Annotated in this window: 56 protein-coding genes, 1 other RNA gene and 1 riboswitch (1 of these 58 cut by a window edge); of the genes, 30 read left to right on the forward strand and 27 right to left on the reverse strand. The window is 68.0% G+C overall.

Annotation, left to right across the window (positions count from 1 at the left end):
• From ACUSIJ_RS25840 to recR, 7 genes are all read left to right on the forward strand, one after another.
• Positions 1–1,347 (forward strand): methyltransferase domain-containing protein (locus ACUSIJ_RS25840; RefSeq protein WP_449311295.1); only part of this gene is annotated, 1,347 nt, incomplete at its 5' end.
• Positions 1,344–2,366, forward strand: coding sequence for a glycosyltransferase family 4 protein (locus ACUSIJ_RS25845; protein ID WP_449311296.1), 1,023 nt, complete (start codon positions 1,344–1,346; stop codon positions 2,364–2,366). The genes ACUSIJ_RS25840 and ACUSIJ_RS25845, both read left to right, overlap by 4 nt.
• A 16-nt stretch (positions 2,367–2,382) precedes the next feature.
• Positions 2,383–4,863: a glycosyltransferase family 4 protein gene (locus ACUSIJ_RS25850; RefSeq protein WP_449311297.1), complete on the forward strand. Its 2,481-nt coding sequence runs from the start codon at positions 2,383–2,385 to the stop codon at positions 4,861–4,863.
• A gap of 46 nt (positions 4,864–4,909) precedes the next feature.
• Positions 4,910–5,006: signal recognition particle sRNA small type (ffs, locus tag ACUSIJ_RS25855), an RNA gene on the forward strand.
• 105 nt (positions 5,007–5,111) lie between these two features.
• Positions 5,112–6,893 carry a DNA polymerase III subunit gamma/tau gene (locus ACUSIJ_RS25860; protein WP_449311298.1) on the forward strand — a complete coding sequence of 594 codons (1,782 nt, stop codon included), beginning with the start codon at positions 5,112–5,114 and terminating at the stop codon, positions 6,891–6,893.
• 91 nt (positions 6,894–6,984) lie between these two features.
• Positions 6,985–7,305, forward strand: coding sequence for a YbaB/EbfC family nucleoid-associated protein (locus ACUSIJ_RS25865; protein WP_449311299.1), 321 nt, complete (start codon positions 6,985–6,987; stop codon positions 7,303–7,305).
• 8 nt (positions 7,306–7,313) lie between these two features.
• A complete protein-coding gene (gene recR / locus ACUSIJ_RS25870) occupies positions 7,314–7,916 on the forward strand; it encodes a recombination mediator RecR (RefSeq protein ID WP_449311300.1) in 603 nt (200 codons plus the stop codon).
• 7 nt (positions 7,917–7,923) lie between these two features.
• On the opposite strand, the gene ACUSIJ_RS25875 is transcribed toward recR, so the two are convergent.
• Entirely contained in the window at positions 7,924–9,456 is a 1,533-nt protein-coding gene (locus tag ACUSIJ_RS25875; RefSeq protein ID WP_449311301.1) for a CYTH and CHAD domain-containing protein, read from the reverse strand.
• 482 nt (positions 9,457–9,938) lie between these two features.
• Here ACUSIJ_RS25875 and ACUSIJ_RS25880 point away from each other — a divergent pair, with 482 nt between their 5' ends.
• Positions 9,939–10,118, forward strand: a complete 180-nt coding sequence (locus tag ACUSIJ_RS25880) for a hypothetical protein (protein WP_449311302.1) — start codon at positions 9,939–9,941, stop codon at positions 10,116–10,118.
• Positions 10,119–10,556: 438 nt separating this feature from the next.
• Positions 10,557–10,958: a MucR family transcriptional regulator gene (locus tag ACUSIJ_RS25885; protein WP_449311349.1), complete on the forward strand. Its 402-nt coding sequence runs from the start codon at positions 10,557–10,559 to the stop codon at positions 10,956–10,958.
• 244 nt (positions 10,959–11,202) lie between these two features.
• Here ACUSIJ_RS25885 and ACUSIJ_RS25890 read toward each other — a convergent pair whose 3' ends face one another.
• Entirely contained in the window at positions 11,203–11,994 is a 792-nt protein-coding gene (locus tag ACUSIJ_RS25890; RefSeq protein WP_449311303.1) for a creatininase family protein, read from the reverse strand.
• Between the two features lie 409 nt (positions 11,995–12,403).
• Here ACUSIJ_RS25890 and ACUSIJ_RS25895 point away from each other — a divergent pair, with 409 nt between their 5' ends.
• Both ACUSIJ_RS25895 and ACUSIJ_RS25900 read left to right on the forward strand, forming a co-directional pair.
• Positions 12,404–12,901 carry a MarR family winged helix-turn-helix transcriptional regulator gene (locus tag ACUSIJ_RS25895; protein WP_449311304.1) on the forward strand — a complete coding sequence of 166 codons (498 nt, stop codon included), beginning with the start codon at positions 12,404–12,406 and terminating at the stop codon, positions 12,899–12,901.
• A gap of 3 nt (positions 12,902–12,904) precedes the next feature.
• Positions 12,905–13,873, forward strand: coding sequence for a 2-hydroxyacid dehydrogenase (locus ACUSIJ_RS25900; protein ID WP_449311305.1), 969 nt, complete (start codon positions 12,905–12,907; stop codon positions 13,871–13,873).
• 6 nt (positions 13,874–13,879) lie between these two features.
• On the opposite strand, the gene ACUSIJ_RS25905 is transcribed toward ACUSIJ_RS25900, so the two are convergent.
• The 3 genes from ACUSIJ_RS25905 to ACUSIJ_RS25915 form a co-directional block, all read right to left on the reverse strand.
• On the reverse strand, positions 13,880–14,896 hold the full coding sequence (locus ACUSIJ_RS25905; RefSeq protein WP_449311306.1) for a WD40 repeat domain-containing protein: 1,017 nt from the start codon (positions 14,894–14,896) through the stop codon (positions 13,880–13,882).
• A 4-nt stretch (positions 14,897–14,900) separates the two neighbouring features.
• Positions 14,901–15,980 (reverse strand): CobW family GTP-binding protein, encoded by a 1,080-nt coding sequence (locus tag ACUSIJ_RS25910; RefSeq protein WP_449311307.1) that lies wholly within the window; start codon positions 15,978–15,980, stop codon positions 14,901–14,903.
• A 98-nt stretch (positions 15,981–16,078) separates the two neighbouring features.
• A complete protein-coding gene (locus tag ACUSIJ_RS25915; RefSeq protein WP_449311308.1) occupies positions 16,079–16,339 on the reverse strand; it encodes a hypothetical protein in 261 nt (86 codons plus the stop codon).
• A gap of 132 nt (positions 16,340–16,471) precedes the next feature.
• Here ACUSIJ_RS25915 and ACUSIJ_RS25920 point away from each other — a divergent pair, with 132 nt between their 5' ends.
• Positions 16,472–17,194 carry a DUF1045 domain-containing protein gene (locus ACUSIJ_RS25920; protein WP_449311309.1) on the forward strand — a complete coding sequence of 241 codons (723 nt, stop codon included), beginning with the start codon at positions 16,472–16,474 and terminating at the stop codon, positions 17,192–17,194.
• An 87-nt stretch (positions 17,195–17,281) separates the two neighbouring features.
• On the opposite strand, the gene hslU is transcribed toward ACUSIJ_RS25920, so the two are convergent.
• From hslU to hslV, 3 genes are read right to left on the reverse strand one after another with little or no spacing between them, the layout of a single operon-like run.
• Entirely contained in the window at positions 17,282–18,589 is a 1,308-nt protein-coding gene (gene hslU / locus ACUSIJ_RS25925) for an ATP-dependent protease ATPase subunit HslU (RefSeq protein WP_449311310.1), read from the reverse strand.
• The gene (locus ACUSIJ_RS25930) at positions 18,586–19,704 is read right to left on the reverse strand and encodes a hypothetical protein (protein ID WP_449311311.1); all 1,119 of its coding nucleotides are present in this window, start codon (positions 19,702–19,704) and stop codon (positions 18,586–18,588) included. Before ACUSIJ_RS25930 ends, hslU begins: the two co-directional genes overlap by 4 nt.
• Complete coding sequence (gene hslV / locus ACUSIJ_RS25935) at positions 19,701–20,276, reverse strand: ATP-dependent protease subunit HslV (RefSeq protein WP_449311312.1); 576 nt, start codon at positions 20,274–20,276, stop codon at positions 19,701–19,703. Before hslV ends, ACUSIJ_RS25930 begins: the two co-directional genes overlap by 4 nt.
• A 189-nt stretch (positions 20,277–20,465) precedes the next feature.
• Here hslV and hisB point away from each other — a divergent pair, with 189 nt between their 5' ends.
• From hisB to coaA, 7 genes are all read left to right on the forward strand, one after another.
• Entirely contained in the window at positions 20,466–21,053 is a 588-nt protein-coding gene (gene hisB / locus ACUSIJ_RS25940) for an imidazoleglycerol-phosphate dehydratase HisB (protein WP_449311313.1), read from the forward strand.
• 118 nt (positions 21,054–21,171) lie between these two features.
• The gene (locus ACUSIJ_RS25945; protein WP_449311314.1) at positions 21,172–21,702 is read left to right on the forward strand and encodes a DUF2628 domain-containing protein; all 531 of its coding nucleotides are present in this window, start codon (positions 21,172–21,174) and stop codon (positions 21,700–21,702) included.
• Positions 21,699–22,349 (forward strand): imidazole glycerol phosphate synthase subunit HisH, encoded by a 651-nt coding sequence (gene hisH / locus ACUSIJ_RS25950; protein WP_449311315.1) that lies wholly within the window; start codon positions 21,699–21,701, stop codon positions 22,347–22,349. Before ACUSIJ_RS25945 ends, hisH begins: the two co-directional genes overlap by 4 nt.
• Positions 22,337–23,101 (forward strand): 1-(5-phosphoribosyl)-5-[(5-phosphoribosylamino)methylideneamino]imidazole-4-carboxamide isomerase, encoded by a 765-nt coding sequence (hisA, locus tag ACUSIJ_RS25955; protein ID WP_449311316.1) that lies wholly within the window; start codon positions 22,337–22,339, stop codon positions 23,099–23,101. The genes hisH and hisA overlap by 13 nt, the downstream gene beginning before the upstream one ends.
• On the forward strand, positions 23,101–23,922 hold the full coding sequence (hisF, locus tag ACUSIJ_RS25960) for an imidazole glycerol phosphate synthase subunit HisF (RefSeq protein WP_449311317.1): 822 nt from the start codon (positions 23,101–23,103) through the stop codon (positions 23,920–23,922). Before hisA ends, hisF begins: the two co-directional genes overlap by 1 nt.
• Positions 23,919–24,251 carry a phosphoribosyl-ATP diphosphatase gene (locus ACUSIJ_RS25965; RefSeq protein WP_449311318.1) on the forward strand — a complete coding sequence of 111 codons (333 nt, stop codon included), beginning with the start codon at positions 23,919–23,921 and terminating at the stop codon, positions 24,249–24,251. Before hisF ends, ACUSIJ_RS25965 begins: the two co-directional genes overlap by 4 nt.
• 77 nt (positions 24,252–24,328) lie before the next feature.
• Entirely contained in the window at positions 24,329–25,279 is a 951-nt protein-coding gene (gene coaA, locus ACUSIJ_RS25970) for a type I pantothenate kinase (protein ID WP_449311319.1), read from the forward strand.
• Between the two features lie 57 nt (positions 25,280–25,336).
• Here coaA and ACUSIJ_RS25975 read toward each other — a convergent pair whose 3' ends face one another.
• The 5 genes from ACUSIJ_RS25975 to ACUSIJ_RS25995 form a co-directional block, all read right to left on the reverse strand.
• Positions 25,337–25,786: an RrF2 family transcriptional regulator gene (locus tag ACUSIJ_RS25975; RefSeq protein WP_449311320.1), complete on the reverse strand. Its 450-nt coding sequence runs from the start codon at positions 25,784–25,786 to the stop codon at positions 25,337–25,339.
• A gap of 279 nt (positions 25,787–26,065) precedes the next feature.
• Positions 26,066–26,869 carry a dihydropteroate synthase gene (gene folP, locus ACUSIJ_RS25980; protein WP_449311350.1) on the reverse strand — a complete coding sequence of 268 codons (804 nt, stop codon included), beginning with the start codon at positions 26,867–26,869 and terminating at the stop codon, positions 26,066–26,068.
• A 50-nt stretch (positions 26,870–26,919) separates the two neighbouring features.
• A complete protein-coding gene (nagA, locus tag ACUSIJ_RS25985) occupies positions 26,920–28,134 on the reverse strand; it encodes an N-acetylglucosamine-6-phosphate deacetylase (protein ID WP_449311321.1) in 1,215 nt (404 codons plus the stop codon).
• Entirely contained in the window at positions 28,131–29,027 is an 897-nt protein-coding gene (locus ACUSIJ_RS25990) for a BadF/BadG/BcrA/BcrD ATPase family protein (protein ID WP_449311322.1), read from the reverse strand. Before ACUSIJ_RS25990 ends, nagA begins: the two co-directional genes overlap by 4 nt.
• A gap of 133 nt (positions 29,028–29,160) precedes the next feature.
• Positions 29,161–30,216: a cysteine synthase A gene (locus tag ACUSIJ_RS25995; protein WP_449311323.1), complete on the reverse strand. Its 1,056-nt coding sequence runs from the start codon at positions 30,214–30,216 to the stop codon at positions 29,161–29,163.
• 164 nt (positions 30,217–30,380) lie between these two features.
• On the opposite strand from ACUSIJ_RS25995, the gene ACUSIJ_RS26000 reads away from it, so the two are divergent.
• From ACUSIJ_RS26000 to ACUSIJ_RS26010, 3 genes are all read left to right on the forward strand, one after another.
• Positions 30,381–30,725 carry a rhodanese-like domain-containing protein gene (locus tag ACUSIJ_RS26000; RefSeq protein ID WP_449311324.1) on the forward strand — a complete coding sequence of 115 codons (345 nt, stop codon included), beginning with the start codon at positions 30,381–30,383 and terminating at the stop codon, positions 30,723–30,725.
• A gap of 198 nt (positions 30,726–30,923) precedes the next feature.
• Positions 30,924–31,355: a c-type cytochrome gene (locus tag ACUSIJ_RS26005; protein WP_449311325.1), complete on the forward strand. Its 432-nt coding sequence runs from the start codon at positions 30,924–30,926 to the stop codon at positions 31,353–31,355.
• A gap of 6 nt (positions 31,356–31,361) precedes the next feature.
• Complete coding sequence (locus ACUSIJ_RS26010) at positions 31,362–32,273, forward strand: c-type cytochrome (protein WP_449311326.1); 912 nt, start codon at positions 31,362–31,364, stop codon at positions 32,271–32,273.
• A gap of 18 nt (positions 32,274–32,291) precedes the next feature.
• Here the strand turns inward: ACUSIJ_RS26010 and ACUSIJ_RS26015 are convergent, their stop codons facing one another.
• The 3 genes from ACUSIJ_RS26015 to ACUSIJ_RS26025 all read right to left on the reverse strand — a co-directional run bounded on the left by ACUSIJ_RS26015 (position 32,292) and on the right by ACUSIJ_RS26025 (position 36,142).
• A complete protein-coding gene (locus ACUSIJ_RS26015) occupies positions 32,292–32,918 on the reverse strand; it encodes a helix-turn-helix domain-containing protein (protein WP_449311327.1) in 627 nt (208 codons plus the stop codon).
• A 163-nt stretch (positions 32,919–33,081) separates the two neighbouring features.
• Positions 33,082–34,446, reverse strand: coding sequence for a glutamate--tRNA ligase (gene gltX / locus ACUSIJ_RS26020; RefSeq protein WP_449311328.1), 1,365 nt, complete (start codon positions 34,444–34,446; stop codon positions 33,082–33,084).
• A gap of 22 nt (positions 34,447–34,468) precedes the next feature.
• Positions 34,469–36,142, reverse strand: coding sequence for an NAD+ synthase (locus ACUSIJ_RS26025; protein WP_449311329.1), 1,674 nt, complete (start codon positions 36,140–36,142; stop codon positions 34,469–34,471).
• Positions 36,143–36,408: 266 nt separating this feature from the next.
• Here ACUSIJ_RS26025 and dps point away from each other — a divergent pair, with 266 nt between their 5' ends.
• A complete protein-coding gene (gene dps / locus ACUSIJ_RS26030; RefSeq protein WP_449311330.1) occupies positions 36,409–36,897 on the forward strand; it encodes a DNA starvation/stationary phase protection protein Dps in 489 nt (162 codons plus the stop codon).
• 129 nt (positions 36,898–37,026) lie between these two features.
• On the opposite strand, the gene thiD is transcribed toward dps, so the two are convergent.
• From thiD to fabI, 8 genes are all read right to left on the reverse strand, one after another.
• On the reverse strand, positions 37,027–37,836 hold the full coding sequence (thiD, locus tag ACUSIJ_RS26035) for a bifunctional hydroxymethylpyrimidine kinase/phosphomethylpyrimidine kinase (protein ID WP_449311331.1): 810 nt from the start codon (positions 37,834–37,836) through the stop codon (positions 37,027–37,029).
• Between the two features lie 3 nt (positions 37,837–37,839).
• Positions 37,840–38,547, reverse strand: a complete 708-nt coding sequence (gene thiE / locus ACUSIJ_RS26040; RefSeq protein WP_449311332.1) for a thiamine phosphate synthase — start codon at positions 38,545–38,547, stop codon at positions 37,840–37,842.
• Between the two features lie 83 nt (positions 38,548–38,630).
• Positions 38,631–38,783: riboswitch (TPP riboswitch) on the reverse strand.
• Positions 38,784–38,832: 49 nt separating this feature from the next.
• Entirely contained in the window at positions 38,833–40,206 is a 1,374-nt protein-coding gene (accC, locus tag ACUSIJ_RS26045) for an acetyl-CoA carboxylase biotin carboxylase subunit (RefSeq protein ID WP_449311333.1), read from the reverse strand.
• A gap of 3 nt (positions 40,207–40,209) precedes the next feature.
• Positions 40,210–40,680, reverse strand: coding sequence for an acetyl-CoA carboxylase biotin carboxyl carrier protein (gene accB, locus ACUSIJ_RS26050; protein WP_449311334.1), 471 nt, complete (start codon positions 40,678–40,680; stop codon positions 40,210–40,212).
• A 42-nt stretch (positions 40,681–40,722) separates the two neighbouring features.
• Positions 40,723–41,211 (reverse strand): type II 3-dehydroquinate dehydratase, encoded by a 489-nt coding sequence (gene aroQ / locus ACUSIJ_RS26055; RefSeq protein WP_449311335.1) that lies wholly within the window; start codon positions 41,209–41,211, stop codon positions 40,723–40,725.
• Between the two features lie 262 nt (positions 41,212–41,473).
• Positions 41,474–42,235, reverse strand: a complete 762-nt coding sequence (locus tag ACUSIJ_RS26060) for a DsbA family protein (RefSeq protein WP_449311336.1) — start codon at positions 42,233–42,235, stop codon at positions 41,474–41,476.
• Positions 42,236–42,375: 140 nt separating this feature from the next.
• Positions 42,376–43,383, reverse strand: coding sequence for an adenosine kinase (locus ACUSIJ_RS26065; RefSeq protein WP_449311337.1), 1,008 nt, complete (start codon positions 43,381–43,383; stop codon positions 42,376–42,378).
• A gap of 119 nt (positions 43,384–43,502) precedes the next feature.
• Entirely contained in the window at positions 43,503–44,267 is a 765-nt protein-coding gene (gene fabI / locus ACUSIJ_RS26070; protein ID WP_449311338.1) for an enoyl-ACP reductase FabI, read from the reverse strand.
• Between the two features lie 195 nt (positions 44,268–44,462).
• Here fabI and uvrB point away from each other — a divergent pair, with 195 nt between their 5' ends.
• Positions 44,463–47,255, forward strand: a complete 2,793-nt coding sequence (gene uvrB / locus ACUSIJ_RS26075) for an excinuclease ABC subunit UvrB (protein WP_449311339.1) — start codon at positions 44,463–44,465, stop codon at positions 47,253–47,255.
• A 183-nt stretch (positions 47,256–47,438) separates the two neighbouring features.
• Here uvrB and ACUSIJ_RS26080 read toward each other — a convergent pair whose 3' ends face one another.
• Complete coding sequence (locus ACUSIJ_RS26080; protein WP_449311351.1) at positions 47,439–48,434, reverse strand: Tim44 domain-containing protein; 996 nt, start codon at positions 48,432–48,434, stop codon at positions 47,439–47,441.
• A 195-nt stretch (positions 48,435–48,629) separates the two neighbouring features.
• Here ACUSIJ_RS26080 and ACUSIJ_RS26085 point away from each other — a divergent pair, with 195 nt between their 5' ends.
• From ACUSIJ_RS26085 to ACUSIJ_RS26100, 4 genes are all read left to right on the forward strand, one after another.
• Positions 48,630–49,352, forward strand: coding sequence for an aldolase/citrate lyase family protein (locus ACUSIJ_RS26085; RefSeq protein WP_449311340.1), 723 nt, complete (start codon positions 48,630–48,632; stop codon positions 49,350–49,352).
• Positions 49,353–49,581: 229 nt separating this feature from the next.
• Complete coding sequence (locus tag ACUSIJ_RS26090; protein WP_449311341.1) at positions 49,582–50,085, forward strand: hypothetical protein; 504 nt, start codon at positions 49,582–49,584, stop codon at positions 50,083–50,085.
• A 32-nt stretch (positions 50,086–50,117) separates the two neighbouring features.
• Positions 50,118–50,795 (forward strand): ribonuclease T2 family protein, encoded by a 678-nt coding sequence (locus ACUSIJ_RS26095; protein ID WP_449311342.1) that lies wholly within the window; start codon positions 50,118–50,120, stop codon positions 50,793–50,795.
• 52 nt (positions 50,796–50,847) lie between these two features.
• Entirely contained in the window at positions 50,848–51,699 is an 852-nt protein-coding gene (locus tag ACUSIJ_RS26100) for a 23S rRNA (adenine(2030)-N(6))-methyltransferase RlmJ (protein ID WP_449311343.1), read from the forward strand.
• 104 nt (positions 51,700–51,803) lie between these two features.
• Here the strand turns inward: ACUSIJ_RS26100 and ACUSIJ_RS26105 are convergent, their stop codons facing one another.
• Positions 51,804–52,538, reverse strand: a complete 735-nt coding sequence (locus tag ACUSIJ_RS26105) for an outer membrane protein (RefSeq protein WP_449311344.1) — start codon at positions 52,536–52,538, stop codon at positions 51,804–51,806.
• Positions 52,539–53,203: 665 nt separating this feature from the next.
• Here ACUSIJ_RS26105 and ACUSIJ_RS26110 point away from each other — a divergent pair.
• Entirely contained in the window at positions 53,204–54,085 is an 882-nt protein-coding gene (locus tag ACUSIJ_RS26110) for a glycosyltransferase family 2 protein (RefSeq protein ID WP_449311345.1), read from the forward strand.
• A complete protein-coding gene (locus ACUSIJ_RS26115) occupies positions 54,082–54,840 on the forward strand; it encodes an SDR family oxidoreductase (protein WP_449311346.1) in 759 nt (252 codons plus the stop codon). The genes ACUSIJ_RS26110 and ACUSIJ_RS26115 overlap by 4 nt, the downstream gene beginning before the upstream one ends.
• Positions 54,841–54,858: 18 nt before the next feature.
• Here the strand turns inward: ACUSIJ_RS26115 and ACUSIJ_RS26120 are convergent, their stop codons facing one another.
• A protein-coding gene (locus ACUSIJ_RS26120) for a protoglobin domain-containing protein (protein WP_449311347.1) crosses the window boundary here: on the reverse strand, positions 54,859–55,078 show its end. It continues 1,127 nt past the right edge of the window; 220 of the gene's 1,347 nt are visible here — the last part of the coding sequence; its start codon lies beyond the right edge, outside the window; the stop codon is at positions 54,859–54,861.

Consider the following 55,078-nt stretch of genomic DNA (forward strand, 5'->3'; position numbering starts at 1 on the left):
CCCCCCCCCCCCCCCGCGATCGCGCTGCAGCAGGGCCGCGTGGCGACCGTCGACAAGGCCGAGGGCGACATCCGCATTCTCAAGGAGCGGCTGCGGGTGCTCGGTGTGGCGCTGGCGACCTCGCCGCTGCGTGTCAGGAACGAGGACGCGGCCTATCAGGGCGCCGCGCCCGCGCCGCTCGGCGAATTCGGCTACTGGCCGCGGCTGCTGCTGGAGCGCGGCGACAGCTTCCTCAGCGCCGCCTACCGCGTGCTGCTCGACCGTAACATCGATCCCGCGGGGCTGGAGAGCTACCGCTCCCAGCTCAATGCGGGCCGCGGGCGGCTGGAGATCCTGTGCGACATCACGCTGTCGCCCGAGTTCCGCAGGCGCGGGGTCGACGACGGCGACCTGCGCCGATACCGGAAGGTTTACCAGGCGGCGCACCGGATCGAGCGCACGCCGCTGCGGTTCCTCGCGCGGGCGCTGCGCGGCTGGCTGCGGCGGGCGGAGAACGGGATCCGGGCTTCGCTCGCGGCGGACATCGCCATGGAGGCGCGCGATCACGTGAGCGCCTTCTACGACAGTCTCGGCATCCGGACCCGGTTCGACAGCGGCGCCGCCGTGCTGGCGGACGATGCCCGCCTCGACGCCTTCTATCTGGCGTTCGAGGACGCCATGCGCGGCCCCGAGGACGAGATCAAGGCCGGCCTCGCCTATTATCTCGAGACGATCGCGGCCGTGACCTCGGTCGCCGACGGCCCGATTCTCGATCTGGGCTGCGGGCGCGGCGAGTGGCTGTCGCTGCTTGGCGAGAACGGCTATACTGCGCGCGGCATCGATCTGAGCCCCACCATGGTCGGGATTTGCCGGGCCAAGGGCCTCGACGCCACCGTCATCGACGCGCTCTCGGCGCTGCGGGCGCTGCCGGACAACAGCCTGTCGGTGGTCAGCGGCTTCCATATCATCGAGCACCTGCCGTTCCCGATCCTGTTCTCGGTGTTCGAGGAGACATACCGGGCGCTGCAGCCGGGGGGGCTCATGCTGTTCGAGACGCCCAATCCCGAAAATCTTCTGGTGGGGGCGCACACCTTCTATCACGATCCGACCCATCGCCATCCGCTGACGCCCTCCAGCATGGCGTTCCTGGCGCGCTTCCACGGCTTCGAGACGATCGACTTCGCCCGCCTGCGCCCCTATCCGCCCGAGGCGCTGGTCACGGTCGACAGCCAAGCGGCCGATCGCCTCAACGGCCACCTCTACGGCCCGCAGGACTACGCCATCCTCGCCCGCAAGGGGCGTGCTGACGAAAGCGGGCAGGGCGCGCAGAAGGAGAACGGCGTCGCGGCCGGGGCGGTCTCCGGATGAGACTGATCGTCACAGCCAACGCCACACCGTTTCTGACCGGCGGCGCCACCTATCATTTCGACGGGCTGGTCGCCGCGTTGCGGGAGCGGGGGCACGAGGTCGAGACGCTGCGCTTTCCCTTCACCTTTCATCCCGAAGTCTCCATCGAGCGCCTCATGGACTGGTGCGAGACGCTCGACCTCTCCGCCCCCAACGGACAGCGCGTCGACAAGGTCATCAGCCTGCAGTTTCCCGGCTACGGCGTGCATCATCCGCACCATGTCGTGTGGATCATGCACCAGCACCGCATCGTGTACGATCTCTATCCCGACGATCCGAGCGACGCGGTGAAGCGGCTGCACGAGCTGATCCCGGCCTACGACAGCCGCGTGCTGGCGCGGGCCGAGCGTCTTTTCGCCAATTCGCGCAACGTCAGCGCCCGCCTGTCGCGCTTCAACGGCCTCGCAGCCGAGCCGCTGTATCATCCGCCGCCGCTGGCGGAACATTTCCGCCAGGGCGAGGCCTACAACTACGTGTTCCTGCCGAGCCGCATGGAAGCGTTGAAGCGCCAGGGGCTGGTGCTGGAGGCGGCGAGGCTGTGGCGCGCGCCGGTCATCTGCGTGCTGGCGGGGCGGGGCGGCCTGCTCGACGCCAACAAGCGCTTCGTGGCCGAGCACAATCTCGCCGGGCGGGTCGCCATCCTGGAGGATTGCTCCGATTCCGAGAAGCTCGCCCACTACGCCAATTGCCTCGGGGTGATCTATCCGCCGTGCGACGAGGACTACGGCTACGTCACGCTCGAGGCGCAGCTTGCGGCCAAGCCCGTGATCACCTGCACGGATTCGGGCGGGCCGCTCGAATTCGTCGAGGACGAGGCGACCGGCTTCGTCGTTCCGCCGACGCCGCAGGCCATCGCCGATGCGGTGGACCGGCTCTGGGACGACCGCGAGCGGGCGCGCGACATGGGCCGGCTCGGCCTCGCCCGCTATCTGGAAAGCGGCATTTCCTGGGATTCCGTCGTCGAACGTCTGACCGAGTGAGAGTGGGCGCCCGAAGATGAAGATTGCCGTGATTGCCCCGAGCCCGGTGCCGTTCGCCTTCGGTGGCGCGGAGCGCCTGTGGCTCGGCCTGACGCATTACTTCGCCAACGACACCCGCCACGTCTGCGAGCTGATCAAGCTGCCGTCGCCGGAGCGCGATTTTTGCGAGATCGTCGATTCGTACCGCCGGTTCGCGTCTCTCGACCTGTCGCACTTCGACATGGTGATCTCGGGCAAGTATCCGGCCTGGATGGCCGCGCACCCCAACCACGTGGTATACATGGTGCATCGGCTGCGGGGCCTTTACGACACGTGGCCGAAGGACATGTCGGCGGCACTGCCGGACGATGCGCTGCTCGCGCCGCTGAGGCGCCTGCTCGAACACCCCTCGACCGATCGCGGATTGCTGCCGGATCTCTTCGGCGAGATCGTCAACCTCGCCGCCGCCAGCCCGCCCCGGGAATGGCTGGCGCTGCCCGCGCCGCTGATCCGCGCCGTGGTGCACAAGTTCGATTCCATCGGTCTCGCACCGGAGCGGATCAGCAAGTACGTCGCGATCTCGCACAACGTGCGCAACCGCGCCGATTATTTTCCCGCCGGCGCCGAGGTGGAGGTCGCGCACGTGCCCTCCGATCTCGCGCTTGCCATCCTGCGCGAGACGCCGAGGAGCGAGGGGCATGGGAGCGAGGGGCATGAGAGCGAAGGACACGGTAACGAAGGAGAGGCGAGCGAGGCCGCGGACGCTGCCGCGATCGGCGGGCTCGACGGCATCGCGCCGACCTTCTTCACCGTGAGCCGCCTCGATCACGCCAAGCGGATCGCGCTCGTCATCGACGCTTTCCGGCGGGTGAGGGGCGACGCGCGCCTCGTCATCGCCGGCGACGGGCCGCAGCGCCGCGAGCTCGACCTGATGGCGAGGGGCGACAACCGCATCTCCTTCGTCGGCCGCGTGAGCGAGGAGGAGCTGGCGCGCCACTACCGCACGGCGTTCGCGGTGGCCTTCGTGCCCTATGATGAGGACTACGGCCTCGTCACCCTCGAGGCCTTGGCGGCCGGGCGGCCGGTGGTGACGGTGAAGGACGCCGGCGGCGTGCTGGAGTTCGTGGAGGACGGCGTCACCGGCCTCGTCGCGGAACCCGACGCGGGGGCGCTGGCGGGCGCCTTCGAGGCACTGCTCGCCGACCCCGCGCGGGCGCTCGCCATGGGTGCGGCGGGACGCGAGCGCGTGCGCCGGGTCTCGTGGAGCCGCCTCGGCACGGCGCTGGTGCTGCCCCCGGCCGTTGCCGTTCCGCGCCCGCGCGTCGTCATGGCCAACACCTATCCGCTGTGGCCCGTCGACACCGGCGGCAAGCGGCGGCTGTGGGCGCTGGCGCGGGAACTGGCCGCCCGCGCCGACGTCACCATGGTGTCGCTCCTGCGCCACGACGAGCCTGCGGAGGAGATTGCGTTCGGGCCCTGTCTGCGTGAGGTTCGGATCCCCATATCCCGGAAGCATATCGAGGCCGAGTGGGCGTTGACGAAGCTGCTCGACGAGACGTCGGTGTCGGATATTTCGGCAACCCTCTACGGCCACCTGACGCCGGCGCTGGCCCATGAGCTGCGCCTCCGGCTTCAGGGGGCCTCGCTGGCGATCGCGAGCCATCCCTATCTCTACCGCTTCCTGCGCGCGGCGTGGGAGGGGCCGATCTGGTATGACGCGCACAATGTCGAGACCCTGCTCAAGGACAGGATCCTGCCCCCGACGCCCGCCGGGCGCGCGGTGCTGGCGCAGGTCGCGGCGCTGGAGCGGGAATGCGTGTGGGGGGCCGAGCGTGTGCTGACCGTCAGCGACGCCGAGCGGGCGGTCTTCCGCGACATGTTCGGCAAGGCCGAGGAACGGATCGTGGTGGCGCCCAACGGCGCGGACCTGCCCGAGGACCCGCATCTGGAGCGCGAGCGGCGCGAGGCCCTGAAACAGCGGCTCGGCGTCGCGGGGCCGCTGGCGCTTTTCGTCGGCAGCTGGCACGCGCCCAATGTCGAGGGCGCGCTGGCGCTCATCGACATCGCCCGCGACTGCCCGCAATGGACGTTCTGGCTCGTGGGCAAGATGAGCGCGGCGGCCGAGCTTCAGGCGGCGTCGCCGCCCGACAACGTGCGCATCCTCGGCCCCGTGGACGAGGGCGAGATGCAGGCGATCTTCGCCGCCGCCGACGTCGGCATCAATCCGGTGGCGCAGGGGGCGGGCACCAACCTCAAGGTGATCGACTACGCCGCCCACGGCGCGCTGGTGCTCACCACGCCCGTCGGCCTTGCGGGGCTCGGCGGCGAGGAGGTGCCGGGCGGCGGCCTCATGGACGGCGTGCATGTCATCGTCGCCGAGCGCGAGCGCATGGCGGAGGCGCTCAACCGCATCGCGGACGAGGGCGTCGGCGCCTATGACGGCATCGTCGCCAACGCCTTCGCCCATGTCCGCGACCACCTGACATGGCGGGCGATCGTGGAACGGATCGCTTTCTGAGGCCGGCGGCCTTGCGTCGGGCGTTGTTTTCTCCGATATAGGACGCGGGAGGTTGGCGTTGGACGTTCCACTCGCCAACCGGGTCAGGTCCGGAAGGAAGCAGCCCTAACGAGACCGGGCGGGTCTTCGTCCAGCCTCCCACCTTGCGCGGGGCCCGACCGGGGCTGCTGGCCCGACTGTTTGTTCATGCATCGGATTTTTCTCGAAAGCGCATGCTTTCGGCATGATGCTTCCGCCCGGATGGTGCCGTGACCGATTCGCCCAACGCCGCCCCCTATCGTGTCCTCGCCCGCAAGTACCGCCCCCGCAGCTTCGATGATCTGATCGGGCAGGAAGCCATGGTCAGAACCCTGTCGAACGCCTTCGAGGCCGGGCGGATTCCCCAGGCATGGATGCTGACCGGCGTGCGCGGCGTCGGCAAGACGACGACCGCCCGCATCCTCGCCCGCGCCCTCAACTATGCCTTGGCCGACGGGTCGGGCGGACCCACCGTCAGGCTCGGCGAGCCGGGCCTGCACTGCGACGCGATCATGGAATCGCGCCATGTCGACGTGATGGAGATGGACGCGGCCTCCCACACCGGCATCGACGACGTGCGCCAGATCATCGACGGCATCCGCTACGCGCCGGTGAGCGCGCGCTACAAGGTGTACATCATCGACGAGGTGCACATGCTGTCGGAGAAGGCGTTCAACGCCTTCCTGAAGACGCTGGAGGAGCCGCCCCCGCACGCCAAGTTCGTGTTCGCGACGACGGAAATCCGCAAGGTGCCGGTGACGATCCTCTCCCGTTGCCAGCGATTCGACCTGCGCCGCATCGACGCGGCGACGCTGAGGCGGCATCTGGCGGCGATCTGCGCCGCCGAGAGCGTCGCCTTCGACGACGAGGCGCTGGCGCTGATCGCACGCGCGGCCGAGGGCTCGGTGCGTGATTCGCTGTCGCTGCTCGACCAGGCCATCGCCCACGGCGCGGGCCGGGTCGGCGTCGAGGAGGTGAAGGCCATGCTCGGCCTCGCCGACCGGGGCCGGGTGATCGACCTGTTCGAGGCGCTGATGCGCGGCGACATCGCCGCGGCGCTCGCCGAACTCTCCTCCCAGTACGAGGCCGGGGCGGATCCTGCGGTGGTGCTCGCCGATCTCGCCGCCTTCACCCATCTCGTCACCCGTCTCAAGCTGGTGCCCGAGGCGGCGAACGACGCCGCGCTGACCGACGTGGAGCGCACGCGCGGCGCCGAACTCGCCGCGGGGCTCTCCGTGCGCGTGCTGTCGCGGGCGTGGCAGATCCTGGTGCGCGGCCTGCCGGAAGTGCAGGCGGCGGCGCAGGCGCTCGCGGCGGCCGAGATGGTGCTGGTACGTCTCGCCTATGCCGCCGACCTGCCGTCGCCCGAGGAGGCGCTGCGCCTGCTGCGCGACGGCGGCCTGTCCGCCTCGCCCGGTGCGCCCGCCGGTGGCGGCGGCGCAGGAGGAGGTGGTGCCGGTGGCGCGCGTCTCGCGCTGGCCGCCTCCCGGCCGCAGCCGCAGCCGGTGATGGAGCGGGCCACGCCCGCGCCGCGCGAGGAAGTTCGGCTGGCGCGCTTCGAGGACGTGGTGGCACTCGCCGGCGAGCATCGCGACATCGTCCTGAAGGGGGCGCTGGAGCGCGACGTGCGGCTCGTCCGTTACGAACAGGGCCTGATCGAGTTCGCGCTGGTGCCCGGCGCGAGCCCCGCCATCGCCAACGACCTCGGCCGGCGCCTGCACGAATGGACGGGCCGGCGCTGGGTGGTGGCGGTCTCGTCCAGCGAGGCGGCGCAGAGCGTGCCGACGCTCGCCGAGGTGGCCCAGGCGCGGGCCGCCGAGCGGCGCGAGGACGCGCGCGCGCATCCGCTGGTGCAGGCGGTGCTGTCGCGGTTTCCGGGCGCGATCATCACGCGCGTGCAGGATATTGCGGTGGAAACGCCCGAAGGCGGCCAGGATGCGGGCGCGGAGGGCGAGGCGCGCGACGAATTCGGCCTCGCTTCGGACGACGCCACCCCCTATATCGACGACTGACCGCGGAAGCATTGCCGGGCGAGGGAATTGCCGGCGAGTGCCGGCCGGTCGAATGGTTCAGTTCGACGGACGGGCCGACAGGAGAGACGACATGCGCGATATCATGGGACTGATGAAGCAGGCCCAGAGCCTGCAGCAGAAGATGGCCGACGTGCAGGCCGAGTTCGATTCGATCGAGGTCGAGGGCACGGCCGGCGGCGGCACGGTCAAGGTCACCGCCACCGCCAAGGGGCAGGTGAAGGCGGTCCAGATCGACCCCTCCATCCTCACCCCCGAGGACAAGGAGATCGTCGAGGACCTCGTGGTCGCGGCGCTCAACGACGCCCGCGCCAAGGGCGAACGGGTGATGCAGGACCGCATCGCGGATCTGACCAAGGGTCTGCCGATTCCGCCCGGCCTGAAGCTGTTCTGAGGCGGCCGATGGCGTCGCCCGCCGGTCCCGAGATCGAGCGTCTGATCCAGTTGCTGGCCCGCCTGCCGGGGCTCGGGCCGCGTTCGGCGCGGCGCGCGGCGCTGATGCTGGTGAAGCGGCGCGAAGCGCTGCTCGCCCCGCTCGCCGAGGCCATGGTGCAGGTGAGCGAGCGCGTGAAGGTGTGCGCCACCTGCGGCAACGTCGACACGTCCGACCCCTGCGCCATCTGCACCGATGCGACGCGTGACGCGTCGATCCTCGTGGTCGTCGCCGATGTCTCGGACCTGTGGGCGCTGGAGCGCTCGGGGGCGGTGCGTGCGCGCTATCACGTCCTCGGCGGCGTGATTTCGGCGCTGGACGGCGTGCGGCCCGAGGACCTGAACCTCGCCGGGCTGCACGAGCGGGTCGCCGGCGGCGGCGTGGGCGAGGTGATCCTGGCGCTCAACGCCACCGTGGACGGGCAGACGACGGCGCACTACATCACCTCGATCCTGTCGGACCTGCCGGTGCGCGTCACGCGCCTGGCCCACGGCGTGCCGGTGGGGGGCGAACTCGACTACCTCGACGACGGGACCCTGGCCGCCGCCATCAGGCGGCGGGGGGCGGTCTGAGAGCGCGTCAGGCGTCGTCGCCGGCGTTCCAGAACGGCTCGCTCTCCCTGAACGTGGCGAAGACGCGCTCGACTTTCGCCAGCAGCTCCTGCTCGTGCGCCGCGTGTTCGTCGCGCAGCGTCTGTTCCGCTTCCGACACGGCCTCGCGCTCGCGCGCCACCGCGATGTCGTTGAGCTCGCCGAGCAGATCCTGGAGTTTCGACATGGCCGACACCTCCGCCTTGAGCAGCTTGCGCGCCTCGCCGTCGTGGAACAGGCCGGCGAAGAACTCGGCCGAATAGCGCAGCTTCTTCAATTCGATGCGCACCTCGTGGCGATCCTCGGGCGGGAGCGAGGCAATGTCCTCGGCGGATTTGAGGATCTTGTCGCGCCGGCGCGAGAGCTGCTTGGCGGCGAATTTCTCGATCGGCCGTTCGCGCCGCTTGACGGCTTTCTTGGCCGTGGTCCGGGTCCACGCTCCCGCTTCGATCCAGGCGAGCGTGGCGATGATGGCCCGGGCCAGCCGGCGCGAGGAGAGCGTGCGCCGCGCCGTGTCGTAGGCGCGTTCGCGCCTGGCGTCGTAGGTGGTGACGAGATCCGTGAACGCCGGGTCGCCGGCGTGTTCCGCCTGCGCCGGCACGAGCACGTTCTCGATGTAGACGTCGATGTCGCGCGCGTCGCCGAGGCGGCCCGCCATCCAGCGCAGCTCGCCGCTGATGAAGGTGCGCTCCCTGTCGTCGACGACGGTTCTGAAAACCGAAATGGCGGCCCGGAGGCGGCGCAGCGCGACGCGCGCCTGGTGCACGGCGCCCGGCGCCCGCTCGCGCAGCAGGACCGCCTCGTTGGCGAGATATTGCTTCAGGCAGGAACGGGCGATGATGCGGAACGCCTCGCCGGCGGGCGTGCCCGGTTCGATCGGCACCGGCCGGGACTTGGTGACCTCGGGCTGGCGGCCGTCGATGAGGTTGTAGCCGCGGTCGGGCTTGGTGAGGCTGCTCGGGCGCACGGTGACGATCGCCGCGATGGCGCGCGCCAGCGCGAAGAGATCGGCCGGATTGCCGGACTTGAGCTCGAGCTCCACCTCGGCGAAACGGCGGACCCTGCGCGCCGCCCTCACCCTGCCGTCATCGAGGGCGGCCTCTATCGTGGAGCCGTTGTAGCCGATCGTCACCGTCTCGCGGTCCACCTCGACCGTGAACAGGGGCTTGAGGGCCGCGCGCTGGCCGGCGTCGGCGACGAACGGCGCCAGCGCCGTCTTTTCGGCGTGGGAGAAATCGAGCTTGAGCCCGCTGACCGGATGCTCCCATTCGTCGCGCTCCGTCAAAAGCCCCTCGGGCGCGCGCGCCGCCTTGATGGTCTGGATCGCCTGTTCGCCGTCGCGCCGGATGCGGGCCGATATGCCCGCGTTGCGCAACGCGCGATCGGGCGTGTCGAAATAGACGGAGCGCAGCCGGCTCGCCGTCCGGCGCAGGATGGGGAGACGCTGAAAGACCGGGTGCGCGGACAGCCGTTGCAGCGAGGCCGGGGCCAGCGTCAGCTTCAGCTCTATCTCTTCGGCCATTTCTCCGTACCCCTTTCCTTGCCGCTCGCGGACGATCCTGCACGAACCGCCAACGAATACAACGGTTCGAATGTTCTGCCCGGGTTCATTGTGAGCAAATACCACGACACTTTGTTGGTTGCACAGATGTTAAGCGTTGTGGCGAAAATGACGCTTGACAAACGTCATAACTGTCGCAAATAGTGCAATCATGTCAGGCGTTTCATGTGTGACGATATTGTGACGAAGTATCCAGTCATGAAGAGTTACCTCCGTGTCCGGCGCAAAACGATACTTGTGCGAGTGCCGGCAGGGCATGGCGCGTGCATACCTGGCCATTGCTGGGGAACAGATGGCACCAACACAGTGAAAATATCATCAGGATGAAAAAAATATCATCGGGAGGCGAGTTCAGGGACTACTGATGCACAGTTAAAGTGGGGTGTGCTGTGAACGCAATTTACGACGTTGTGTCTGTCACTGGTGTCGCGGATGGAGAGGGATTGTATCCCGGGATATCCGTGGAGGCGCGGCGGCTGATCGCCGAGGCGGCTATCGACATTGCCGATGGCCGTGGCACGAGCCGTTCCACCATCGGATGGAACAAGCAGAGGGCATTGGCGGAAAGGGTGTTGTCCCAGGTCTATGTTGCGGGCTGGAACGACGCGTCGCGCTCTTCCTGACAGTCCGGCGTTGCGGCGCGCTTCTCCAGGTCATCGGCTCTTCCAGGTCATCGACAGGGTCACCAGATGTTTTTGTCGACAATGCACTGTTCCACAGGAACTGTTTCTTCCGAAGAACAGATGTCGGCGCACAACATTTGGCGCAAGGAAAGGTGGGTGGCTCACCGGCTTTGGCGCCACGTGAGTATGCTGTATTGCCGGTTCTCCCCCCCAAATTTGGTGTTCTGTACGGTCTTTTGGGCGCTCCGTTCTTTGTATTCCGGTAGTGAATACGGGTACGGGGGGCCGCGAATTGAATTGTATGTCTTATTCCATTGCCGAAAGCCGTTTTCTGAGCGTGGAACAGCGGTGGCGGCAACAATGTCAACCCAATCGCTGTCGATTCCGGCGCAATTGCCGACGGGGCGACATGAAATTGATCCAGTGGAGTGTTTAATTATGGCAACGGCCGAACGTGAAGGTCTTACCACGGCGGAAATTACCCGCTCTGTCGTCAAATCCTATGTATCTTTCAATAAACTGTCCGCGGACGGACTGATCTCCATCGTGCAGGCCGTGCACACCACACTCGACCGTCTCAGCCAGGGCGCGCCCGAGCCGGAACCGAAGCCCGAACCGGCGGTGCCGATCGAGGCCTCCGTCACCGACGAATACATCATCTGCCTCGAGGACGGTAAGAAGTACAAGTCGCTCAAGCGCCACCTCGCCGCGCATTACAAGATGACGCCGCAGCAATACCGCGACAAATGGGGCCTGCCGCCCAATTATCCGATGGTGGCACCGAACTACTCTGCCACCCGCGCCATGCTGGCGCGCCGCGCCGCCGGCATCGCCGACTAGAGCGCGTTCCGACCGGATAAGAATTCGCCCGACATCAAAGAGTGAGAGCGTGTCAGCGTTTCCGTGAAATGATGACACGCTCTACAGCATTGACCGATCCGGCCGGATCGGCAAATGCCGCGCCGGAGCGGGGCGGCGGCTATCCGACCGGATATTCTTGTGCGATTGCGCATGATCCCCGAACGAGGAGCGTTCAGGGATCATGCCGTAACGACGCGCGATTCGCGCTCCGGGCGCACCCGGTTCAGGGAGCGGGGCGCAGCTCGAAATCGCGCAGTTCCTCCAGCAGTCTGACGAAGGCCCGGGCGCCGTAGGCGGCCGCGGCCTCGCCTTTCTCACGCGAGGCGGCGGAGGCGTTACCGATGGCGCCCGCCGGATTGAGGTCCTGACTCATCCAGCCGAGACCCGCCGGCCGGCCGGCGCTGAGGTAGCGGTATTGCTGCGCCAGCTCCGCGCCGCGGGAGGCGAAATCACGTGATTCGCCGCCGCGCACCAGATCCGGCCGGAAGGCGAGCATCAGCGACGTCTCGATGTCGCCGCCGTGGATGCCGTGCCGGATTTCCGCGCTGTCGAAGAGGTTCTCCGGATAGCCGAATCGCTGCCAGGAGACGGCGGCTGTCGTCATGCCGAGCCGCACCCTGAGGTCGCGCGCGACGATGTCGATGACCGGCGAGTTGCCGCCGTGCGAACTGACGAAGAGCAGCTTCCCGCAGCCGGCCCGATGCAGGCTCTCGCCGATATCGGTCCAGGCCCGGATCGCGGTTTCCGGCCGCAGGCTGAGCGTGCCGGGAAAGGCGAGGTGCTCGTTCGACAGCCCGACGGACTGGATCGGCAGGATCAGCACCGGCAGGCTGTCGTCGAGCAGGGCGTGGACGCGCTCCAGATAGCCTTCCATGATCATGAGGTCGGTGCCCAGCGGCAGATGCGGGCCGTGCTGCTCGACGGCCGCCACGGGAAGCACCGCGATGGCGTTGCACAGCTTTCCGGCCTCGAAATCCGTCGTTGCCAGATCCGCCCAGCGATGTGAGGAGGGCATGGCGAAATGTCCTGTCGTCGGCCGGCGGTTCCGATCGTCCGTTGCCGATGAAACTTGAGTCGGAACAACCGGTTAACCATGCAACGTGTTGACAGGTCTGTGCAAGCCTCATCGACGTTGCGGCGATCGTCATTTCCGCGTCATGAGATAGACTGCATTGTTTCGACGGCAACCTATCAGCTTCGCATGACGATATCGCTCGTCCGGTGGCAGTTCCGGCCGCTGGCATGGCGAGGGCCGGTAGTCTGCCGCCGCGATCGCCCGGTTTCCGGTGCGAAGAGATGCTTGCGTCGGGAAAGTATCTGGTTCAATCCTGACGTCGGCCCGTTCCGGCACCTGGTCGCGGACGACGCAGCCCGGGCCGGCCGGTGGGCGCATGCCCGAGCTCTGCCTTCAACGGGAGGGGACGATGAAGCACCCTGTTGCGAAGACCGTCGGTTGGGCACTTGTCCACGCCGCGCGCCTGCATCGCACGCGTATCGGAGAACGCCTGACGGCGCTGGGGCTGTTCCCCGGCCAGGAACAGGTCCTGCATGCGCTGTCCACCGTCGACGCCATGACGATGGGCGAACTCGCCTATATCCTGCGCGTCAAGCCGCCCACCGCCTCGAAGACGGTGGCGCGCCTCGCTGCCCAGGGACTGGTGGAGCGGATCGCCGAGCCGGGTGACGCGCGCATCGTCATCGTCCGGCTCACGCCGGAGGGCGCGGCCCGCGCCGTCGCCATCGACAAGCTGTGGGTCGAGGTCGAGAACGAACTGCTCGAGGACTTCGACAACAAGGAGCGCAAGCGCCTGCGCAAGCTGTTGCGCCGGGCCGCGCGCAACCTCGCCGGCGCCCAGGCGCTCGACCACGGCGACGAGGACGGCGATGATGACGGCGACGATGCCAGCGACGTGATAGAGTAGGGCATGACGACCATCGACATACTATTGACCGGCACCATCGTGCCGTCCGCCCAGAAGGCGCTCGCCGACGGATTCACGGTCCACGGGCTGACGGAAATCGTCGATCGGACGGCATGGCTGGCGCGCGACGGCGCCCGCATCCGGGCCATCGCCGCGACGAACGGCTTGCCGGTACCCGCGGACCTGATCGATGCCCTGCCGGCGCTGGAGATCATTGCCGGTTTCGGTGTCGGCTATGACAACATCGACGTTGCGGCCGCGGCCCAGCGCGGCATCGTCGTGACCAACACACCGGACGTGCTGACGGACGAGGTGGCGGATCTCACCGTGGGCCTGCTGCTCGCCACCATCCGGCAGATCCCGCAGGCGGATCGCTACCTGCGCGCCGGAAAATGGCTGGAGAGGCCGTTTCCGTTCACCGCCACCCTGCGCGAGCGCACCATCGGCATATTCGGCCTCGGCCGCATCGGGCTCGCCATCGCGCACCGGCTCGCCGCCTTCGGCGTGACGATCGTCTACCACAACCGCAACCCGCGCGATGACGTGCCCTTCCGCTACATCGGCACGCTGGAGGAGCTCGCGGCGGCGGCGGACGTGCTCGTCGTCGCCACGCCGGGGGGCGACAGCACGCACCATGCGGTGAACGCGCAGGTGCTGACGGCGCTCGGCCCGGAGGGCATCCTGATCAATATCGGCCGCGGCAGCACCGTGGACGAGGCGGCGCTGATCGGCGCGCTGGAGCGGGGCGAGATCCTGTCCGCCGGCCTCGACGTGTTCGAGGACGAGCCGCACGTGCCCGAGGCGCTCAAGGCCATCGAGCAGGCGGTGCTGCTGCCGCACGTCGGCTCGGCGTCGGTGCATACGCGTGATGCCATGGGCCGGGTGATGGTGGACAACCTGCGTTCGTGGTTTGCCGGCAAGGGGCCGCTGACGCCCGTGTCCGAAACGCCATGGCCGACGGCTGTTAAATGAGGCCGATCAGGGCAGTGTGAGGATGCCCGCGCCGCCGCCTTCCGTGCCGAAGGCAAGCCGCGCGCCCTTCGCATCCCAGGCGAGCGCGGTCACGGGCGAACCGTCGGGCGCGCGCGCCATGAGTTCGGCGGCGTCGGTCAGCCGGATCATCAGCACCGCGCCGTCGGCATAGCCGGCCGCCAGCACCAGGGCCGCCGGATGGAAGGCGACACGGGTGACGATCTCCTGGCGCACGCCGCATTCGCGCGGGGCCTTGCCCATCGGCCCGCCCTTGGCGAAGGGCCAGACGATGGCCGCTTCCGCCCCCGACGTCGCCAGCCAGTCGCCGTCGTGCGACCAGCTGAAGGAACGCGTCTTGGCCGGGTAGCCGGCCATGCGCATGTCCTTGCCGTCCTTCAGCCGCCAGCCGTGCAGGGTGTTCTCCTGCATCGAGGTGACGACGTATTGCCCGTCGGGCGAGAAGGTGACGTCGAGGTGCGATCCCTTCCACGTCAGCGTCTCGACGCCGTTCTCCACTGCCGGATACCACAGCGTCGCGCCGTTGTAGTGGGATATGGCGAGGCGATAGCCCTTGCCCGCGAAGTCGAGGCCCTGGGCGGTGGTGGCGACGGTGATCGCGGTTTCGCACCCCCAAGCCCCGCGGCCCCAAGCCCCGCGCCCCTTGGCGTCGCGGGCCTTCACCTCCCTGCCCGTACTCCACGCCAGCGCCCCGTCCGGGCGGGCGGCCAGCGCCGTGATCCAGCGGCCCTTCTCGTCGACCAACGTCTCGATGATGCCGTCGGCGCCGGTCGCGGCGATGCGTCCGTCGTCGCCGCCGGTGATCAGGCGCCCGCCGCCGGTGGCGGCGACGAGCGCGCCCGCATCCGGGTGCGCCTCCACCCGCCGGCGCTCACCCGCCGCATCGAGCCACACGCCGCCGTCGCCGAGCGCGAAGGCCGCCACACCGCCGAGCCAGCCGAGGCCCGTGACGTGGGCGCCCGCGTCGAAGGCCGCGACGCGGTCGAGGAGGGAAACCGCCGACATCGCGTTACGCCGCGCAGGCGAGGAAGCCCTCGCGGATGGCCTGCTCGTCGAGGTCGCGGCCGATGAACACGATCCGCGATTCGCGCTTCTCGCCCGGCTTCCATTCGCGCTGCAGGTCGCCTTCCAGAATCATGTGCACGCCCTGGAACACGAAGCGGCGCGGTTCGTCGCGGAAGGCGAGGATGCCCTTGGAGCGCAGGATGCTCGGCCCCTCGCGCTGCACGAGATCGTTGATCCACGGCAGGAACTTTTCCGGGATCACGTCGCCCGCAACGGTCAGCGCCACCGACTGCATGTCCTCGTCGTGATAGTGCTTGAGGCCGCCGTGATGGCCGTGGCCGTGGTCGTGGTGATCATGATGGTCGTGGTCGTGATGATGGTCGCAGCCGCAATCGGGGCCGTGCTCGTGATCATGATCGTGGTGATGCTCGTGCGCCTCCTCCTCGAGGAAGGCGGGCTCCAGCGTCAGGATGCGGTCGAGGTCGAAGGCGTTGCGCTCCAGCACCTCGGCGAGCGGCACGGCGGCGCGCTCAGTCTTGTGCAGCTTCGCATAGGGATTGATGGCGCGGATGCGGCCGACCACGTCCTGAAGCTCCTCCTGCGTGACGAGGTCGGTCTTGTTGAGCACGATGACATCGGCGAAGGCGATCTGATTCTTGGCCTCGGGCGCGTCCTTGAGGCGGTCACTGAGCCATCTGGCGTCCGCCACCGTCACCACGGCGTCGAGCCGTGTGCGCTCGGACACATCCTTGTCGACGAAGAAGGTCTGCGCCACGGGGGCGGGATCGGCAAGGCCGGTGGTCTCGACGATGATGGCGTCGAACTTGCCGCGCCGCTTGACGAGGCCCTCGATGATGCGGATCAGGTCGCCGCGCACGGTGCAGCAGATGCAGCCGTTGTTCATCTCGAACACTTCCTCGTCCGCGCCGACGATGAGGTCGTTGTCGATGCCGATCTCGCCGAATTCGTTGACGATCACGGCATAGCGGCGGCCGTGCTCCTCGCTGAGGATGCGGTTCAGCAGCGTGGTCTTGCCCGCGCCGAGATAGCCGGTGAGAACCGTGACGGGAATCTTGTCGCTCATGAAATGCTCCGCAGGCGCGTGACGATCCTTCGTTATCGATGTTATATCGTTCGCGCCGGCAAAAAGGGAAGGGCGGTCATGATGCGGCCGCTGTGCCGTCAGGAATGGCGGTGCTCGCCCTCGAGGCGCCAGGCGCTGCGGGCGAAGCGAAACGTCGCCCAGGCGGCGAGCACGCTGAAGGCGGCCATGAAGACGTATTCGAAAATCTCGCCCAGCTCGAGCAGGCCCGCAATCGCCCACCCGGCCGCGAGCGCAAGGGCGAAAAACTCCGCCGCCACAAGGACGATGGTGCTCACGACCGTGATCAGGCTCTTGACGCCCAGGGGCGCGGCGGAATCAGCCAGCGGTTTTTCGGCCAAGGGGGTTTCTCTCCGGTACAGACTATTCGACGATCAGTTAGCCCGGATCACCGCATTGACGCAAGACGGCATTACGGTGTTTGCTGCGCCCGTCGCCGGATGAATGAGGACAAACCGCGAGGATAAGATGTCATGAGTTCCCAGGCAGACCGCTATGCGATTTATTACGCCCCGCCTCCGGAAAGCGCGCTCTGGCGCTTCGGATCCGCCGTACTGGGCTATGACGGCGCAACCGGGGAGGAGGTTCCCCAGATCGTGCCGGCGGGGTTCGACAAGCCCACCTGGCGGCTGCTGACCGCCGATCCGCGCGTCTACGCCTTTCACGCCACGATCAAGGCCCCGTTCCGGCTGGCGGAGGGGCAGACGGAAGAAGCGCTCATCGAGGCGCTCGGCCGGTTCGCGGCGGAACGGCCCGCTTTCGAGCTGGCAAGGCTCGATGTCGCCGCCGTCGATGCGCGGGCGGGGGAGGGGGCGTTCGTCGCGCTCGTCGAATCGCGGCCGACGCCCGCCCTGGTGGAGCTGGAGCCCGCGGTCGTGGAGGCGTTCGAGCCCTTCCGCGCGCCGCTGACCGACAAGGAATTCGCCCGCCGTCTGCCGGAAACGCTGACGTCGCGCCAGCGCGAATGCCTCAATCGCTACGGCTATCCCTTCGTGCTGGAGAATTTCCGCTTCCACCTGACCCTGACCGGCCGCGTGCCCGAGGACCAGGTGGAGACGGCGCGCGCCGGGCTTGCGGCGCTCCATGCGCAACATGTCGGCGGCGAGCCGGCGCGCTTCGACGCGCTGGCGCTCTACCGGCAGGCGGCGGGGGCGGCCCGCTTCAAGGTGCTCGCCCGCGCCCCGCTTGGCGGATAGAGCAAAATCGCAATTCTGCTCTATCCATTTGTTAACGCATCAGATTTTTCCAAAAAGTGCGCACACTTTCTGGTTTGATGCGTAACGTCAGAGAATGAACCGGCTGAGGTCGGCGTTCTTCGCCAGATCGCCGACGCCGCCGCGCACGAAATCGCCGTCGATGGTCACCGTCTCGCCGGAGCGGTCGGGGGCGGTGAAGGAGATGTCGTCGAGCACCCGCTCGATCACCGTCTGAAGGCGGCGCGCGCCGATGTTCTCGATCGAGGCGTTCACCTCCACCGCGACGCGCGCGATGGCGTTGATGGCGTCGTCCGTGAAGACGAGCGTCACGCCCTCGGTGGCGAGCAGCGCCACCGACTGCTTGATGAGGCTCGCCTCGGTCTCGGTGAGGATGCGGCGGAAGTCCTCCTCGTCGAGCGGCGACAGCTCCACCCGGATCGGCAGGCGACCCTGCAGCTCCGGCAGCAGGTCGGACGGCTTCGCCACATGGAACGCGCCCGAGGCGATGAACAGGATGTGGTCCGTCTTCACCGTGCCGTGCTTGGTCGAGACGGTGGTGCCCTCGATCAGCGGCAGCAGGTCGCGCTGCACGCCCTCGCGCGACACGTCCGCGCCCGAGCGGCCCTCGCGGGCGCAGATCTTGTCGATCTCGTCGAGGAAGACGATGCCGTTCTCCTCGGTCTCGCGAATCGCCTGCTGGACGATGCTGTCCTGGTCGAGCAGCTTGTCGCTTTCCTCGGTGATCAGCGGCTCGTAGGCGTCGCGCACGTTGAGGCGGCGCGTGCGCGCCCGTCCGCCGCCGAGCTTGCCGAAAATGTCACCGAGCGAAATCGCCCCCACGGACGCGCCCGGCATGCCGGGCAGGTCGAACATGGGCAGGCCGGCGGCTTGCGCCTGCACCTCGATCTCGATTTCCTTGTCGTCGAGCTCGCCCGCCCGGAGCTTGCGGCGGAAGGCGTCGCGGGTGGTCTGGCTCGCGGTGGCGCCGACCAGCGCGTCGAGCACGCGCTCCTCCGCCGCCATCTGCGCCTTGGCCTTGACGTCCTTGCGCTTCGTCTCGCGCACCAGGCCGATGGCGACCTCCACGAGGTCGCGCACGATCTGTTCCACGTCGCGGCCGACATAGCCCACCTCGGTGAACTTGGTGGCCTCGACCTTCAGGAACGGCGCGCCGGCGAGCCTGGCGAGGCGGCGCGAGATCTCCGTCTTGCCGCAGCCGGTGGGGCCGATCATGAGGATGTTCTTCGGCAGCACCTCCTCGCGCAGCGGGCCGGTGAGCTGCTGGCGGCGCCAGCGGTTGCGCAGCGCGATCGCCACCGCGCGCTTGGCATCGCGCTGGCCGACGATGTGGCGGTCGAGTTCGGAAACGATCTCGCGGGGGGAAAAATTGGTCATCGGGCCACTGTGCTCTGGAAGGAATCGGCTCTGGAAAGAACCGGTCGGGGAAGCCTGTGCACGACGCTGTCGGGCAGCAGTCGCAGCAGGCCGTTGCGAAGGGGCCGCCACAGGGCGCTGATCGCCAGCACGTAGGCGCCGAGCGCGAGCACGGCGAGGCCAAAGGTGCTGGACGAAAAGTCGGCGTTCTCGATCAGCGCGTAGAAGGCGAAGCCGGCGTAGATCAGCCCCGCGCTCAGGATCGCGCGCCGGTCGATGGCGAGCGCGACGAGGCTCAGCACTGCGAGCGTGGCGAGAATCATCAGCGCCGCCTCGCGGTCGAGGCGGTCGAGGCTGATGTCGCCGACGACGACGGTGACGATCGGGTGGATGATCATCGAGGCGGCGAGCAGATGCAGCCAGAACGCGATGTCCGTGCGCCGCGAGGTGCGCGTGAGGTCCCCGAGGTCGAAATGCGCGGCGAGGGCGAACACCATCAGCCCGCCGGCGAGCAGCAGGCCGGTCAGATGCGCGAAGCCCCATTCGGGGGCGACCAGCAGCACCGCGGCGATGCCCGCGAGCGCGAGCGTGCCCGCGCCGGCGGCGATGGTGATCGGCACGCGGAAACGCCAGTAGTGCAGCGCCACCGCAGCGAAGGTCAGCAGCGCCGCGGCGACCACGACGGCAGGCGTCTCCTCGACGAAGGGATCAAGCGAGAGGACGCCCGCTCGCGCCGCATCGCCAATGAGCGGCGACAGCCACCAGATGAGGCCGAGCAGCACCGATCCCGCGAAGGCGGCGAGCAGCAGGATGCTCGGCAGGGCCATGCGCCGGCGGCGGCTGAACAGTTCCGCCAGCGCCCACGACGAGGTGGCGACGGCGGCGCAGGCGGCGATGTCGCCGACGTTCTCGCCGAAGAGCAGGATCACCGCGCCGAGGAACAGGCCAATGCCGATGCTGACGAAAATATCGTTGAAGCCGCTGATGAAGCGCAGTTTCTCGTCGTCCGGGACGGGTTCGGCGGCGGTCCTTTCGCCAGCGGCGAGTTCCGCCGCCAGCTCGGTCAGCGCCGTCGCCTGTTCGGGGCGCAGGATGCCCCGCTCCACGGCGGCCGAGAGGACTTGGGGGGCGATCATGTGGGCTCCGCCGCCTCCAGCGCCTCGATGACGAGGCTCGTGTTGGTGTAGACGCAGATCTCGGCGGCGATGGCCATGGAACGGCGCACGATCTCCTCGGCGTCGTGGGGCGAATCGGCCAGGGCGCGTGCGGCGGCGAGCGCGTAATTGCCGCCCGAGCCGATGGCCATGATTGCCGCGCCGTGGTGCAGCTCCGGCTCCAGCACGTCGCCGGTGCCGGAAATGAGCAGCCCGACCTCGCGGTCGGCGACGAGCATCATGGCCTCGAGCCGCCGCAGGAAGCGGTCGGTGCGCCAGTCCTTGGCGAGCTCGACGCAGGCGCGCGTCAGCTGGCCGGGATATTGCTCGAGCTTGGCCTCGAGGCGTTCGAACAGGGTGAAGGCGTCGGCCGTCGCGCCGGCAAAACCGCATACGACGCTGCCCTTGGCGAGCCGGCGCACCTTGCGCGCGTTGCCCTTGACGACGGTCTGCCCGAGGCTGACCTGCCCGTCGCCGCCCATGACGACGCGCCCGCCCTTGCGGACCATGAGAATTGTTGTGGCGTGGAACTGACCGTCACGATTGTCTTGCATGCACGCTGTGCCTTATGGACCCTGTTGCCTCGATGCGAGGCCCAACATGTAAGCGCCTTTTCGGGCAATGCAAACCACACAATGCAACTGCCCTTGCGAACCGGAATCGGAAAAGGTGCAGGTGAGCCGCTCTGGCGCGGGGCGCGAACTCTTGCTACAAGCGGCCAAACGACTGGAGTATTGCTTACCATGCGCAGCGCCACGGTGGAACGACGCACCAAGGAAACCGATGTGGCCGTCAGCCTCGATCTCGACGGCACGGGCCAGGCCGAGATCACGACGGGCGTGGGCTTCTTCGACCACATGCTCGATCTCTTCGCCCGCCATGCGCTGTTCGATCTCAAGGTGAAGGTGACGGGCGACCTGCACATCGACCAGCACCACACGGTGGAGGATACCGGCATCGCGCTCGGCGAGGCGTTCCGCAAGGCGCTCGGCGACAAGCGCGGCATCACCCGCTACGCCGACGTGCATCTGCCCATGGACGAGACGCTGACGCGCGTCGCCGTCGATATCTCCGGTCGGCCGTTCCTGGTGTTCCGGACGGAATTCGCGCGCGAGAAGATCGGCGCTTTCGATACCGAGCTGGTGCGCGAGTGGTTCCAGGCGTTCACCATCAACGCCGGGCTGACGCTGCACGTCGAAACGCTCTATGGCGAGAACGCGCACCATATCGCCGAGAGCAGCTTCAAGGGGCTGGCGCGGGCGCTGCGCAAGGCGGTGAGCCGCGATCCGCGCGAGGGCGAGCGCGTTCCCTCGACCAAGGGTTCGCTCTAGACGATGTCATCATTTCATGGAAAACGATAACGTCGTCTAACTTTTTGATTTTGAGCGAATTCTTATCGACCAGACGATTCCGTCTGATCGGAACGCGCTCTGGAGCGGGGAGGCTGACATGGCTGTCTACACGTTTCACGTGCCCGGCAATGCCGCTCGCGGCGATGCGAAGGCGCTGGAGCAGGCGGTGCTGGTGCGCGACGGCTTCTCGTGGAGCGCGCTGATCTTTCAGGTGCTGTGGTGCCTGTGGAACGGGCTCTGGCTCGTCGCCCTCGCTTTCCTGCTGGTGAGCGTCGCGCTGTCGTTCGGGCTGGAATGGGCCGGCGTGCCGGATGCGGCGATCGGCCTCGCCGGCCTGCTGCTCGCGATCCTGTTCGCGCTCGAGGCCAACAACCTGCGCCGGCTGTCGCTGGAGCGGCGCGGTCTCGCGCTGCGCGGCGTCGTCGTCGCGCCCGATCTCCACGAGGCCGAGCGGCGCGCCTTTTCCGTCTGGCTGGAGGGCGACGGGCAGGGACAAGGACAACGGCAGGGACAAGGAACAGCGCCGGCCGGCCCTCTCCAGCATGCGCCGGCCAGGGCGAAGCCCGCCTATGCGGCGCGCGATCCCGAGGTGATCGGCCTGTTTCCCGCAGCGGAGGAACCGCGTTGAGTACCGTCATCGTCGACTACGGATCGGGCAATCTGCATTCGGTGCACAAGGCTTTCGAGCGCGCGGCGCGCGAGGCCGGCGTCAATGAGGTGGCGCACGTCAGCGCCGATCCCGAGCGGGTGCGCGCCGCCTCACGCGTCGTGCTGCCCGGCGTCGGCGCCTTCGCCGACTGCCGCAGGGGGCTCGACGCGGTGGAGGGCATGGGCGAGGCGCTGGAGGAGGCCGTGCGCCGGCGCGGCGTGCCATTCCTGGGCATCTGCGTCGGCATGCAGCTTCTCGCCACGCGCGGCCTCGAATACGAGATCACGCCGGGCCTCGGCTGGATCGCCGGCGACGTGTCGCTGATCGAACCGGCCGATCCGTCGCTGAAGATCCCGCACATGGGCTGGAACACGCTCGACGTGGTCAACGGCCACGCGCTGCTTGCCGGCATCCCGACCGGACCCGACGGCCTGCACGCCTATTTCGTCCATTCCTACGCGCTGCACCCGGAAAACCCGGCCGACCTCGTGGCGACGACCGACTACGCCGGCGCGCTCACCGCCGTCGTGGCGCGCGACAACGTCGTCGGCGTGCAGTTCCATCCCGAGAAGAGCCAGGCGCTCGGCCTCGCGCTCATCGCCAATTTCCTGAGGTGGCGCCCGTGATCCTGTTTCCCGCCATCGACCTGAAGGACGGCCGCTGCGTGCGTCTCATTCAGGGCGACATGAACCGCGCCACCGTGTTCAACGACGACCCGGCCGAACAGGCCGAGACCTTCGCCGAACAGGGCTTCTCGTGGCTGCACGTGGTCGATCTCGACGGCGCCTTCGCCGGCAAGCCGGTCAACCAGGCCGCGGTGGACGATATCCTGTCGCGCGTGCGCATTCCGGTGCAGCTCGGCGGCGGCATCCGCAATCTGGCGACCGTCGAGGGCTGGTTGGCCAAGGGCATCGCCCGCGTCATCATCGGCACGGCGGCGGTGCGCGATCCCGATTTCGTGCGCGAGGCCGCGAAACGGTTCCCCGGCAAGGTCGCCGTCGGCATCGACGCGTGGGACGGCAAGGTCGCCGTCGAGGGCTGGGCCGAAACCTCCGAGCTGACGGCGGTCGAACTCGGCAAGCGCTTCGAGGACGCGGGCGTTGCGGCCATCATCTACACCGACATCGCCCGCGACGGGCTGGTGCAGGGCCTCAACATCGACAGCACGCTGGCGCTGGCGCGGGCCGTGAGCATCCCGGTCATCGCCTCGGGCGGGCTTGCCTCCATCAAGGACGTCGAGCGGCTCATCGCACCCGACTGCGCCATCCTGGAGGGCGCGATCACGGGGCGCGCGCTCTACGACGGGCGGCTCGATCCGCGCGAGGCCATCGCGCTTATCGCAAGGACCTCCCCGGCCTCTTCGGAAGGAGCGCGCTGATGCTGAAGAACCGCATCATCCCCTGCCTCGACGTGAAGGACGGGCGCGTGGTCAAGGGCGTGCAATTCGTGGGCCTGCGCGACGCGGGCGATCCGGTGGAGGCAGCCCGCGCTTACGACGCCGCCGGCGCGGACGAGCTGTGCTTCCTCGATATCACCGCAAGCCACGAGGATCGCGGCATCCTGCTTGACGTGGTGCGGCGCACCGCCGAGGCCTGCTTCATCCCGCTGACCGTGGGCGGGGGCGTGCGCAAGGTCGACGACATCCGCGCGCTGCTGCTCGCCGGCGCGGACAAGGTGTCGATCAACACGGCCGCGGTCAACGACCGGCGTTTCGTGCGCCAGGCGGCGGAGAAGTTCGGCAGCCAGTGCATCGTCGTCGCCATCGACGCCAAGCGCGTGTCCGGCCCCGGTGAGGACCCGGCGAATGAAACACCGTCCTGGGAAATCTTCACCCACGGCGGCCGCAAGGCGACCGGCATCGACGCCGTCGCCTTCGCCGAGGAGGTGGTGGAGCTGGGCGCGGGCGAACTGCTCGTCACTTCCATGGACCGCGACGGCACCAAGGCCGGCTACGACATCGCCCTCACCCGCGCCATCGCCGATGCGGTGCCGGTGCCGGTGATCGCCTCGGGCGGCGTCGGCACGCTGGAGCATCTGGTCGCGGGCATCCGCGACGGCCACGCCACGGCGGTGCTGGCGGCGTCCATCTTTCATTTCGGCGCCTTCACGGTAGCTGAAGCCAAGGACGCCCTGGCGGCGGCGGGGCTTCCCGTGCGTCGCGACCACCGGGTGGGCAGGACAGGAGGCGGGGCGGCATGAGCGACAGCGAAAAGTCCTTCACCCTCGAGGATCTGGAAGCCATCGTCGCGCGGCGCGGGGCCGAGAGCCCGGACGTGTCCTACACCGCACGCCTCCTTGCCGGCGGCGTCGGTCGTTCAGCCAAGAAACTCGGCGAGGAGGCGGTCGAGGCAGTGATCGCGGCCGTCGAGGGCGACCGCGACGGGCTCGTGGCCGAGAGCGCGGACGTGCTCTACCACCTTCTCGTCGTGCTGCAAGCGCGAAATATTGCATTGCACGATGTGCTGAACGAGCTTAAACGGCGGACAGCCCAATCTGGTCTTGAGGAAAAGGCGGCCAGAAAACCCTGATCAGGTCGTTTCTTGAAGATCATGCTGAATCGACGGCGCCGGCGGGCAGCGGCGCGGGTCGCAGTGTGGAGGCTGGCATGACACCGCTGAACGGAGAATTGTCGCCCTACCGGGTTTTCACCCGCGAGGAATGGGCGAGCCTGCGCGCCGATACACCCATGACGCTCACCGTCGACGAGCTGGTGCGCCTGCAGTCGCTCAACGACCGGTTGTCGCTGTCGGAGGTCGCGGAGATCTATCTGCCGCTGTCGCGCCTGCTGTCGCTCTATGTCGCGGCGATGCAGGGGCTGTTCCGCGCAACCGAGCGGTTTCTGGCGGTCGAGGACGGCAAGGTGCCCTACATCATCGGCATCGCCGGATCGGTGGCGGCGGGCAAGTCCACCACCGCCCGCGTGCTGGAGGCGCTGCTGGCGCGCTGGCCCAATACGCCGAAGGTGCAGCTTCTCACCACCGACGGCTTCCTGTTTCCGAATGCGGAGCTCCAGCGGCTCGGCATCATGAGGCGCAAGGGCTTCCCCGAAAGCTACGACACGCCGGCGCTGCTGCGCTTCCTCACGGCGATCAAGGCGGGGGCGCGCAACGTGCGCGCGCCGGTCTACTCGCACCTCACCTACGACGTGGTTCCCGGCGAGGAGGAGATCGTCGACCGGCCGGACATCCTCATCGTCGAGGGGTTGAACGTGCTCCAGCCCGCGCGCCTGCCCAAGGATGGCCGGGCAATACCGTTCGTGTCCGACTTCTTCGATTTCTCGATCTACGTGGACGCCGACGAGGACAGGCTGCACGAATGGTACGTCAGCCGGTTCATGCGGTTGCGCGAGACGGCGTTCCGCAATCCGCAATCCTACTTCCGCCGCTATGCCGAGGTGCCGGAGGACGAGGCGCGGCAGACGGCGGAAGAGCTGTGGACCGGGACCAACCTCATCAACCTGCGCGACAACATCCTGCCCACCCGCCAGCGCGCCAGCCTCATCCTGCGCAAGGGCGACAGCCACCGCATCGAGGAAGTGGCGCTGCGGCGGCTGTGAGGCGTCAGCGCGGCCTCGGTCTACGGCGTTTTCGAGCGAAGTCCGGGAGCGTCGGCGTCAGATATGGTAGACGAAGGAATCCATCTCGTCCTTCGGCAGATCCCGCATTTCGGCGAGGTTGCGCCTGTCGAGCACGCGGGCGATCGCTTCGCGCACTTCCAGCATCATCAGCCGCACGGCGCAGGCGTCTTCGTTGGGGCAGTCCTCGCAGGGGCGGTAGGCGGTCTTGCTGGCGCAGGGCAGGGGCGCCAGCGGGCCGTCGAGCACGCGCACCACATCGCCGACGATGATGGTCTCCGGCGGACGCGCGAGCATGTAGCCGCCGCCCTTGCCCTTCTTGCTGTGCAGGAAGCCTGCGTTGCGCAACTCGCCCAGGATGGCGTCGAGGAATTTCTTCGGGATGTTGTTGCTCTCCGCGATGTCGGCCACCAGTGCCGATGTGCCGGGAGGCAGGCGCGCGAGATGGACGGCGGCCTTGAGACCGTATTTCCCCTTCTTCGTTAACATATTGATTTGTCTCTTTTCGTGAAATCAGCAGTACGGGGTTCCGGCTCGTCGCGGAGGCCTGTCGCGGTGGCATCACCGGCAGGGCGCCATGATTCACGCGCATCGCCCGCCGTCGAATCAGCGCCTGGATGAAGCTCTTGGTATCGCATCGTTTCTCCGCCCGTCGCGCAAAACTGGAATGGCTTTAAAATATGTATACTTTTACCAAATCGCTATACTTTACAAAATATATCGCGTTGTTTTTTCTGTGCAAGATTGCACCCGGCGGAGAGAGTGCGGTCATTTGCCGGAGGCGGCGGAAGGCTCCCGGCCGTCGGCGGCGCTGAGCGCGCGCCAGACGCGAAGCGCCTCGACATGCGCGCGCACGTCATGCACACGCAGAATGGCAGCGCCCTGCGCCAGGGCGAACAGATGCGCCGCCAGCGTGCCGTTGAGGCGTTCCGGCGCGGGGCGGCCGATCAGCGCGCCGATGAAGGATTTTCGCGAGGCCCCCGCCAGCACCGGGTAGCCCATCCGCCGGATTTGCGCAAGCGCATGAAGGGCCTGCATGCTTTGCTCCGCCGTCTTGCCGAAGCCGATGCCGGGATCGAGGACGATGTCGGCGTCCCTGATGCCCGCCCGCCGGGCGATGGCGAGGGAGCGCTCGAAGAAACGGCGCATGTCGTCGACGATATCGATTGCGGGATCGGCCGCCTCGCGGTTGTGCATGACGATCACCGGCGCGCCGAACGCCGCCGCGACGTCGGCGATTGCCGGATCGCGCTGCAAGCCCCAGACATCGTTGACGATTTCGGCCCCGGCTTCGAGCGCGGCGCGGGCGGTCGAGGCCTTGTAGGTGTCGATCGATACGGGAACGGCGCGGGCGCGCGCGATCGGCACGACCGCCTCCAGAACCGGCAGCACACGCGCCTGTTCCGCCTCGGCGGAGACGGGGGCGTGGCCGGGGCGCGTCGATTCGCCGCCGATGTCGATGATGTCCGCTTCCTCGTCCAGCATCCTCCGCGCCTGCGCGAGCGCCGCCGCGGGGGCGTCGAACAGCCCGCCGTCGGAGAACGAATCCGGGGTGACGTTGAGGACGCCCATGATCAGCGGCGGGTCTTGGGCGAGCCGCTCACTGAAGGTCGTTGGGATGGTCACGATGCTTCTCCTTCCACGCCGTCTATCCAGGTGGCGGTGACGGCGAGGGTGTCGTCGAGCAGGGCGAGGCTCGCGCGCTGGCCCGGCCTGATGGCGCCGAATGCGTGATCGAGGCCCAGAAACGCCGCCGGATAGGCCGAGGCCATGCGCAGCGCCTGCGCGAGCGGCACGTCGAGGTGCGCCACGGCATTGCGCACGGCGGACGCCATGTCGAGGTCGGAGCCGGCGAGCGTGCCGTCCTCGGCCGTGAGGCGGCCGCCGAGGGGCGTGTGCTCGCGGGTGATCGTGCGGCCGAGCAGGGAGAACGTGTCGTCGGCGGCGCCGACGGAGGGCATGGCGTCCGTGACCAGCATGACGCGCGCCGGCCCGTGGGCGCGGATCGCCGCCTTCAGCGACACGGGCGAGACGTGATGCCCGTCGGCGATGATGCCGATATAGGCCTGCGCGTCGGTGATGGCCGCGCCCACCGGGCCGGGGTCGCGTCCGGCCATCGGCGGCATGGCGTTGAAGAGATGGGTGAAGCCAGTGACGCCGAGCGCGCGCGCCTGCGCGATCTCATCGGCGCTCGCGGCGGTATGTCCGGCCGAGAGCACCACGCCCGCCTCCGCCAGCCGGGCGAGGGCGCCAGCGGGAACGCGCTCCGGCGCGAGCGTCACGAGCACCCTGAAGTCCGGCGCGAGATCGCGGGCGAGGGCGGCGATCCGCCGCACGTCGTCGTCGGCGATCGGGCGAATCAGCGACGCGTCGTGCACGCCCTTGCGCGCCGGGTTGAGGAACGGTCCTTCCAGGTGAATGCCGAGAAAGCCCGGCACGCCGGCTCTCGCCGCCGCCCGCGCCGCGTCGATGGCGCGCTGCATCCGCTCGGGCGTATCGGTGATGAAGGTGGGCAGGAACCCCGTGGTGCCATGGTGCCGGTGCGCGGCGCCGATGGCGGCGATGCCCGCGACATCGGCCGAATCGTTGAACAGCACCCCGCCGCCGCCGTTGACCTGCACGTCGATGAAGCCGGGCACGAGCCGCCCGGCGATACGCCGGCGCGCGATGGCGGGGTCGAGCGCCGCCTCCGGCAGGACGGCGGCGATGCGGCCGTCGGCGATCACCAGTGCATGGCCGGCAAGCCACGGGTCGTCATGGTCCGCGCCGTCGCCGAGGATGCGCGCGCCGACGAGGGCATGCAGCGCATCCGCGCGGCTCGATACGGGTCGGATCATGGCGCGTCTTTTCCGGCGCGGAAGGCGCGGGCCATGATGATGGCCCCGTCGAGCGCATCGGCGCGCGGGGGCGCCAGGGCCTTCTGCGCCGCGGCCGAGAGCCACGGCCGCACCGTGTCGGCGAGGCCGCCGATGAGGTGGACGCGCGGCGCGCCGAGCGCCAGCAGGCGCAGCGCCAGCTCGTCGACGAAGCCGGCGGCCTCCGCGGCGATGCGGCGGGCGAGGGCGTCGCCCTGCGCCGCATGGGCGTAGACGAGCGGCGCGAAACGGGCATAGTCGGCGGGCGTCGCCCCGTCGGACCAGTCCACCACCTGCTCCGGCGTGGGGCCGATGTCGGCCAGGACGGCGGCGGCCAGCGAGCTCGCCGGCAGCAGCCCGTCGTAGACCTTGAGCGCGTAGCGCACGGCCTCGCGGCCGGTGACCGCGCCGCTGCCGTCATCGGACACGGGAAAGCCCCAGCCGCCGATGTTGATGCGCGCGCCGCCCCGCTCCATGAACCCGCAGACGCCGGTGCCGACGATGAGGATGGCGCCGCGGTCGTCCGGTGCGTCGCCCTCGGTCGCGCCGAGCCAGGCCGTATAGGCGTCCGTGTCCAGCGCGATGCCGGCAAAGGGAAACGGCTGCGCCAGCAGGCGCTGGCAGGCGCTGGCCTGCCCGGCTCCGGCGAGGCCGAGTCCGGCGATGGTGTCGCGCCAGATCGCGGCATCGAGGCCGGCTGCCCGGCGCGCGGCCTCGGCGGAATCGAGGATGGATTGCCGCACGCGTGCGACATCGAGGCGTACATTGGCCGAGCCGTTCTTGCCTTCGCCCAGAAGGCGGCCCGCCGCGTCGCGCAGCCGCGCCCGGCAGCCGGTGCCGCCGCCGTCTATGCCGAGGTAATACAGGCCCGCCATCTCCCGTCCGTATGAAATGCCGTCGATCGTGTCGTTTCACCGATAGCGCCGAAGCATCGAGCAGGAAAGTGTAAACCGCTTTTCGGATCAATTCGATGGGTTTTCGCGTGACTTGCGGGGGTGCCGGCGCGCGTCACACCAGATTGGGCTCCACCCTCGGCGCGCGTTCGAGCCACTCCGGCACGGGCAGCTCCTTCGAGCGCAGGAACTCGGGGTTGAACAGCTTCGACTGGTAGCGGTTGCCGTAGTCGGCCAGAATGGTGACGATGGTCTTGCCGGGACCGAGCTCCTGCGCCAGCTTGATCGCGCCGGCGATGTTGATGGCCGAGGAGCCGCCCAGAATCAGTCCCTCGTCCAGCACCAGATCGAAGATATAGGGCAGCGCCTCCGCGTCCGGGATCTGGTAGGCGATGTCGATGGGCGCGCCCTCGAGGTTCTTCGTGATGCGGCCCTGGCCGATGCCCTCGGTGATCGAGGTGCCCGTCGCCTTGAGCTCGCCCGTGGTGTAGTAGCTGTAGAGCGCAGCCCCCAGCGGATCGGCGAGGGCGATCTTCACGTCCTTGTTGCGTTCCTTCAGCGCGATGCCGACGCCGGCGAGCGTGCCGCCGGTGCCGACCGCGGACACGAAACCGTCGACTTTGCCGCCGAGCTGGTCCCAGATCTCCGGGCCGGTGCCCTCGACATGCGCCTGGCGGTTGGCGACGTTGTCGAACTGGTTGGCCCAGATCGCGCCGTTGGGGTCGGCGGCGGCGAGCGCCTCGGCGGTGCGGCCCGATACCTTCACGTAGTTGTTGGGGTTGGCGTAGGGCACGGCCGGCACTTCGAGCAGCTCCGCGCCGAGCAGGCGCAGCGCGTCCTTCTTTTCCTGCGACTGGGTGTCGGGAATGACGATGACCGTGCGGAAGCCGAGCGCGTTGCCGATGACCGCAAGCCCGATGCCGGTGTTGCCGGCGGTGCCTTCCACGATGGTGCCGCCCGGCTTGAGCTCGCCGCGCGCGATGGCGTCGCTGATGATGTAGAGCGCAGCCCGGTCCTTCACGGACTGGCCCGGATTGAGAAACTCCGCCTTGCCCCAGATCTCGGAACCCGTCAGCTCCGACGCCTTGTTGAGCCGGATGAGCGGCGTGTTGCCGACCGCCTCCGCGACGTTTTTCGCGACCCTTGCCGTGAATTGTGCTGCATTGCCCATGAAGGTCTCCACCTTTCCAGATCCATCCGTGCAGGCTAAAAGAGATCGGTTGAATTGTCTATTTACTATGTAAAAAGAAGCGAAATACGAAACAGGCGTGTAATTGGGCGCGTCGGCCGGAAAGACGGTCCGGCGGCAACCGGCGCCGCGAGCAGGAGACAGGAATGACCAACACCCCACCAAAAGGCGTCGTCGATGTGGGTATCGACGAGGTGAAGCGCGGGCTCGCCGACGGCTCGCTGCTGCTGATCGACGTGCGCGAGCCGGAGGAATACCGGGCCGGCCACATCCCGGGCTCCGTCTCCGTGCCGCTGTCCACCTTCGATCCGGCGGCGCTGCCCGACGCCGGGGGGCGGCGCGTCGTCTTCTCGTGCAACTCCGGCGGGCGCACCCTGCGGGCGCTGGCGGCCTCGCAGGCGGCCGGGCTCGACCTCAACGAGCACTACAAGGGCAGCTTCAAGGACTGGGTCGCCCGCGGCGAGCCGGTCGGGACAGGCGACGAGCCATAAACCCGGGGGCGGACGCCGCTTCGCGTCCGGGACTGTCCACAGGCGGGGAATACTCACGCGCTCGTTATCTTGGAAATGTTCCAGCTTATGATAGTACTAAGCTGGACCGTTGATAACGGGGCGTGTCGATGACTGCGCGACACTCGGCCGTCCCTCTCATGTATGTCGCCTGAGAGGTTAGCCGGGATGTTTCGTTCGTTGGCTATTGCAGCCGTATTCGCCGTTGGTCTCGCCGCCCATGGTTCGGGAGCGCTGCGCGCTCAGGAGGACGTCATCTCCCAGCGTCAGGAGCTGATGAAGGAGCTGGCGGGTGCGACGCGCGCGGCTGCCGGGATCGCCAAGGGCGAGGTGCCATTCGACGCAGCGAAGTCGCAGGAGATCTTCAACACCTATCTGGCGCTGTCCGAAAGGGGCCCGGCGCTCTTTCCGGAAGGGTCCGACACCGGCAAGACCAGGGCCTTGCCGGCGATCTGGGAGGACAACGACGCCTTCCTCGCCGGCTTCGCGACCCTCGGCAATGAGGCGAAGCAGGGACTGGCCGCGCAGGACCTCGATAGCTTCAAGGCCGCTTTCTCCGCCGTCAACAAGGCATGCGGCGACTGCCATCAGACCTTCCGCAGGCCGCAGTAGGCGCCCATGCGGCGGGCGCTCGTCATCTTGCTGGCGCTGCTGCTCGCGGGTGGCGCCGTCTTCTGGTGGCTGACCGATCCCGCCCGGATCGCGGCCGGACAGGAGCCCATCCCGGAGGGGCCACGCGATCTCGCCAACGGCGAACTGCTGTTCCACGCCGGCTATTGCGCCTCCTGCCACGCCACGCCGGGGGCGGAAGATCCGCTCTCTCTCGGCGGCGGGCTGGCGCTGGTAACGGCGTTCGGCACTTTCCACGCGCCCAACATCTCGCCCCATCCCGCCGACGGCATCGGCGCCTGGAGCGAGCGGGATTTCGTGCGCGCCATGCAGGCCGGCGTATCGCCCGACGGCCGGCACTACTATCCCGCCTTTCCCTATACCTCGTTCCAGCGCGTCAGTGCGAAGGATCTCGCCGATCTCCTCGCCTACATCAAGTCGCTCGATCCCGTTGCCGGCAGGGCGCCGGGCCATGACCTGCCATTCCCGTTCAACGTCAGCCGGGGGCTCGGCCTGTGGAAGCTCGCCTTCCTCGACGGCAGGGAATTCGCGCCCGATCCGGCGCGCACAGTGGAGTGGAACCGGGGCGCCTATCTGGTGGAAGGCATCGGGCACTGCGCCGAATGCCACAGCCCGCGCAACTTCGCCGGAGCGGTCATCGCCGACAGGCGTTTTTCCGGCGGCCCGAGCCCGGACGGCAAGGGCACGATACCCAACATCACGCCCCACGCGGACGGCATCGGCGGCTGGTCGAAGGAGGAGATCGTCGAACTGCTGACATCGGGCTTCACACCCGAGTTCGATACGGTCGGCGGCGGCATGCGGGCAGTGGTCGAGAACACCACCCGCCTGCCGCAATCCGACCGCGAGGCGATCGCCGAATACCTGTTGTCGCTGCCGCCGATCCCGTCGAATCGCTGAGAACAGTGGTCAGCCCGGTCAGTCCATCACCGCGGCCTTGAGGATGCACACCATGACCGCCCGGCTCGGCGCGTCGCCGACGGCGCGCACCGTGTGCGGCCGGTCGCAGCGGTAGCGCAGGCTTTCGCCCGCGCGCGCCTCGTGCACGGTGCCGGCGATCTCAACCTCGAATGCGCCCTCGATCACCGACAGGCTCTCCACCGAGCCGCGCTGGTGCGCGTCGGAATCGAGCACGCCGCCCGGCTCCGAATAGACGTCGTACCACTGCAGCCATTCCACCGTCTTGATCCAGCCGATGATGGCAAGCCGCATGCGTCCGTCGTCCGACACCAGGATCGGCGTATCGGGACGCGAGATCTTCTCGATGAAGGGCTCGTCGGTGTCGGCCGCGAGCACCCGGTCGATGGAGACGTCGAGCGCCTGCGACAGCCGCCAGATGGTGGCGAGCGTCGGGTTCGTCTCGTTGCGCTCGATCTGGCTGATGATGGATTTCGCCACGCCGGACTGTTCGGCAAGCTCGGACAGGGACAGATTATAGGCCTTGCGCAGCCGCTGCACCGTCTTGCCGAGCTGCCCGGACAGCAATTGCGCCCCCGCGCTGAGGTCGCGCGTCTTCTCGCGTCCGCCTTCGGTTTCGGTCGCCATCCCTACCCCTGATCCATGCCCCGATACTGACGTCGGATCATCACGAATTCCACATAGCGGACGTTCGTTTGATCCTTAGAACGACATGTGATGATGAAGCACCGGGCGTCAATAGCGAATGCGCCACGGCGAAGCGGAAAGAAGTCAATGGCGCGCCGTCCGCCTACGCCTCCTGCCCCTCGAGCCGGGCCAGCGCCCGCTCATGGCCGATGAGCGGCAGCAGGTTGGCGAGCTCCGGCCCGTGCTCGCGCCCGGTCAGGGCGAGGCGCAGCGGGCGGAACAGTTCCCGGCCCTTCTTGCCGGTCTCGGCGGCAATCGCCTGCGTCCATACCTGCCAGGCGAAGGGCGACCACACCTCCCTGGTCCACGGCCCGGCGGGCAGCTTGCTCGCCGCGGCATGCGGCACGAGCGGGTCGTCGATCACCGGCTTCAGCGGGCCCGAGACGATCTCCCACCAGTCGTGCGCGTCGATGAGGCGCGCGATGTTGCCGCGCACGACGAGCCAGAACTCCTCTCCGCCGCCGACCTTGAGCGCGGTCAGCCGCTCGCGCACCGCCTCGTAGGGCAGTTCGTGCAGAAGCCTGGCGTTGAGCTGCGCCAGCTCCTTCTCGTCGAACTTCGCCGGCGCGTGGGACAGGCGGGTGATGTCGACGATTTCCGACAGTTCCTCCAGCGATCCGACCGGACGCACCGGCTCGGACGATCCGACCAGCACGGCGAGCGAGGCGACCGCCATCGGCTCCATCCCGGCGGACCGCAGCTCGCGCAGTGACAGGTGCCCGAGGCGTTTCGACAGCCCGTCGCCGGAGGCGGTGGTGAGCAGGTTATGGTGCGCGAACACCGGCACCTGGCCGCCGAGGGCCTCGAACAGCTGGATCTGCACGGCGGTGTTGGTGATGTGGTCCTCGCCGCGAATCACATGGGTGATACCCATGTCGATGTCGTCGATGACGGAGGGCAGGGTATAGAGGTACGAGCCGTCCTCCCGGCGCAGGATCGGGTCGGACAGGGAGGCGCAGTCGATGCCGATCTCGCCGCGGCACAGATCCTCCCAGGTGACGACACGGTGGTCGAGCAGGAAGCGCCAGTGGGGGCGGCGACCCTCTTCCTCGAGCTTGGCGCGTTCCGAGCCGGTGAGCCTGAGCGCGGCGCGGTCGTAGGTCGGCGGCAGGCCGCGCGCGAGCTGCAGCTTGCGGCGGCGCTCCAGCTCCTCCGCCGTCTCGTAGCAGGGATAGAGCCGCCCCTCGTCGATCAGCCGCTGGACGGTGGCGTCATAGAGCGCGAACCGCTCGGACTGGCGGAAGAACGCGTCGGGCAGGATGCCGAGCCACGTCAGATCCTCCACCGCCGCCTGGGCGTACTCCTCCGTGGAGCGCAAACCGTCGGTGTCGTCGAGCCGCAGGATGAAGCGCCCCTCGTGCCGCAGCCGGAAAAGCCAGTTGAGCAGGGCCGGCCGCGCGTTGCCGATATGCAGGAACCCCGTGGGCGAGGGTGCGAAGCGGACGGTCGGCGAAACAATGTCTGTCATGAACCTGCGGCCATTGAGGGCTTTACGAAAGGAGGTCGCGAAAACCGTTGGTGATCGGATAGCGCCGGTCGCGGCCGAAATTCCGCCGGCTCACCTTGACCCCCGGCGCGGCCTGCCGGCGCTTGTATTCGGCGATGGCGAGCAGGCGCTCCACCCTGCGCACGGTATCGGGATCGTGGCCGCGCGCCACGATCTCGGCCAGCGACAATTCATGCTCGACGAGCCCGTCGAGGATGTCGTCGAGAACGTCGTAGGGCGGCAGGGAATCCTGATCGGTCTGGTTTTCGCGCAGCTCCGCCGTGGGCACCTTGGTGATGATCCGCTCCGGGATGACGGGGCCGTCCGGCCCCAGCGCGCCTTCGGGCTTCCAGCGGTTGCGCAGCCGCGCCAGCCTGAAGACCTGCGTCTTGTAGAGATCCTTGAGCGGATTGAAGCCGCCGTTCATGTCGCCGTAGAGCGTGGCGTAGCCGACGCTGACCTCCGACTTGTTGCCGGTGGTCAGCACCATGGCGCCGAACTTGTTCGACAGCGCCATCAGGATCGTGCCGCGCGCGCGGCTCTGCAGGTTCTCTTCCGTGACGTCGCGCGGCAGGTTGGCGAAGAGCGGCGCAAGCGAAGCCTCCAGCCCCTCGACGGCGGCGGCGATGGGCAGCACGTCGTAGCGCACGCCGAGCGACCCGGCGCAGGCGGCCGCGTCCTCGAGGCTCTCGCTTGCCGTGAAGCGATAGGGCAGCATGACGCAATGCACGCGCTCCGGCCCCAGCGCGTCGACGGCGATCGCCGCCGCCAGCGCCGAGTCGATGCCGCCCGAAAGGCCGAGCACCACCCCGGGAAAGCGGTTTTTCGTCACGTAGTCGCGCAGGCCCAGCACGCAGGCGGCGTAATCCGCCTCGTCGCCCAGCGGGACGGCGGCGGGCGTCTCGTGCCGCAGCCGCCATCCCGCCGGGGTGGACCGCGCCTCGACGGCCACGATCGCCTCGCCGAAAGATGGCAGTTGCACGGCCGGCGATGCGTCCGCATCGAGGGCGAAGGAGGCGCCGTCGAACACGAGTTCGTCCTGGCCGCCGACCTGGTTGACATAGGCGAGCGGCAGGCCGCTTTCGCCCACCCTGGCGTGGGCGACACCGAAACGCTCCGCGTCGACGCCGCGCCGGTAGGGCGAGCCGTTGGGCACCAGCAGAAGCTGCGCACCCGCCGATTTCAGCGCCGCCACGGGGCCCGGCGTCCAGATATCCTCGCAGATCGGCACGCCCACCCGCACGCCGCGCACGGTGAGCGGCTCCGGCGCCGGGCCGGGCTCGAACACCCGCTTCTCGTCGAAGACGCCGTAGTTGGGCAGGTCGACCTTGAGCGCCCGCCCCGCGATCGCCCCGCCGTCGAGGTGGGCGACCGCATTGTGCAGGCGCCCGGCCTCCCGCCACGGCAGGCCGATGAGCACGGCCGGGCCGCCGTCGGCGGTATCGCGGGCGAGGTCGTTGCAGGCCTGCATGCACGCCGCGACGAAGGCCGGTTTCAGCACCAGATCCTCGGGCGAATAGCCGGCCAGGAACAGTTCCGGAAACAGGATGACGTCGGCCTTCTGCCGGGCCGCCTCGCGCCGCGCGTCGCGCGCGCGCGACAGATTGCCGCCGATGTCGCCGACAAGCGGATTGAGTTGCGCCAGCGCAATGCGCAAACTTTGACGGAGCTCTGTCATGCGAATGGTTTAGACCATGTGTGCGTAAAGGAAAAGGCGCATTGCCCTTCGCCCTTTATGGATGACCCCGGGCGGGAGTCAATGTCGACTGATTGCAGAGAAATTATAGGCTCATGGCATGACGTTGGATATGGCGGTTTCGCGATTCCTGCCGCATGATGAGGAACCCGGAGACCGGTGTTCATGTTGGTCATGTCACCGCCTGATGTGTTGTCGACGCAGGCGAGTGTCACGGCAATAAGCGTCCCTGCAACGAGGATCCGAAGATGACGATCAAGACCCGTAACGATCTTGGACAGAATGTGCGTTCCAAGTCGATCGACCTGTTGAATGAGCATCTTGCGCTGTTCATCGATCTCGGCGCGCAGCTCAAGCATGCGCACTGGAACGTCAAGGGGCCGCATTTCATCGCCCTGCACGAGCTGTTCGACCAGCTCTATGCGAATGTCCTGGAATATACCGACACCGTGGCCGAGCGGCTCACGGCGCTTGGCGGCATCGCCCACGGCACCGTGCAGGCAGCCGCCGAGGGCACCAAGCTGAAGGCCTATCCGCTGCAGATCACCGATGGCCTGGAGCATGTCGACTATCTGGCGCGCTCCATCTCGGAAGTCGCCAAATCGGCGCGCAAGGCCATCTCGGTGACGGAAGAAGCGGGCGACGCCGCCACCGCCGACGTCTTCACCGAGGTGACCCGCGGGCTCGACAAGAACCTGTGGTTCCTCGAAGCGCACATCCAGGAAGTCAACAAGTAAGCAGGCATGCGGGTGAGGCGCGAGAGCGTGCTTCGATCAAACGGAATCATTTGATCGATAGGAACTCGCTCAAAATCAAAAAATTAGATCATTCCAGCGTTTCCATGAACGCTGGAATGATCGAGCGCCTCACCACCAGGCGTGAAAATGGTGCACCGGGCCGTGGCCCTTGCCGATGGCGAGCCTGTCGGAAGCGGCGATGGCGCGGCTGACGTAGTCCTTCGCCGCACGCACGGCATCGATCTGCGCCGTGCCGCGCGCGAGGCCTGCGGCGATGGCCGACGAGAGCGTGCAGCCGGTGCCGTGGGTGTTGCGCGTCGCGATCCGCGGCGCCGGAAGGCGCGTCATGCCCGTGGCGTCCGCCAGCAGGTCGACGCTTTCCTCGCCGCGCGCATGCCCGCCCTTGATCAGCACCGCGCGCGGGCCGAGCTGCAGCAGTGCCTCGGCCTGCGCCAGCATGGCAGTCTCGTCCTCCGCGATCCCCGCATTGAGCAGCACGGCGGCCTCCGGCAGGTTGGGCGTGACGATGCTGGCGAGCGGCAGGAGCTTTTCACGCAAGGTCGCGACCGCGTTCTCGCTCAGCAGGCGGTCGCCGCTCGCCGCGACCATCACCGGATCGAGCACGACGGCCCGCTGGTTCCAGCGGACGAGGCCGTCCGCAACTGCCGCGATCGTCTCCGGCCGCGACAGCATGCCGATCTTGACCGCGCCGACTGCGAGATCCGAAAACACCGCGTCGATCTGCGCGCCGATGAAATCGGCCGGGACGTCGTGAATCGCGGTGACGCCGAGCGTGTTCTGCGCCGTGAGCGCGGCGATGACGCTGGCGCCGTAGACGCCGAGCGCCGAGAACGTCTTGAGGTCCGCCTGGATGCCCGCGCCGCCGCCCGAATCCGAGCCGGCGATAGTGACCGCGATGGGGGTGATGCCTGTCGCCATGGTTCAGCCTCCGGCCCCGCGCGCGGCGAGGCTCGCGTCGACGATGTGGCGCAGTTGCCGCGCCGCCTCGGCCGGATCGGCGGCGCCGAGGATGGCCGAGATGACGGCGACGCCGTCCGCGCCCGCGCCGATGACCTCGGCCGCGTTCGTGGCGTCGATGCCGGCGATCGCGCCGAGCGGCAGCGTCAGGCCGGCCGCGCGCGCGCTCGCCGCCATCCGCGCCAGCCCGTCGAGGCCGATAGGGGGCTTCGGGTTGTCCTTGCTCGACGTGACGAACACGCCGCCGATGCAGCCGTAGTCGATGGGCTCGCGCACGGCCTCGCGCGCCTCGTCCTGGTTGTTGATGGTCAGGCCGACGATGGCGCTGTCGCCGAGGAGCCGGCGCGCGTCGGCGGGCGCGATGTCGTCCTGCCCGATATGGACGCCGTCGGCGCCCGCCGCGAGCGCTACATCCACGCGATCGTTGATGAGCAGCGGCACGCCGCGCCCGGCGATCGCCGCCAGAATGGCGCGCGCCGTCTCGATGGCGGGGCGGGTTTCGGCGTATTTGTCGCGGTATTGCAGCAGCGTCGCGCCGCCGTCGATCGCTTCGCGTGCGAGGTCGGGCAGGGGCCGGCCGCCCGCCCGCTCGGGGTCGAGGATGGCGTAGACGCGCAGATCGACCGGGACGGGGATACGCGGTACCGGCTGGCTGTCGGACGGTTGCGGCATGAGGGCGCCTCGCTCGCATCAAGGATGCGGTTGGTCGATCATGCCCTGCGGAGGAACATCCGCGCCCTGCTTGCGCATCGAAGCCGCGGACCTATCTCGCTTCCCTCCGCCGGCATGACCCGGTTCAGGTTCGGTGGGTTGGCACGTGGCCTCTCAGCCCTGCAGCATCAAACCAAGAATGGGTACCGTTTTCTGGTTTGATGCATTTACGCTAGCGGGCACCCCAAGGAGACATACTCTATATTGAATATTGACCGGAAACGGGGCGAATGCAACCGCCCCGCCTCACACCGTGCGCTGGGCCTCGATCTCCGCGAGCCCGGCGGCATCCAGATAGTGCTCCAGCCAGTGGATGTCATAGAGGCCGTTCTGCACGTCCTGATTGCGCACCAGCGCCCGGAACAGCGGCAGCGTGGTCTCGATGCCGTCGACGACGAACTCGTCGAGCGCCCGGCGCAGGCGCATCAGGCACTCGGTGCGGGTGCGACCGTGCACGATGAGCTTGCCGACGAGCGAATCGTAGTGCGGCGGAATGCGATAGCCCTGATAGACCGCCGAATCGACCCGCACCCCGAGCCCGCCCGGCGGATGATAGTAGGTGATCGTGCCGGGCGATGGCCGGAACGACGACGGATGCTCGGCATTGATGCGGCATTCGATGGCATGGCCGTCGAAGACGATGTCCTCCTGCCGGATGGACAGCGGCGCGCCCGAGGCCACGCGGATCTGCTCGTTGACGAGGTCGATGCCGGTGATCATCTCCGTCACCGGATGCTCCACCTGGATGCGGGTGTTCATCTCGATGAAGTAGAACTCGCCGTTCTCGTAGAGGAACTCGACCGTGCCCGCGCCGAGATACTGCAGCTCCTGCATGGCGCGCGCCACCACGGTGCCGATGCGCTCGCGCTCGGAGCGGTTGAGCGCGGGCGAGGGGGCCTCTTCCCACACCTTCTGGTGGCGGCGCTGCAGCGAGCAGTCGCGCTCGCCCAGATGCACCGCGCCGCCGCGCCCGTCGCCGATCACCTGGATCTCGATATGGCGCGGCTTCTCCAGATATTTTTCCAGATAGACGGAATCGTCGCCGAAGGCCGCCTTGGCCTCCATGCGCGCGGTCGCCAGCGCGTCGCTGAGGCTTGCCGCATCCCGCGCCACCTTCATGCCGCGTCCGCCGCCGCCCGCCGCCGCCTTGACCAGTACCGGAAAGCCGATGTCCGCCGCGATGCGGTGCGCGTCCGTGTCGTCGCCGATGCCGCCCTCGGAGCCGGGCACGCAGGGGATGCCGAGGGTGCGCGCCGTGCGCTTGGCCGCTATCTTGTCGCCCATCAGCCGGATGTGATCGGCCTTGGGGCCGATGAAGGCGATGCCGTGTTCGGCCAGCACGTCGGCGAAATGCGCGTTTTCCGACAGGAACCCATAGCCGGGATGCACCGCATCCGCGCCGGTAATCTCGCAGGCGGCGATCAGCGCCGGGATGTTGAGGTAGCTGTCGCGCGCCGGCGGCGGGCCGATGCAGACGCTCTCGTCGGCAAGGCGCACGTGCATGGCGTTGGCGTCGGCGGTCGAGTGCACGGCGACGGTGGCGATGCCGAGTTCCTTGCAGGCCCTCAGGATGCGCAGGGCGATCTCGCCCCGGTTGGCGATCAGGATCTTGTCGAACATCGATTACTCGATAACCAGCAGCGGCTCGCCGTATTCGACCGGCTGGCCGTCTTCCACCAGCACGGCGGTGACCGTGCCCGAACGCGGGGCGACAATGTCGTTGAAGGTCTTCATCGCCTCCACCAGCAGCAGCCTGTCGCCCGCCTGCACCTTCGATCCCACGTCGATGAACGGCTTGGCGTCCGGCGAGGGCCGCCGGTAGGCGGTGCCGACCATCGGCGAGGTGACCGTGCCGGGGTTGTCCGCCAGCGAAACGGGCACCTGCGCCGGTGCCGCCGCGGCGGACAGGGCGGCCGGGGCTGCGGCCGCCACCGGCGCCGCAACGGGCGACGCGACGATGGTCGCGGTCACGTTGCGCGCCACGCGGATGCGCAGATCGCCTTTGGCGACCTCGATTTCGGTCAGGTCGGTCTGGGCGATGAGCTCCGCGAGCTCCCGGACGAGGTCTGGATCGATGGGGCTGATTCTTGCCATGCTTTCTTCAATCAGTGGTTCACCGCGCCGATCGGCGCATCTTCAACGGGGCGCATCGGAATGCCGGTCCTGACGCCGGCCTTGCAGTAGCGGAACGATGGCCTCCAGCGCAAGGTCGTAGCTCGCAGCGCCGAAGCCGCTGATAACGCCGCGCGCCACCGCAGCAATCATGGAATGATGGCGAAATTGCTCCCGCGTATGCACGTTCGACAGATGCACCTCGATCGTGAGCGCGTTCGCGCCGGTGATCGCGTCGCGCAGCGCGATGGAGGTGTGCGTGTAGGCGCCGGCGTTCAGGATGACGCCCGCGCCGGCAAGCCCCGCCTGCTGCACCAGCGTCACCAGTTCGCCCTCGATGTTCGTCTGGGCGAAGGAAAGCTCGATCGTCTCGCCCGCCGCCTGCGCCAGCGCGGCGGCCTTCGCCCGCAGCCGCGTTTTGATGTCGGCGAGAGTCAGGCTGCCATAGACCCCCGGCTCCCGCTGCCCGAGCAGGTTCAGGTTGGGGCCGTTCAGGATATGGACTGCGACCATTCGGCGGATGCCTGTCCTCTGGAGGATGTTACCGTTTCATGAAAACGGCGAGATCCTCTCACTTCCTTGTTTTGAGCGCTTTCCGATCGGAAAGCGCTCAAGGGCGAACACGAAACACGATCACGCGGACGCGCGCGGCTGCACGATCCACCATTGCAGGTTAATTTTTTCTCATAGCGCGATGCAGGGCGCAGGGGAAGTCTTGAAACATCCTTTCAAGAAGATAACCAAACGCTCCTGCGGTGCGGCGGCGCGGCGGGGATCAGCAGTCGAGCTTGCCGCATTGGCGCACGGAGGCCACCACCGTCTTGAGCGTGTCGAGCCCGACCGCGCCGGGGAGCACGCCGTCGCCGAGCACGAAGCTCGGTGTGCCGGAAAGCCCGAGCTTCTCGCCCGCCTGCAGGGTGCGCGCCAGCACCTGCCGCACGGCGTCGGACGTGATGTCCTTCTCGAGCCGCGCCATGTCGGCGCCGCTCGCCTTGGCCGCGGCGAGCGCCTGCTCCTTGCCGACGACGCCCGATTGGCGCAGCAGATCGGCATGGAAGCGGAAATATTGCTCCCCCTGGAGCTGCTTCCCGACGGCGATGCTGACCAGCGCCGCGTCGACCGATTCCTGGCGCAGGATCGGAAAATCGACGATGACGAAGCGAATGCGCGGATCGGCCTCCACCAGCGCCTCGATATCGCCGATCGCCCGCTTGCAGTAGCCGCAATTGTAGTCGAAGAACTCGACCAGCGTGACGTCGCCTTCCGGGTTGCCGAGCACGATGCCGTCGATGGGGCCCGAGGTCACTTCCCGCACGGTCTCGGCCACGGCGGCGCGCTGCTGGGCTTCCTGATGCTGCTCCAGCGAGGCGATCGCTTCCTTGAGCACTTCCGGATTGTTCACCAGATAGTCGCGCACCACGCTCTCGATCTGGGAGCGCTGCTCGGCCGACAGTTCCGCCGCAGCGGCGGGCGCGGCCAGCGCGAGGACGCCGGCGGCGGCGAGCAGGGAGGGACGAAGCCAACGAAAAGAATGCATGAATGATATCCTGAAATGCGGTGCAGGCCGGTTGAACCCGGCGTCCTTATGTGACCACCGACCTTTGTGCCCGCCCCTGCGGCCACGGTCAATGACACAACATGGTGAGCGGCCCCAGCATGGTGAGCCGTCCCAGCGACTCAGCCGGCGGAAACGGCGAGGCCGTTGTCGATGGCGTGCTGGCGCAGGCTCTTCTGCGGGCGTGCGCCGATCTGCTGGATAATGTGCGCCGCCGCCAGCGCCCCGTGGTGGGCGGCGGTGCGCAGATCGAGATCCTGCGACAGGCCGAAGAGGAAGCCGGCGGCGAACAGATCCCCCGCGCCGGTGGAATCCACCACGCCGTCCACCGGATAGGCGGACACCGCGAGCGTCTCCTCGCGGCCGACGACGAGCGCCCCCTTCTCCGAGCGCGTCACGACGCCGAGCACGCTCTCCTCGCGCAGCGCCTCGACGGCGGTGTCGAAGTCGGACGTCTCGTAGAGGCTCTTGAGCTCGGTCTCGTTGGCGAACACGATATCGACGGTGCGCGTGCGCAGGAGGCCGATGAACTCCTTGCGGAACCGCTCGACGCAAAAGGCGTCGGAGAGCGTCAGCGCCACCTGCCGGTCGGCGCCGTGGGCGATGCGCGCCGCCTTGACGAAGGCGTCCTTCGCCTGCGGCGGGTCCCACAGATAGCCTTCGAGATAGACGATCGAGGACGCCTCGACCGTGTGATGGTCGATGTCGTCGGGCGTCAGATGCCGGCTTGCGCCGAGATAGGTGCTCATGGTGCGCTCGCCGTCCGGCGTCACGGCGATGAGACACATCGCGGTCGCCGGCCCGTCGGAGGCCGGAGCGGTGGGAAACGCCACGTCGAGCGAACGGATGTCGTGGCCGAAGCGCGCGCCGGCGTCGTCGTCCTTCACCTTGCCGATGAAGGCGGGCCGCGCGCCGAGCGACGCGAGCCCGGCGATGGTGTTGGCGGCGCTGCCGCCGGAGGTGTGCGTCGCCGGCCCGAAGGCGTCGAACAACGCGCGGGCGCGGGCCTCGTCGATGAGCTGCATGGAGCCCTTGACGAGGTTCTGCGCCACGAGGAAGTCGTCCTCCGCGCGGGCGATGACGTCGACGATCGCGTTGCCTATTCCGAGCACATCATAGCGGGCTGTCATGTCGTGTCCTGTTCTCCGTCCGCAGAGGGCGCCAGATGTCCGAGATGGACAAGGCGCCCCAAGCGGGTAGGGCGAAACAGGGTGCCAAGTCAACCGTATACCGTGCCGGAAGGCGGGTATCAGCCGATGATGTGATAGCCGGCGTCGATGTGGATCAGTTCGCCGGTGATGTTGCGGGCGTGATCCGAGGCGAGGAAGGCCGCGAGCGCGCCCACATCCTCGATGGTGGCGAGGCGGCGCAGCGGCGAACGTTCGGTCGCCTGCTGCAGCAGTTCGTCGAAATCGCCGATGCCGGAAGCGGCGCGGGTGAGCATCGGGCCCGGCGACAGCGTGTTGACGGTGACGCCCTTCGGGCCGAGCTCCGAGGCGAGCTCGCGCGTGGTGGCTTCGAGCGCTGCCTTGACCGGCCCCATGATGTTGTAGTGCTCGACGACCTTTTCCGCGCCGTAGAAGCTCATGGTCAGGGCCGAACCGCCGTTCCTGAACAGCGGCTCCGAGCGCCGGAGCAGGCGGATGAAGGAATGGACGGAGATGTCGACGGCGATCTGGAGGCCCTCCACCGAGGTGTCCAGGACACGTCCGTGCAGGTCGGCGGCGGGCGCGAAGGCGATCGAGTGCACCAGCGTGTCGAGCACGCCCCACCGCTCGGTGATGGCCGCGAACAGCGCCTCGGCCTGCTCCTCGTTGCGCACGTCGAGCGGCAGGAAGATCGGCGCGTCGATCGACTGGGCCAGCGGCTCGACATAGGGCTTCGCCTTGTCGTTGAGATAGGTCAGCGCCACGTGCGCCCCCGCCTGGTGCAGCGCCTTGGCCACGCCCCACGCGATGGAATGCTCGTTGGCGACGCCAACGACGAGAGCATGCTTGTTGGACAGATCAATCATGTCGACGGCCCCCCGAATTGAAGCGGTAACTCGGACTATGGCACAGCTTGCATCAAGCATGATGACAACGTTTCACTATATATTGCAATTGCGAAGAGCCGCCGTGTCGCCGATGTAACAAAGCGGTCACGGCTTTCTCCGGCGGCGGGGCGGAATGCCCTTTCCACGCGGCGCAAACGGGCCCATATTGCTGTCATGGCCAACACACCCAAAAAATCCGGCTCTTCGGCTTCCGGCGCGGCGCGCGGCAGAGGCAGTTCGTCCGCGCGGTCGTCGTCGAAGGCGTCGAAGCCGCCGGTGACGCCGCTCGACCCGTTTCTGGCCGAGCTGCTCAATCCCGCGCTGAACGGGCGGCGCGGTTCCGGGCAGGAGGGCTTGAGGCAGGAGGGCTTAAGGCAGGACGATTTGAGGCAGGACGGTTTCGGCGAGGCGCCGCAGGCCGGCTACCGCATCGAGGGCGAGCCCTTCTCCGACCCGGAGCTGGCGGCGACGTTCGGTCTCGGCGACGAGCAGGCCGAGAAGCTGTCGCGAAAGCCCGTGCGGGGACGCAGCAAGGACTTGCGCGGCAAGGACCTCACCGCCACGCATGCGGCGGCGGGTTCGGGCGTGTCCGCCACCGTCGAGGCGCTGACGCAACTGCTGGAGAACGGCAATCCGTTCATCAGGAACGGCGAGGTGTGGACGCCGCACCGGCCCGAGCGGCCGGAGAAGTCGGAAGGCGGCATCCGCTTCCGCATGCAGGCGGATTTCGAGCCCGCCGGCGACCAGCCCGCGGCCATCGCCGAGCTGGTCAAGGGCGTGCGCGACAACGAGCGCGATCAGGTGCTGCTCGGCGTCACCGGCTCCGGAAAAACCTTCACCATGGCCAAGGTGATCGAGGAGACGCAGCGCCCGGCGCTCATCCTCGCCCCCAACAAGACGCTCGCCGCCCAGCTCTACGGCGAGTTCAGGAGCTTCTTTCCGGACAACGCGGTCGAGTACTTCGTTTCCTACTACGATTATTACCAGCCGGAAGCCTATGTGCCGCGCTCGGATACCTACATCGAGAAGGAATCGTCGATCAACGAGCAGATCGACCGCATGCGCCATGCCGCCACCCGGGCGCTTCTGGAGCGCGACGACGTCATCATCGTCGCCTCCGTCTCGTGCATCTACGGTATCGGCTCGGTCGAGACCTACACGGCCATGACTTTCTCGGTGAAGGCGGAGGAGCGCATCGAGCAGCGCCAGCTCATCGCCGATCTTGTGGCGCTGCAATACAAGCGCACCGGCGGCGACTTCATCCGCGGCACGTTCCGCGTGCGCGGCGACGTCATCGAGGTGTTCCCGGCCCACTACGAGGACCGCGCCTGGCGCATCTCGCTGTTCGGCGACGAGGTGGAATCCATCGCCGAGTTCGATCCGCTCACCGGCCAGAAGACCGCCGATCTCGGCTTCGTCAAGCTCTACGCCAATTCGCACTACGTGACGCCGCGCCCGACGCTGCTCCAGTCCATCAAGGGCATCAAGGACGAGATGCGCCGGCGCGTGGACGAGCTGAACCGTATGGGCCGCCTCCTGGAGGCGCAGCGGCTGGAGCAGCGCACGGTCTTCGACATGGAGATGATGGAGGCCACCGGCTCCTGCGCCGGCATCGAGAACTATTCGCGCTATCTCACCGGCCGCAAGCCGGGAGAGCCGCCGCCGACGCTGTTCGAATACCTGCCCGACAACGCCCTCGTGTTCGCGGACGAGAGCCACGTCACCATCCCGCAGATCGGCGGCATGTACCGGGGCGACTTCCGCCGCAAGGCGACGCTGGCCGAATACGGCTTCCGCCTGCCGTCGTGCATGGACAACCGGCCGCTGCGCTTCGAGGAATGGGACGCCATGCGGCCGCAGTCGATCCACGTATCGGCGACGCCGGGCAAGTGGGAGATGGAGCGCACCGGCGGCGTGTTCGTGGAGCAGGTCATCCGCCCCACGGGCCTCGTCGACCCGCCGGTCGAGATCCGGCCCGCCCGGGCGCAGGTGGACGACCTGCTCGGCGAGGCGCGCGACGTGGCGGCGCGCGGCTACCGCACGCTGGTTACCGTGCTCACCAAGCGCATGGCCGAGGACCTCACCGAATACCTGCACGAGAACGGCGTGCGCGTGCGCTACATGCACTCGGACATCGACACGCTGGAGCGCATCGAGATCATCCGCGACCTCAGGCTTGGGGCTTTCGACGTGCTCGTCGGCATCAACCTGCTGCGCGAGGGGCTCGACATCCCCGAATGCGCGCTGGTCGCGATCCTCGATGCCGACAAGGAAGGTTTTTTGCGGTCCGAGACCTCGCTGATCCAGACCATCGGCCGCGCCGCGCGCAACGCTGACGGGCGCGTCATCTGCTACGCCGACACCATCACCGGCAGCCTCGAGCGCGCTATCGCCGAGACCAACCGCCGCCGCACCCGCCAGCTCGCCTTCAACGCGGAGCACGGCATCACGCCGCAGAGCGTGAAGAAGCGCATTGGCGACATCCTGGAGTCGGTCTACGAGCGCGACCACGTCACCGTGGATACGGGGCTGACCGAGAAGGCGGCGGTAGGCCACAACCTCAAGACCGTCCTGGCCGATCTCGACAAGCGCATGCGCGCGGCTGCCGCCGATCTGGAGTTCGAGACGGCGGCGCGCCTGCGCGACGAGATCAAGCGCCTGCAGGCTACCGAGCTCGCCATCGCCGACGATCCGCTGGCGCGGCAGGAAGAGGTCGAGGACCGGGCGGGCAGCTATGCCGGCGCGCGCAAGTACGGCGCCTCCGCCAACCTGCCGCCCGGGGTTGTCGGCAACGGGACCGACGGCGCGTCGCGCGCCCGCAAGCCGACGCTCGACGAGATGGGGCCGGGCAAGGAAGCGGCGCCGCTGGGTGCTGCGGACTACAAGCCGCGCTCCACTGGCGGCTGGCCCGGCAAGACGACCGTCAAGAAAGGCGGCCGGCGCAAGACGAAACCGCGCTCCGGCTAGAGCGCGTTCCGATCCAATGGAATCATTTGATCGATAAGAATTCGTTCAAAATCAAAGAGATAGACCATGTCAGCGTTTCTGTGAAACGCTGACATGGTCTAGTGACCGGGGGCACAATGAGAAAGCGGCGGATCGTCTCCGCCGCTTCGTTCATTCGGGCTTGTCCGGGGACCTGCCGCGTCGTCACGCCTGCTGGATGGCGGACACCAGCCAGTCACCGCCGCGCATCCGGCGAAATGTCCAGATTTCCGTCGCCGTCACCGGCGTCGTCGGGTCGCCCTCGACCAGGGCATTGGTGGCGCGGTCGAACGTGGCGTCGCGCAGCGAGAACTTCATCGCCACGGTCGCGTAGTCGCTGTCGCCCTCGCGCCATGCCTCCGACAGGTCGCCCTGCAGGAAGTTGACGTCCGAGATGCGGTTGACGACGCCGTTCGAGGCGTTGGCGGTCAGTTCTTCGGTGAGATACGAGGCGACCTCGGGCGTGGTGTAGCGGCGCAGCGCCGAAAAATCCTCGCGCGAGTAGGCGTCCTGCGTTTCGTGCAGCAGGCGCTCGAACGCCGCATAGTCGGCGTCGAAGATGTCGACGGGCCGGGTCGCGGCGGCCTGCGCCCCACGGCCGGCGCCGGCGCCCAGACCGAGGCCCGAAAGGCCCGACGGCCCGCAGCCACCCGTGCCGGGACCGGCGGAGCGGGCATAGGCATGACCCTGCGGCCCGCCGGCCGTGGCTTCCTGCCGGCGACGGAACCAGTTGAGGGCGAAGCGCACCAGCAACACGATCAGGCCGATCTGCAGCAGCAGGCCGAGCAGCGAGCCGAGGCCGGACATGCCGCCGAACAGGCCGGCGCCCGACAGCAGTCCGAAGAGGCCGGCGCCGAGCAGGCCGCCCATCAGCGCGGCGCCGAAGCCGCCGCCGAAGAGGCCGGGGCGCTGCTGGGCGACGGCATTGGGCTGCGTGGCGCGCGTGGCAGCGCCCGGCGCGGGCTGGGGCGTCGCCGAGCGCTGGATGGGGGCGGCGGCCGGCGCGGTATTGGTGGGGGCAGGGGTGCTGTAGGTACGCGTGCCACGGCTGCCGAAGCTGCCGCCGCGGCCAACGCGGGCCTCGGCGATTCCGGCCGTCAGGAACAGGGCGGCGGCTACAGCGGCCAGAATTCGGCCTCGGCGGGACAACGACATTACGATCTCACCTCACGGAATTGGTTGGGTTATCGGGCGGCGCTGATGACGCCACCTTTGATTTATGTCGAATATGGGGTGAAATACGGAATATTGAAAGCGTAGCGGACGCGCGATAGCGCATTTTTTGGTCAACGCGGACGAACTTTTGATATCGGCTGGCGGCACGGGCCGGAACGGTCGGCCGACGAAGGAGCTGGAATGACGAATCGCCTGCGCTCGCTGCTGCATGTGCCGGCCGCGTCCTCGGGGTCGCTCGACATCGCGGCAACGGCGGCGGACGCGCTCATCGTCGATTTGACCGGCGACGGCGGGCATCCGGCCGCCGACCGCGGACCGGTGCGCGACGCCATCGCCGCCGCTGGCGGCCGGCTGCGGGTGTTCGTGCGGGTCAATGGCGTGGCTTCCGGCCGGCTGGCGGAGGATCTGGCGGCGGTGCTGCCGGCGCGCCCCTTCGGCGTGATGCTGTCCGGCGTTGCCGGCCCCGCGGATGTCGAGCAGCTCGGCGCGCGCCTGCGGGTGAGCGAGGCCGAACTCGGCCGCCCGGACGGCGAGACACGCATCATCCCGGTGCTCGGCGCGCCGGCGGGCGTGCTGGCGCTGGCGGGAAGGCCGTGGCCGGCGGGGCGTATCGCGGCCTATGCCTGGGAACCGCCTATGCCGGGCTGGCGCGTTCGCCCGCCGTCGCGCGGCCGGCCGGCCGACGTCACGCGCCTCACCCGCAGCCTGACCGTGCTCGCCGCAAGCCACGCCGGCGTGCCCGCCATCGATCCGCCCGCGGACACGGATGAGGCGGACGAGGCCTTTCGCCGCGCCTGCCTCGCGGCGCTGCGCGAGGGCCTCGGCGGCAAGGTCGCCCGCAACGAGGCGCAAGCCGGCATCGTCAATGCCGTGTTCTCCGGCGAAGATGCCGCGCGGGCTTGAGCGACGCCCTGCGCGACCGGTGGAAACCGAAAGCGTCGGCATTGTAGCCAAAATGAGACGCTTCTGCTGTATGATTAAGCAGGAGCAGCGAAAGCGGTACGCCCGCCTTGCATTCATGCTTGAGTAACGCAATCACTGTAGCAACAATGGCCACGGTTGCCGCTGGCCGGCGGCGTTGGTGGATCAGTCATGCCGCTCTGGCGCGGAGTTCGAGTCGATGGGAGCTATCATGCGTTCGTTTATCGCCAGCGGTGCTTTGGCCGCCGCCGTATCCGCCATGCTTCTGACCGGCGCTCCGGCTTTTGCGGCCGATTACGGCTCCTACGGCGCGCCGCAGGCGAGGGGGAGGGTGCTGCCCGGCGACATACCCCCCGCCGAGGAACGGCTGCTGCGCTTCTCGGGCCACGTGCCCGCGTGCGACGACCCGCGCGTGCTGCGCCATATCGCGAAGCGGTTCGCGCACCGCGAGGCGCACTTCTGGAATTCGTCGCTGACCATTCAGGATTTCGAGCGCGTCCGCGAGGTGGCGTTGCGGCCGTGGGGCGATTCGTTCATCCCGCGCCGCTTCTGCACGGCGGTGTCCCAGGTGTCCGACGGCTACAGGCGCACCGTGCATTATTCCGTGCGCGAGGCGCTGGGGCCGATCGGCATCGGCAGCGACGTGCAATGGTGCGTCGTCGGCCTCGACCGCCATTTCTCCTTCGCACCCGCGTGCCGCGCCGCACTGCCCTGACCGGCGGCCGCTTCCCGGCGCGCCCGGCGAGCATGCATCGCCATTTCGTGCGCGCCCTGCTGGCGGCCGTGCTGGCCTTCGCCGGCGGGCCGGCGGCCGCGCAGCAGGCGGACAGGGGCGGTCGGCCGGGAGTCTTCGATTTCTACGTGCTGGCGCTGTCGTGGTCGCCCGGGTTCTGTGCGCTCGAAGGCCGCGCCGACGGGCGGAACCAGTGCGCCGCCGGCAAGCGTCGCACCTTCGTGGTGCACGGGCTGTGGCCGCAGTTCGAGCGCGGCTACCCGCGCGAATGCGCGACCGGCGACGCTTCCCTGTCGCGCAATCCCTCCCGCCGGGCCATGGGGCTCGCCGCCGGCATCTTTCCCGAGCCGGGCCTCGCCCGTCATCAATGGCGCATGCACGGCACCTGTTCCGGCCGCATGCCGGAGGACTATTTTCGCGATACAGCCCGCGCCCGCGCGCTGGTGACGGTGCCCCAGGCCCTGCAGGGGCTGCGCACCGACAGGCGCGTGTCGCCCGACGCCGTGGAAAAGGCCTTCATCGCCGCCAATCCCGGTCTGCGGCCGGACATGATCGCGACCGCATGCCAGCGTGGCAGGCTGCAGGAGGTCCGCATCTGTCTCGAGCGCGATCTCTCGGGTTTTCGCACCTGCGCCGAGGTCGACCGCAACGGCTGCCGCGACCGGAACATCACCATCGACGCGCCCGAGTGACAGACCGGCGGCGGTTGAGCGCGGAGCGAAACTCTGCCATTGATCCGCCACCATGAATTACCGTCACGCCTACCACGCCGGCAATTTCGCCGATTGCATGAAACACGCGCTTCTCGCGCGCATTCTGCTGCACCTGATGCAGAAGGAGACGCCGTTTCGCGTCATCGACACCCACGCGGGGATCGGCCTTTACGATCTCGGCGGCGTGGAAGCCGGCAAGACGCTCGAATGGCAGGCGGGCGTCGCGCGGCTCCAGGCGCCGCTCGACGGCGCCGCCGAGGAGCTCCTCGTCCCCTATCGCGACGTGCTGCGCGAGGTGCGCGCCCGGTTCGGCGAGACCTTCTATCCGGGCTCGCCCATGCTGGCGAGCCTCCTGCTGCGCCGGCAGGACCGGGCCATCTTCGTGGAGAAGCATCCGGCCGACGTGCGCACGCTGGAGACGAATCTCGGCCGCGACCGTCGCCTGAAAGTGCTCGAACTCGACGGCTGGACGGCGCTCAAAGCCATGATTCCGCCAATCGAGCGGCGCGGCGTCGTGCTGGTCGATCCGCCGTTCGAGGTGGAGGGTGAGCTCGTGCATCTGGCGTGCGCGCTGGTGGAGGCGCGCCGCAAATGGAACAGCGGCATTTTCGCCGGGTGGTACCCGATCAAGGATCCGGCGCAGACGGAGGAACTCGCCGACATCCTGCGCGCCTCGGCCGTGCCGAAGATCCTGCGGCTGGAATTGCTCGTTGACCGCGCGGACGATCCCGCGCGGCTCAACGGCTGCGGCCTCGTGGTGATCAACCCGCCCTGGAAACTGGCGCAGGAGGCCGACATCCTGCTGCCCGCGCTGGCCGGGCGGCTGGCGCGCGGCACGCATGCCGGCTTCCGCTGCGACTGGCTGGCGGGCGAGCAGGGCTGAGCACAGGAGGGACATCTCCCGGGAAGTGCCCGGGACACAAAAAAACCCGGCAGCTTGCGCCGCCGGGTTGAGTTCTACCGGTCCCGAGGGGATCGGCGATGGGATCAGAACGAGTCGAACTTGTAGTTCAGGCCAGCGCGGACGACGCCGAACTCGGTGTCCTTGCGCTTCTGGTAAACCGGCAGGAAGTGGTTGCGGTCTTCCTTGCCGAGGTTGACGTACAGACCTTCGACGCGAGCCGTGATGTTGTCGGTGATCGCGTACTCGATACCACCACCCAGCGTCCAGCCGGTGCGGGTGTCGTTGTCGTTCTCGTAGTAGAACCCGTCGTAGATGAAGCCGTGGCCGCCGCCGCCGCCGCCGTAGGCGAAACCGCCGGTGCCGTAGATGAGCGCGCGGTCGATGGCGAAACCGAGGCGGGCGCGAACGGTGCCGAACCACTCGATGCCGGCTCCCGATGCGCCGAAGAAGTCGGTGTTCGGGTTCCAGGTAACGTAGGCATTGTTATTCTGCTTCAGGTCGGCATAGTTGATGTCGGCCTCGATACCGGCGACGAACTGGCCGAACTGGTAGTTGTAGCCGATCTGGCCACCACCGGTGAAGCCGCCGTCGTCGTTGCCGGTGTTGACGAAGACCGTGCCGTTCCAGACGTGGTCGTCGTTGTTGCTGTTCCAGGCGTAACCGGCGTTCACACCGACGTAGAAGCCGGTCCAGCTGAAGATCGGAGCGACGACCGGAGCGACCGGCTCGATCTGGCGGCTGGGAAGGTCGGCAGCGATAGCGGCGCCCGAGGCGACCAGGCTGACAGCGGCAACCCCTGCGAGAAGAACCTTTTTCATCACTCACTCCTTAAAAGCTATCTCATTCATCAAACGGCGGAAGCCATCCGTGAAGTTGCCCCATACATACCTCAACTTGTGCTGGTCGTCTGTGTTTTTCCTGCCACAGCGACATCGCCAATAAAGGCGGGAATATGTCGTTATGGCGAAAGTTAAAGGAGCGGTCCGTGCCGCGTGAACGCTAGACTTGCCGGCACTCTACATTTAACATATTGCAAGTGCAAGGTATTTTTCGGAGGGGCCTGTCACGCATTTCCACCGGTGAGCCGTGTACTCGTATTCCTGCATGCGATATTGGCGCGACGTGACGCTGCGCCTAATATCCGGCATGGATAACAAATAGTTAAGAGCCTTTGTTCCATCCGGATTGTTGAATAAGCCGGCAAAAATACGACTATCGTCGGGAGGCGGCCGGCACCGGTATCCGGCGCCGCGCAGTGCCTTCGGGCGTTCACCTGTGTGCGGGGATGCACGCCGCACGCGCCCGGGGTTGCGGGGAGCGGCGCGTCGTGTCAAAGCGAAAACAGGTGATACCATCGGCTGGGTCTTCAATAGATTGCGAAATCTTCGATCAACGCCGAAGGTTTATCGCTCAAGCGCCGTGCGGGCTTGACCAAAGGCCGGTGAGTCGAGCCCGTCGGCTTTTGGTGTGAGGTTACGGATCGATGACGCAATCGCCGCTGCCGTTGTCCATTTTCATCATCGCCCGCAACGAGGCGGACCGCATCGGGCGTTCCATCGCGGCCGTCAGCGATCTGAGCGACGACATCGTCGTGGTCGATTCCGGTTCCACCGACGGCACGCAGGCAATCGCCGAAACGCTCGGCGCGCGGGTGATCCATAACGACTGGCCCGGCTATGGCCCACAGAAGCGCTTCGCGGAGGACCAGTGCCGCCATCTCTGGCTGCTCAACATCGATGCCGACGAACTCGTGCCGCCGGACCTCGCGGCCCAGATCCGCGCCCTGTTCGACAACGGCGGGCCGGACGTCGACGCCTACGAGATCCGCATCGCCGAAGTATTTCCGGGAGAGAGCGCCCCCCATCCCCTGGCCTATGCGCTCGCGCCGGTGCGCCTCTACCGCCGCGACAAGGGGCGCTACGCCTCCTCGACCGTGCACGACCGGGTGCAGCTTGCGCCGGGCAGCCGGGTGAAACGGCTCAAGGGCGTCATCCATCACTTCTCTGTGCGCTCGCTCGGCGACCAGCTCGCCAAGCTCAACAGCTACACTGACGCCCTGGCGCTCGATCTCGACAGCCGTGGCGCGAAGGTGTCGATCTTGCGCCTGTTCGTCGAGTTCCCGGCCTCCTTCATCAAGGCCTATATCGGCCGGCGGCATATCGTGCGCGGCGTCTATGGCTTCATGACCGCCATGAACTTCGCCTTCTTCCGCTATCTGCGCGTCGCCAAGCACGTCGAGCGGCGGCTGCTGGCGCGCCAGAACGAGGCGTCGAAGCCGGCGCCCGCGCCCTCGGCCACGCCGGTTTCCGCCTCCGCACCCGCCCCGGCGCAGAACGACGTCACCGAGGGAGAGCACCACGCATGACGGAGGCGGTCGCGCTCGTGACGGGCGGCGGACGGCGCATCGGCCGCGCCATCGTCGAAGCCCTCGCCGATGCCGGCTTCGCGGTGGCGATCCATTATCGCAGCTCGCGGGAGGAAGCCCGGGACCTCGCCGCCGCCGTGACCGGGAACGGCGGCCGGGCGGTGGCGCTCGACGCCGATCTCGCGGATGCGGCCGCGGTTGCGACGCTGGTGCCGCGCACGGCCGCGGCGCTGGGGCCGGTCACGCTGCTGGTCAATTGCGCATCGATCTTCGAGCCGGACGACGTCGCGACGCTGGGCGTCGACCTGTGGGAGGAGACGTTCGCCGTCAACCTGCGGGCGCCGGTGCTGCTGGCGCGCGATTTCGCCGCCGCGCTGCCGCCGGATCTTGCGGGAGCGATCGTCAACATCCTCGACCAGCGGGTGCTGCGCCCCAACCCGCAGTTCTTCTCGTATACGCTGACGAAGAGCGCGCTCGCGACCGCTACCCGCACCATGGCGCAGGCCCTGGCGCCGCGCATCCGCGTCAACGGCGTCGCCCCCGGCCCGACCTGCGCCGGGCGCCGCCAGTCCGGGGAGGATTTCGCCCGCCAGCGCGCCGGGACGCTGCTTGGGCACGGGCCGACGCCGGCCGATGTCGCCGGCGCGGTGCTCTATCTCGCCAGGGCCGCGGGCGTCACCGGGCAGATCCTGGCGGTCGACGCCGGCCAGAGCCTGCAATGGCGCACCGTCGACGTGGACGGGATCAGGGAATAGGCAGGCCGTCTTTCGGCATCAGCCCTTGTTCAGCGAGCCGAGGAACGTCTCGGCCTCCTGCGCGAGATTGTGGGCGTCGCCGGCGAGGCGTTCGGACACCGTCTCCACCTCGACGCCGGCCCGGCGGGCGTGGTCGGAGGCCTCGATGACCTGATTCATGTTCGCCGCGATGCGCGCGGTCTCGTCGGCGGCCTGCTGGATGGAGCGGGAAATGTCGGCGGTCGCGGCGAGCTGCTGC

The organism is Pseudochelatococcus sp. B33 (genome assembly GCF_053570585.1).

Coding starts and splice junctions, on each gene's coding strand:
- coaA (WP_449311319.1), top strand. CDS start 24,329: ATGACACCGCTGAACGGAGAATTGTCGCCCTACCGGGTTTTCACCCGC.
- gltX (WP_449311328.1), bottom strand. CDS start 34,446: ATGACAGACATTGTTTCGCCGACCGTCCGCTTCGCACCCTCGCCCACG.
- fabI (WP_449311338.1), bottom strand. CDS start 44,267: ATGATTGATCTGTCCAACAAGCATGCTCTCGTCGTTGGCGTCGCCAAC.
- ACUSIJ_RS25975 (WP_449311320.1), bottom strand. CDS start 25,786: ATGTTAACGAAGAAGGGGAAATACGGTCTCAAGGCCGCCGTCCATCTC.
- folP (WP_449311350.1), bottom strand. CDS start 26,869: ATGGGCGTCCTCAACGTCACCCCGGATTCGTTCTCCGACGGCGGGCTG.
- ACUSIJ_RS25945 (WP_449311314.1), top strand. CDS start 21,172: ATGGCTGTCTACACGTTTCACGTGCCCGGCAATGCCGCTCGCGGCGAT.
- ACUSIJ_RS26115 (WP_449311346.1), top strand. CDS start 54,082: ATGACGGAGGCGGTCGCGCTCGTGACGGGCGGCGGACGGCGCATCGGC.
- ACUSIJ_RS25895 (WP_449311304.1), top strand. CDS start 12,404: ATGAAGCACCCTGTTGCGAAGACCGTCGGTTGGGCACTTGTCCACGCC.
- thiD (WP_449311331.1), bottom strand. CDS start 37,836: ATGGCGACAGGCATCACCCCCATCGCGGTCACTATCGCCGGCTCGGAT.
- ACUSIJ_RS26010 (WP_449311326.1), top strand. CDS start 31,362: ATGCGGCGGGCGCTCGTCATCTTGCTGGCGCTGCTGCTCGCGGGTGGC.
- thiE (WP_449311332.1), bottom strand. CDS start 38,547: ATGCCGCAACCGTCCGACAGCCAGCCGGTACCGCGTATCCCCGTCCCG.
- ACUSIJ_RS25990 (WP_449311322.1), bottom strand. CDS start 29,027: ATGGCGGGCCTGTATTACCTCGGCATAGACGGCGGCGGCACCGGCTGC.
- ACUSIJ_RS26000 (WP_449311324.1), top strand. CDS start 30,381: ATGACCAACACCCCACCAAAAGGCGTCGTCGATGTGGGTATCGACGAG.
- hisB (WP_449311313.1), top strand. CDS start 20,466: ATGCGCAGCGCCACGGTGGAACGACGCACCAAGGAAACCGATGTGGCC.
- ACUSIJ_RS25885 (WP_449311349.1), top strand. CDS start 10,557: ATGGCAACGGCCGAACGTGAAGGTCTTACCACGGCGGAAATTACCCGC.
- ACUSIJ_RS25910 (WP_449311307.1), bottom strand. CDS start 15,980: ATGAGCGACAAGATTCCCGTCACGGTTCTCACCGGCTATCTCGGCGCG.
- ACUSIJ_RS26095 (WP_449311342.1), top strand. CDS start 50,118: ATGCATCGCCATTTCGTGCGCGCCCTGCTGGCGGCCGTGCTGGCCTTC.
- ACUSIJ_RS26105 (WP_449311344.1), bottom strand. CDS start 52,538: ATGAAAAAGGTTCTTCTCGCAGGGGTTGCCGCTGTCAGCCTGGTCGCC.
- ACUSIJ_RS26090 (WP_449311341.1), top strand. CDS start 49,582: ATGCGTTCGTTTATCGCCAGCGGTGCTTTGGCCGCCGCCGTATCCGCC.
- dps (WP_449311330.1), top strand. CDS start 36,409: ATGACGATCAAGACCCGTAACGATCTTGGACAGAATGTGCGTTCCAAG.
- ACUSIJ_RS26015 (WP_449311327.1), bottom strand. CDS start 32,918: ATGGCGACCGAAACCGAAGGCGGACGCGAGAAGACGCGCGACCTCAGC.
- uvrB (WP_449311339.1), top strand. CDS start 44,463: ATGGCCAACACACCCAAAAAATCCGGCTCTTCGGCTTCCGGCGCGGCG.
- ACUSIJ_RS25905 (WP_449311306.1), bottom strand. CDS start 14,896: ATGTCGGCGGTTTCCCTCCTCGACCGCGTCGCGGCCTTCGACGCGGGC.
- ACUSIJ_RS26110 (WP_449311345.1), top strand. CDS start 53,204: ATGACGCAATCGCCGCTGCCGTTGTCCATTTTCATCATCGCCCGCAAC.
- hslU (WP_449311310.1), bottom strand. CDS start 18,589: ATGACCAATTTTTCCCCCCGCGAGATCGTTTCCGAACTCGACCGCCAC.
- ACUSIJ_RS26085 (WP_449311340.1), top strand. CDS start 48,630: ATGACGAATCGCCTGCGCTCGCTGCTGCATGTGCCGGCCGCGTCCTCG.
- ACUSIJ_RS25900 (WP_449311305.1), top strand. CDS start 12,905: ATGACGACCATCGACATACTATTGACCGGCACCATCGTGCCGTCCGCC.
- hslV (WP_449311312.1), bottom strand. CDS start 20,276: ATGCAAGACAATCGTGACGGTCAGTTCCACGCCACAACAATTCTCATG.
- ACUSIJ_RS25920 (WP_449311309.1), top strand. CDS start 16,472: ATGAGTTCCCAGGCAGACCGCTATGCGATTTATTACGCCCCGCCTCCG.
- accC (WP_449311333.1), bottom strand. CDS start 40,206: ATGTTCGACAAGATCCTGATCGCCAACCGGGGCGAGATCGCCCTGCGC.
- ACUSIJ_RS25875 (WP_449311301.1), bottom strand. CDS start 9,456: ATGGCCGAAGAGATAGAGCTGAAGCTGACGCTGGCCCCGGCCTCGCTG.
- accB (WP_449311334.1), bottom strand. CDS start 40,680: ATGGCAAGAATCAGCCCCATCGATCCAGACCTCGTCCGGGAGCTCGCG.
- ACUSIJ_RS25890 (WP_449311303.1), bottom strand. CDS start 11,994: ATGCCCTCCTCACATCGCTGGGCGGATCTGGCAACGACGGATTTCGAG.
- ACUSIJ_RS26100 (WP_449311343.1), top strand. CDS start 50,848: ATGAATTACCGTCACGCCTACCACGCCGGCAATTTCGCCGATTGCATG.
- hisF (WP_449311317.1), top strand. CDS start 23,101: ATGCTGAAGAACCGCATCATCCCCTGCCTCGACGTGAAGGACGGGCGC.
- ACUSIJ_RS25930 (WP_449311311.1), bottom strand. CDS start 19,704: ATGATCGCCCCCCAAGTCCTCTCGGCCGCCGTGGAGCGGGGCATCCTG.
- ACUSIJ_RS25995 (WP_449311323.1), bottom strand. CDS start 30,216: ATGGGCAATGCAGCACAATTCACGGCAAGGGTCGCGAAAAACGTCGCG.
- ACUSIJ_RS25965 (WP_449311318.1), top strand. CDS start 23,919: ATGAGCGACAGCGAAAAGTCCTTCACCCTCGAGGATCTGGAAGCCATC.
- ACUSIJ_RS25865 (WP_449311299.1), top strand. CDS start 6,985: ATGCGCGATATCATGGGACTGATGAAGCAGGCCCAGAGCCTGCAGCAG.
- ACUSIJ_RS25845 (WP_449311296.1), top strand. CDS start 1,344: ATGAGACTGATCGTCACAGCCAACGCCACACCGTTTCTGACCGGCGGC.
- recR (WP_449311300.1), top strand. CDS start 7,314: ATGGCGTCGCCCGCCGGTCCCGAGATCGAGCGTCTGATCCAGTTGCTG.
- nagA (WP_449311321.1), bottom strand. CDS start 28,134: ATGATCCGACCCGTATCGAGCCGCGCGGATGCGCTGCATGCCCTCGTC.
- ACUSIJ_RS25850 (WP_449311297.1), top strand. CDS start 2,383: ATGAAGATTGCCGTGATTGCCCCGAGCCCGGTGCCGTTCGCCTTCGGT.
- ACUSIJ_RS26025 (WP_449311329.1), bottom strand. CDS start 36,142: ATGACAGAGCTCCGTCAAAGTTTGCGCATTGCGCTGGCGCAACTCAAT.
- aroQ (WP_449311335.1), bottom strand. CDS start 41,211: ATGGTCGCAGTCCATATCCTGAACGGCCCCAACCTGAACCTGCTCGGG.
- ACUSIJ_RS26065 (WP_449311337.1), bottom strand. CDS start 43,383: ATGACAGCCCGCTATGATGTGCTCGGAATAGGCAACGCGATCGTCGAC.
- ACUSIJ_RS26060 (WP_449311336.1), bottom strand. CDS start 42,235: ATGCATTCTTTTCGTTGGCTTCGTCCCTCCCTGCTCGCCGCCGCCGGC.